Below are 57,671 nucleotides of genomic sequence, written 5' to 3'. Positions count from 1 at the left end.
GTTATCGAGAAATCATTCCAACCAGGACGACAGTTATTAGTTGATAAAGGATACGATGTATATTCTCTAGCACGTATTAGTAAGCTAGGGAGCGGAATTATTGAATTTGTAGAGGAATAGTAAAAGGTGAGAACGCTGAGTTCTCACCTTTTTTATGGTTAGAAAAAACTATTTTTTTGTTTTCTTATATATAAGTCTAGATAAGTTTTTCATCATTGAAAAACTTTAGGCCCTACTAGTGGTAGATACATTTTCTTCGAAAAAGGTAGGTGACCTGTGCTCTACCAAAGGAGGAGACATGCTGCGCATGGCAGGTGACCCCTAGACTATAAGTCTGTCTTCCTATCAAAGAGACTAACGTACTGAGATGAGTTCGAAAATGTGAAAAATATTTCTGTTTCTATATAGTTATGAATTAATCTTTGTTAATAGGATTTAACATAATTTAACAGATATTTAATACTTTGTTTAAAATGATCATGATATATTATACACGTAAAATTGCTTGGGGGTAATCTGTAATATAGATAAGTGCTTATCTGTAGTCCTAAAGAATGAGGGTGATTTAGAGTTAAATAGATATTTTTTAAATGGTACTAGAAATTTAAGTTCATTTATTCTGATTTAACATGTGTCTTCTTTTAATCAATAGTACCCTATCTCATGAATTTAAATGATAATTCAATAATATCTAACTGTATTTTCACGTTTCAGCAGTTGATACTACAGTTTTAGCTGTCTATTAAATCTTAATAACAGAAATTAATTTTGGGAGGATTGTTCATGAATAACAAATTAAAGTCAATGATAGCAGGTACATTAGTAGCAACAGCTGCTGCTAATACACTAAGTTTAGAGAGTCTCACAAATGTAGTAGCGAATGATAATCAAGATAAAAATGTAATTATGTTAATTGCTGATGGGATGAGTACAGAAGCTTTAACGTTAGCTCGTCATGTAAAAGGATCAGATTTAGCAATGGATGAAATCGCAACTGGTGCAGTTATCACATCATGGGCAAAAGGTCCAATTACAGATTCAGCTCCTGGGGGAACGGCCTATTCAACTGGAGAAAAAACAAATAATAAATATGTTGGAACTTCAGTTCATGATACGCCATTAGCGACAATGATAGAAGGGGCAGAATCCATTGGAAAAGCAACGGGAATTATTGCAACCTCTGAAATTACACATGCAACCCCTGCAGACTTCTCAGCTCATACCAATGATCGTTCACAGTATAATTCAATTTTAAGGCAACAGATGAACCTTGATTTAGAAGTTGCCTTAGGTGGTGGCTTTAATAAACCAAGTGGATTTAAAGATGTTGAAGATTTTAATTCTTATTACAATGAACGTGTCGAAGAATTAGCAGCAGAAGGTTTTGATTTTGTTCAAACACGTGATGAATTATTAGCCTATGAGGGTGAAAAGTTATGGGGAAGCTTTGCAAGTGCAGATTTAAAATATGATTATGATCGTCAAGCAGATGAAGATACAGTTGAACCAACATTAGCAGAAATGACTGAAAAAGCAATTGAAGTATTAGATAAAGATGAAGATGGATTCTTCTTAATGGTTGAAGGAAGTAAAGTAGACTGGGCAGCTCATGCTAATAATACCGTTGGGATTGTTTCAGATATTTTAGCTTTTGATGATGCAGTTGCAGAAGCAGTTGAATTTGCTAAAGAAGATGGAAATACAATTGTTGTTGTCACAACGGATCATGGAAATAGCGGTATTACAATTGGAAGTGATTATTATAATCAAAACGTGGGATCCCCAACTAGAGCAACTTATGAGGCAACAACAAATCAATTAAAAGCAGCTAAAATTACTGAAGAAAGATTTAATGAATTAGTAGCTGATGCAACAGATGCTCAAATTATGTCGTTAGTAAAAGAATATTATAACTTTGATTTAACAAATGAGGAATTAATGGTAGTTAAAGATCAAGGCATTAGAGAAGTTATTGCTCGACGAGTAGGAATTGGTTACACAACAGGTGGCCATACAGGAGAGCAGGTTTATTTAGGTGTTTATGCACCAAAAGGAACTAAACTACTAGAAGGTGTCGTAGATAATACAGAGGTTAGTGAATATATGCAAGAAATGTTATTTGGAGAAGCTTTATTGAAAGAATTAACATCAAAACTATTTATTGAGGGGGCAACTGCTTTAAATAAGTTAGAAGATACAACCGCTGTACTGGATAATTCAATTAGCTATGCACCAAAAGTGATTATTGAAAAACTTGGGAACACAATAGAGCTGGAACTATATACAAATAACTATACATTAAATGGTGAATCTTTTGAGTTAGATTCAGTCATGCCTTATATGTCAAAACAGGGAAAATACTATATTCCACAACAATTAATTGATTTAATTAATGAGTTAAATGAAGTTAAATCTAATGATTCAGTAACTGGGGAATTTATGACAGATGCAGGAAGTGATTCAGTTAGTGAAGAGGAAGTAATCACTGAGGAATTAATTAGTGATGCTATAGAAAAAGAGCAGTCGAATGAAGTGATTGACACAAATCAAGTGATTAAAGATGAGGTAATAACTGAAGAAGTAACTAGTGATATTGTAGTGGAAGAAGAATTGGATGAAGAAATGGTGACAGATGAAGTGATTGAAGATGGGGTAACGACTGAAGAAGTGATTAACACTGATCTAGTTAATAATGAAGAAGTAATCACTGGAGGGAATAACTAATGATTTCAAATAAAACAAAAAAGAAAATTGCGTGTTTTACAGGGGCTATGATGCTAGGGGGAACTTTATTACCAGCTATTAATGTACATCAGGAGGTGAATGCTTCTACACCCGGTGTTAAAAATGTTATTTATTTAATTGCAGATGGAATGAATGATGGGGTATTAACGGCTTCTAGATATTATAATGATGTACAAGATGGTATATTAGGTAATGATACTTTAGCAATGGATAGTATTCGAACTGGTTTTGTTAAAACGGGGTGGGCTAATGGTCCAATTACAGATTCAGCAGCTGCTGGAACGGCACTTTCAACAGGAAATAAAATAAAATCTGGTGTCATAGGATACACGACTAGTAATACTCCTATAGCTACAATACTAGAAGCAGCTGAATTAGAAGGATTATCAACAGGAATCATTGCAACGAGTGAAATTATGCACGCCACTCCTGCAGCATTTTCATCACATGCTACATCAAGACATGATTATAATGCTTTAATGAAGCAACAAATTTATAATGATATGGAAGTTGTTTTAGGTGGAGGAAATGCCTTTTTCCAAGAAGATGGAGCTGGAAAGCGTGAAGATGGACGAAATTTAGTATCTGAAATTGAACAATTAGGTTACGATTATATTACAAGCAAAGATGAGTTATTAAATTATGATGGAGATAAGTTATGGGGAATGTTTGCTGAGACAGATTTAGCTTATGATTTTGATCGACAAGCTTTAGATATTGAACAGCCAACATTAGTTGAAATGACAGAAAAAGCAGTTAAAGTTTTAGAAAAGAATGAAGATGGATTTTTCTTAATGGTTGAAGGAAGTAAAATTGACTGGGCAGCTCATGCAAATGATCCTGCTGGAGCAATTAGTGATATTCTTGCTTTTGATGAGGTTGTTGATTATGCAGTTGAGTATGCAAAAGAGCATAAAGATACGTTAGTCGTTGTAACAACGGATCATGGAAATAGCGGATTTAGTATTGGAAATAGTGAGACAACTAGTGGATATGATAATTTAAGTTTTGAGGAATCTATTGGTCAAATTAAAGATTTATCATTAAGTGCAGAAGCATTTACTTCTTTAATTAATGAAAAAAGTGATAGTGAAATTGCGACATTAATTACTAAGTATTATGGATATACTGGCATTACACAAGATGAAATTAATTTAGCTAAAGAAGGAAAAGTGAGTCAAGTCATTACTAAACGTGCTAAAATTGGTTACACAACAGGAGACCATACAGGTGGAGATGTCTATCTTGGGGTTTATTCACCTGCCGGTGTTGAAAAATTAAGAGGAATTGTTGATAATACTCAAATTCCTCAATACATTGCCAAAAATTTATCATTAAATTTAGATTCAACCACACAAAAATTATTTAATTCAGTAGAGGAGGTTGCTACTCAATTAGAAGCAACTTATGAATTGAATGAAGAGGATAAAGATAATCCATATGTATTAATGACTAAAGAAAATATTGAATTAAAGCTTCATATTAATACGAATGTTGTTGAGATCAATGTTGAAGGAAAAACTCCAACTTATGAACGATTAGAGGGGGTTATCCTTTATAATGGTGAAACTGAAACTGTATATGGATCAACCGAAGAGATTAGCGTAATTCTAACAAAAGCAGTCGAAGATAATAAAGCAGAGGAAGCTACGCCTCAACCAGATTATAGTGAGAAAGATGAAACAGATACATCTCAACCAGAAGACAGTGAGAAAGATGAAACAAACACATCTACGGACGATAAATTAGAAGAATCATTAACTCCTGATTCAACGCCTAATAAAAAACCGACAACTGGATTGCAAGCTTTTAGTGGTGTTTTAGGCGGGATATTAGTTACTTTAATAGGTTACAAAGGACTAGTAACTAAAAAGGAAAATAATTAACTTGTAATAGTACCTATTAATTGAATAATGAATAAAAAGAAAATTTATAAGGCATGAAGTCTATATTTAATTGGACTCATGCTTTATTTTATTTAACTATGTTGATGAGATAAGAAAAAGATATATCTGAAATAGACTCTCAAGAAATCTTAATATAAGATGTGGCTTTTATGTTTTTACCTACTATCGAGCGACTATATATACACAGAAATGATTTTTATCGATTAAAAATGACCGAATACATTTGTCATTTTTGAGAAAAGAAAATGATTATTCAGATCCAAGTTATCATATTAAGAGTAACAGTAACGGGTGTTAAAGTTTTTTACGATGAAAAACTTATTTGAAATGATAGAGATGGGGGAACTAGTGGGAGCAGAAAGCTATCTCCATATTAACTATCAAAACCAAATCATTATTATTCGAGTGAATGGAACAACAGATAAGAAAATGGGAGATAAGATCGCTGTTTATCTTGATGCTCAACGAATACATCTTTTTGATATTGAAACAGAGATGAGAATTTAAAAATAATAAATGAATCAGATAGAAAGAGAATTTTTTAATAGATTCTCTTTTTTTTGAATCTTTTTTTTGATAAGTTTAGTCAGAAATGGAGTCTATTTGATAAAACTAACAACTTATCCACAAAACCAAAAAGTTCCATGTGGAACATTTTTTAAAAATGTGGATAAAAGATGAATAAAAATAAATTATTAGATTATATCTTTTTGTTTAGTTAACTTAGTGATAGATAGGCAATTTTTAGATTTAAATGTGATAGAGGCTTCTTTTTTAAAAGATATAATAGTTATGCATTCTTAGTCGTGAACTCTATTGCTAAAGATTTATTTTAGACAGGAATTAATCCAATTTTTTTAAAATCATAGGAAATCGTTAAATAATTGATCACTATTTAATAAAGTTGATAAATATCTAAAGAAAAAGATAAGTATTAAGCGGTTTCTTTAGATAAAGTGTTATTAAATAAGAAAGATACGGTAGGAGGTGCATATAGTTTAGGAGAAGGGAGGGATTTTATGATTAAGTTAGTTTTAATCAGACATGGGGAAAGTATATGGAATTTAGAAAATAAATTTACAGGGTGGACAGACGTAGAGTTATCTGAAAATGGTTTAAAAGAAGCTCGCATGGCAGCAAAAGTTTTACGCGAAAATGGATTAGAGTTTGATGTGGCGTATACCTCAAGACTTAAACGCGCGATTCGTACACTGTGGATTATTCTTCATGAGATGGATTTAATGTGGATTCCTGTTTATAAGTCATGGAAGTTAAATGAGCGTCATTATGGGGCGTTACAAGGGTTAAATAAAGAAAAAACCGCTGAAATTTATGGGGAGCAACAGGTGCATAAGTGGCGTCGTTTTGTTGATGTTAGACCTCCTGAGTTAACTAAAGAGGATCCAAGATACTCAGGTCATGAAGCTAAGTATCGTGATTTAAAAGAGGAAGAGATACCATTAACTGAAAATCTAACAGATACTGAAAAACGAGTGTTAGAAGATTGGAATGAAAAAATTGCTCCAGATTTATTAGCGGGAAAACGTGTTATTATAGCGGCACACGGAAATACACTTAGAGCATTAGTGAAGTATTTAGATAATATTTCAAGTGATAAGATCGCAGATTTAAATATTCCAACGGGAACACCTCTTGTTTATGAATTAGATGATGAGTTAAAACCAATTTGTCATTATTATTTATCGCTAGATGAAGAAAATTCTAACGAGTAGAGACGTAGAATAAGTCTTTAAAAATATCCACAGTACATAAAAGTGAACGTATTTATTAAACACATAAAATAGAACTCTAATAAATGATTAGTGTGGATAAAAAAAGATACAAAGTATTGCGAAAAATGTAGAATATCATCGAATAATAGAAAAAAACACTTCTTTTTTGAAGTGTTTTTTTCTTATTCAAATAGATCGTCAAACTCTTCGTCTTCAAGTTCTTTAAGACGTTTAATTTCTTCTGATTTTGCTTTTTGCTGAGCAAGTCTTTTAACGACATGAGTAGCTCCCATTCCAATCCCAACTACAGTTCCAGTAATTAAAAGAGCAGCTAAACTATGCTTTTTCATCTTTTTTGTTTTCATTTCCACTTTTAAGCACTCCCAATCATAAAATTAGTCATATTATGTCTTAATTATAACTGATTTTGTTGAATATTGATATGGTATCTATAAATTCCAAGAATTTTTTCAACGTAGTAATCCATTAAAGGAGAAAAATTAATAGTTTAGTTAATGAACGGCCTGTATACATTTAAAAATATGTGGTTTTGAAGATCACTGTAAATAAAAAAGAAAAGTAAAAATAAAAAATCAGCTTTTTAATCATAAGCTGATTTTTTTGTTTCTTCCCCTTTTTAGCTATTTTTCTCCTTCTTGTATTACTGGAACTCTTTTAGTTATTCTCTTTTTATTTGTTTTTCCCTCTTCTTTTTCTCCTCTTTTTTATCAAATTTGATCTATTTTTTTAAAATTCATCATTTTTAAACACTATTATAAAACATAAAATAAAGTATTTTTAAACATTTTGTACGTTATTTTGACACCCAGATAACGTACAACTGACTTAAATCATAAAATTAAATTATAAAAATAATCTATATATTAAATATTAGATGTATTTAAGTTGTACTAATATTTTGGGAAATAATTTCGTGTCGTTTTTTTATTATATGATAGCGAATAACTGTTAAAAAAAATGTTAGATTATAAAAGATAGATTCGACATCTTTAGAAGTTGATTTAGATTACATAAAGCAGTGATGATTACTAAATAATAAAAGAGAAGGAATAAAGAAGGAGGTATAAGAAGAAACATGATTAAAAAAATATTGATTCTAGTCGCAACTATCTTTTTATTAACTGACTCAGCTCAAGCAGCTGATCAACCTAATTTAAAGGAAATGGACTATTTAAAAAAGATTGACTTAATTCATTTAGAATTAAAAGATTCATTGAAGACTACTGACAAAACTGGTGATTTAAATATTGATTTCTTAAATCAAATGATTCACTATGAGAGAGCACTAATTATGTTGGCGAAAAATGAGCTTCAATACGGTGAACGAAAAGAACTGAAAGAACCAGTTAATGAATTAATTCATGAATTTAAATTGAATCTAAAAAAAATTAATAAAATTCAAAAAATAATTAGTGAAAATCCTACATTTGATGAAGCAAAAGAGGCAGGTTACTTAGCTAGTTTTGAAGGAATTCATCAACAAATTTTAAGTGAATTAAAGGCTGAAGGGGACGATCCAACCGTATTAATTGGTGAAAGTATCGATAGCGATTTTTTTAATCGTTTATTAAAACAGTTTGATGTATTAATCATTGTTATCAATAATTTATTATTACAAACGGAAAACGATGAAGTTTCTGAGTTAGCCAATGAGTTAATTAAAAATACAGAAGAATTAAAAGTAACGACTTCTAAACTTTTAGAAGAAATTAATCAATAAAAAGGAGACTAAAATATTTAGTCTCCTATTTTTGTTTGAATGAAATGATTGTATTGAGTTGTTGATGAATACTGATATTGGTTCCGTCACTTTTTATTGTAATTGGACCATCGCTCGTCATAAATGTATCAACTTGATTTCGAGCTAACAATTGAAGGACTTTTGTATCTGCATATTCTTCTTTTGAACAAGTAATCACTCCATAAGTAGGGGATGTGACTTCTAATAAAGTATCGAGCTGATCGCTATATCTTCCATGATGAGGGAGTTTTAGTAATGTATAGTGCTGAGGATGGGTAGTTAAAAATTCACTTAGGCGAATTGCCTCGGCATCTCCTGCAAATAAGAAACTATGATTTTTGTATGAGACTGATGTAATGAGCGAATAGTCGTTTGATTGCTCATAATTTTCTTGAAGAGGAGCGTGTATTTTGAAATTAACTTCATTAATTTCAAATGTTAAGTCATCGGTTAAGTAGTGAACAGTTACATGATGATCGTCTAACGCTTGTTTATATTCCTTATATTGTTTCGTATCTCGACTGTAGTTTGGCTGAATAACTTCATTAATCGTCATTTGATCCATAATGATATCACTACCACCAATGTGATCTTTATCTAAGTGAGAAATAATTAAATAATCAATCGTATCAATATCTTCATTATTTAAAAAATCAACGATTTTTTGGCCGTTTCCATCGAGACCTGTGTCAATCATCACTGTTTTATCTTCAATTTCTAGGATAATACAGTCAGATTTTCCGGTTTCAAGAATGGTAATGGCTATTGGAGATTGACTTAAATCAACTGTTTGAGAAAGAGTCGTTTCTTTATTAGTCATTGCAAAGTGACAGCCTGTTAAAAAAACTAAATGAAGTGATAAAAGAAGGAATTTCACATGTTGTTTTAGTGAAGATATTTTTTTCATAAACAAACTCCATTCTATTCGCAACGTTGAAGATAATTGTCTTTAAATTTAGCATAGCATAAAGTAATCAAAATCTCGGTAGTATCCATATATAAAAAAAGTAGAAATTCATTGAAAACTACGAAATCTTCTTTAGTTTTTCATAAATTTTAAAAAAATATAGATAATCTTTTAAAAAAGTCAAAAAAATTAAACCTATGAAAGTTCAAGCTAACTATTAAAACTGAAAATCTTCATATTAGTTGGTGTTTAGCGAGATGAAAGTTTTTAAATTCATCTGTTTACTAGAGATTAATAGCCAATAATTGATGTATTTATACTAACGGACTTAAAGATAGGCCGAAAAAATTAGGTTATTTTTGGTTGTTACTATCACCGTTTTGATCGGTTAATCGCTCAGATAGATAGATTTTTTTAATAAGATTTTAAGATGTCATTTGTTTTGTATTTTTAAACTAATAGTTTGCTTAAATTAAATATTAGGGGGAAGAAATTTAACAATCCCATTAGCAAGATTATGGGTGATGGATTAACTTGAAACTAAGCAAGTGAGAGTAAATTTTTCTAATAAGTAATATTAACAGATAAAAACAGGAAAAAATGTATATTCAAAGTTAGGAGATGAAAAATAAGAAAGTGTAATCAAAAAACAGAGCAATTAGCTTCTAGTGCATAAAGTTTAAATTTGATAATCATCAACATTAATAATCGAAGTGATGCGGAGGTGGCGATGATACAAGCGTTACAAGTGAAAGATTTAGTTGTGAGTTATGATAAAAAGATCATTTTAAATCAAATTAATGCATCTATTCCAAAAGGAAAAATCACTGTTTTAATTGGAAGTAATGGATGCGGAAAATCTACGCTTCTTAAAACGATGGCGCGTTTATTAAAGCCTACTGAAGGGGAGGTTTATTTAAATAATCAATTAATGAGAGAAATGGATGCTAAAAAAATTGCAAAAATATTGGCTGTCTTACCTCAAACTCCCATTGCGCCTGAGGCTATGACGGTGCTTGAGCTCGTCCGTCAAGGGCGTTATCCATATAAGAAAATGTTTAAATCACAGGATAAAGAAGATGAACAAGCTGTTTTAATGGCATTAAAAGCAACGAACACGTACGAACTTCGTGATCGAGAAGTTCAAAGTTTATCAGGTGGTCAACGTCAACGGGTTTGGATTGCGATGGTATTGGCACAAGCTACAGAAATTATTTTCTTAGATGAGCCTACAACCTATTTAGATTTAGCTCATCAAATTGACATATTAGATTTATTACAAGAGTTAAATGAAGATCAAGGAAAAACTATTGTCATGGTGTTACACGATTTAAATTTAGCAGCAAGATACGCCGATAAATTTATTGTTTTAGCTAATCAAACAATTTATTCTTCAGGAATGCCTGAAGAAGTGATGACGAAGCAAATGCTTCAAGATGTGTTCAGTTTAAATGCAGAAATTGAAAAAGACCATTTAACTAAAACACCTATTTGTGTCCCTTATTCAAAAAGAAAAAAGAAAAATAAAGGAGATTGATTATGAAATTCAAGCATTTATTATTCATCGCATTTATAACTTTAATATTTTCAATAACGGGATGTTCAAGTACATCTCAATCAAATAATGAAAGTCCCTCAACGGAACAGTCATCTACTGAAAAACAAGAGACAAGAAAAGTGACTGTTGCTGGTGTTGAATATGAAGTTCCCGCTACCCCACAACGTGTGATTGCTTATGAAGGCTATGTTGGAAGTGCGATTGCTTTAGATGTACCAGTCGTTGGAACAGTCATGCGTGAAGGATATAATTATTCTTATTTAGGTGATTTAAGCGACATTGAAAATGTAGGAGCACCTATTTCAGTGGAAAAAGCATTAGCGTTAAATCCAGACTTAATTGTGACCTATGATGACTCAAACTTAGATCAATTAAAGCAAATTGCACCTGTTGTCTATATCCCTTACGGATATGCAGGATCCGTTCAAGAAGAAATTCGTTTATTAGGAGATGTTTTTAATAAAAAAGAAGCAGCTGAAGAGTGGATCCGTTCGTTTGAGGAAGAAGCAAAGATGGCACGTGAAAAATTAGTCGGTATTATTCCAGAAGATGCAACCTTTGGCCTTTATGAAACCTCAGGAAAAACGTTATACGTTTATGGAGATAATTTTGGACGTGGTGGACAGGCCGTATATAATGCCTTAGCTTTAAAAGCACCAGAAAAAATCATTGAAGATGTCATCAATGGTGATCAATGGATGGAAATTTCATTAGAAGTGTTACCTGAGTATGCAGCAGATTATATGTTCATCACACAATACATGCCTGAATCAGGAAGCGGTCAAACGATAGAAGATTTAGTTGCACAAAATCCAATTTGGGGAACACTTGATGCAGTTAAAAATAATCAAGTCTTTATGAATGATTTTAATGTTTTTGTTCATTTTGATCCGATGGCCGTTCGTTATCAAATGAATTTAATCGTCGACCTGTTATTAGAGCGCGCTGAAGAAAATAAAGTGAAATCATAACTAGCTTAAGAAATAACTAGATAAAAGTTGCTTGGGATAATTAACATTGTTTTAAAAAGCTAACAAACATTTTTGGTTTTGATAGAGTATGTAAAGAAAATTCTTTTACATACTCTTTATGTGTTTAAGGAGGAACTAGCTTGGAGATAAAAAAAGAGCGTCGACAATTACTAGTGATTACAGGACTACTCACTGTTTTAATTATGATTAGTATCGCCTTTTCAATATCATTAGGAGCAGCTAATATTGATATTTTTGAGATTTGGAAAGCCATCTTTTCACCTGATTTAACATTAACCGAACATACAATTATTCATAATGTTCGATTACCACGTGTTTTAGCTAGTCTTTTAGTGGGGGCTTGCTTTGCTGTTTCAGGTGCCATTATGCAAGGTATTACAAGAAATCCACTTGCTGACTCAGGTCTTTTAGGAATTAATGGGGGGGCAACGTTAGCAATTGCTTTATGCTTTGCTTTTGGAATACAAGCCTACAATCAATTGTTGATTATGTCATTTATTGGAGCTGCCTTAGCGACTATTACCGTTTTTGGAATTAGTTCAACAACTAAAGGTGGAGCAACTCCTTTTCGTCTAACGTTAGCTGGAGCAGTTATTTCAGCGTTACTTATTTCATTAAGTCAAGGAGTTGCCTTATATTTTAATTTAAGTCAAGATTTAGCTTATTGGTCAGCTGGCGGAATGGCAGGGATCACCTGGGCTCAATTAGCGATAGGGGCACCGATTATTTTCGTGTCTTTAGTAGGTTCATTTATTTTAGCCCCTTATCTCACTATTTTAAGTTTAGGTGATGAGGTTGCCACCAGTCTTGGCCAACGAACCATTTTAATACGTGTGTTTAGTCTTTTAATTGTTTTAATGTTAGCAGGAATAGCTGTATCGTTGGCTGGAAATGTAGCTTATGTTGGACTAATTGTTCCTCATGTCGTTAAGCTTTTAGTCGGAGGGAAATATCAATTCATTATTCCGATTTCTGCTTTATTAGGTGGGTGGTTTTTATTGGTCGCTGACTTAGCTTCTCGACTCATTAATGCTCCACAAGAAACACCGTTAGGAGCTTTAACAGCTATGATTGGAGTTCCATTTTTCATTTATCTCATTAAAACGAGAGGAAGGGATGCTTTATGAGTCGCTTAATTTTAAAAAAGCGAACATTTCGTTTAGGAATTATTCTTGTTCTTATGGGATTAGTTGGTTTATTTGTTTTAATTGGTTTAAGTACAGGTTATTCTAATGTATCGTGGTTAGATGTGAGTCGTATTCTTTTAGGTGGTGGAAGTGCCAATGAAAATTTAATTTTATATCAGTTTCGTCTCCCTCGATTAGTAATGGGAGGGCTTGTAGGAATGGGGCTAGCGACTTCTGGATGTCTGCTACAAAGTATTTCTCGTAATGATTTAGCAGATCCAGGTATTTTAGGCATTAATGTAGGAGCAGGAATCGTCGTTGTTTTAGTTTATAAATACTTCCCCTTTATTACCGTACAATACCCATTTGTTTTACCGATTGCTTGCTTTTTTGGTGCCTTTTTGATTGCCTTACTTATTTGTTGGTTATCATTTAATCAATCCCAAGGATTTAGTACCATGAAGATGATTTTAATAGGAATTGCTCTTTCAGCAGCGGGAAATGCCTTTATTTTAGTGACTTCCTTAAAGCTTAACCGGGCAACTTATGTGTCATTTAGCACTTGGAACATTGGAAGCATCAGTGGGGCAACTTGGGATAAAATCATGATTTTATTGCCATGGATTATTATCTTACTACCACTAGCGTTCTTTAAGTCGAAGGAGTTAAATGTCTTAGCACTAGGAAAAGATATAGCAACTAGTCTAGGGTTAAAAGTTGGATTACAGCAGATTATCTTATTAATGATTGCTGTTGCCTTAGCTGCGGCAGGTGTCTCAGTAGCAGGAGCTATTGGATTTATTGGATTGATCGCGCCTCATATTGCTAGGCGATTAGTCGGTGCTAGTCATGAATTTTTACTCCCTACGTGTGCTTTGGTCGGCGCTTTAATTGTGATTATTTCTGATACACTCGCACGTACTGTTTTTTCTCCATCAGAAATCCCCGTTGGAATTGTTATAACAGTTGTTGGGGCTCCGTATTTTTTATACTTATTAATAAAAAATAAAGCTTAGAATAGATACATTATTTTATAACTCCACTAACTTATCCACAGATGATTATTTAATGAGACTCATTGTAATATGAAGTCTTGAAAAATAAAAAATCACCAGATTTACTGGTGATTTTTTATTTCTTTTTATCACTTAAAGCTTGAAGTAATAACTCATTTAAACATTGACGCCGCTTAGTAGGACATGCGTAACTAAAAATACGATATAACATTTGATCTAACTTTTTATGATATAAACCATAAAGTAACCGATAGACATACTCTCCTAGATAGTAAGAGATAAATTCAACAGGCTGACCTAATCCAGCTCCTAAGCATGAGTTACTTCGAGGAGGATAACATTTTTTCTTATTAGTTTCTGTTGTAATCGCGGTTAAGATTAAATCTTTTATGGTTGGATCTTGAATTGGTTCAATCGTTGAGTTAGATAAAAGTTTTGCGATTTGATATAAGTTCGGTCCACATTTCGGCAACCCTACTTGTTTAATTAAGCAAATCGTGTACCGTCCAAGTAGTTTGTATAGTCGATTTCGAATGCTACAATAACAACCTAGCATTATCATCACCTTTTTCAGTTCAGTCATTAATCATGAATCTATCTATTTTATGAACTTAATAGTTCATTTAACACGAAAAATTAAATGAATGTTTCAGTTGATAAAGGTAACCACTCGATGACTTTTTCAATATACGTGTCCCAAAATACCCAATCATGACGTCCAGGTCCTTCAGTATAAGTAAAATCAATGTCTTCTTGTTTCAAGAAATCATGAAAATCGCGATTAGCTTCAAGTAAGAAGTCTTCCGTTCCACAGGCAAGATAAAGTTTTGGAAGTTTTACCTGTTCATGTTTTAGATGTTTAACTAAAGCTTTATAATCTTTATCACTTCCAAGTAACTCGTCAAGATTTCCAAAAATACTTTCATAATATGGGCGACGTCCCAAGATCCATTCATCATCTGGCGTTGAATGAAGTGCGCGATCTAAAATAAGTGCCGAAGATAAACCTGCAATATGACTGAATGTTTGATGATATTTTAATCCATTGCGAATAGCTCCATAGCCCCCCATCGAAAGTCCAGCAATGAACGTATCTTCTCTTTTTTCTGAAAGATGAAAGAGTTGTCGTGTATGTTCAACAAGCTCACACCCAATAAATTCTCCGTACAAATGACCGCGAGCTTCATCATCCACATAAAAACTATTTTCCCCAGCAGGCATAATGACAGCAAGGCGATATCGATTAGCGAGTAGAACAATTCGTGTGCCTACAATCCATTGATTGTGATTATCTGTGATTCCATGTAAAAGATAAAGTGTTTTAAACGGTTTATTTTTCAGTTTGTGTTCCGTTGTAATAATCGCCTTATAAGTTACCATACGATTTAAGCAATTTGAATGAAAGTTCACATCAACAATAGCCATAAGAAATCCCCCTTAATAAAAGATGCTTATAGCATAGCATAGAAACATTAAATGATAAAGGGCTTCCAAGGGTGCTATCTTTAAAGAGTTTTGTCCTAAAAAGAGGATTAAAAAATAGGAACCTATTGTTTCGATTGGAGTAAGAAAGCATATATTAAAAGTATAAGGAATTTTAGGAGGAGAATGATGAGACGTAAGTTAGCTATAGTTACATTTGGAATTCTTTTTTTATCTGGTTGTCAGTTGCCGATACAGGATTCACAGTCTTCTGTGGATAACTTGAATGAAGAAACTGTGATCGATTCAGATTCATTAACTGAACAGCCAACTGAAAATGACTCTGCAGTGATTGATTCTAATCAAGAGGGTCATCAGGATGAGAGTGTAGACTGTCCCGTCAGTTCTACTTTAAATGAAGCCATAGCGATGTTTGATTTAACAATGAGCGAGAACCAATTAGCAGCCATTGTGCATACCCCTACAGAATCTCAGTTAACCTTATTAGATGATTTAGATGTCATTGAATTTAATCAGGATTCAAGCGATGAACAAATCCTCATTATTCCTCAGTATATAGGAGCGAGGCTTACTATTTATGAAGTTTTTTATGAGGACGATCAATTCATTGAAAAAATGCCTTTAATGGAAACTCAGATCGTTGAGGATAAACAGGTGATTGACTTAAATTGTCTCGTTCCAGAAGGCATTCCTAATCTTAAAATTTTAGTTGAGTATAAAGATTATAAAGGACAATATTTAGTGAGTTATGACGGATCGGGGGAACGTCCTCAAATTGAATACTTAGAATCTGAAGATTAAAAAGTTAGTTCGGGCTACTCCGAACTAACTTTTTTTAATACCTGATAATGTCAGTGAAAAATACATAATTATTCTAATAAATTATGATATGATTAGAAACATACGACAATCCTAGCGTCATTTAGCTAATTAATGACAGGAGTTTAAAGAGGGAGGACGAAGGATGAAGTCAAAGAATAAACAAGATGAATTTGATGGAAAAGTTACTTCATGGACACAAAAACTTGGTGTCGCATTCATTGGAATTTTAACCATGTTAGGTTCTGTATTAATTATTTATACGGGTGTTATGGCAGCTACTTATGAAGGGCCTAAAACAGAAAATGAATTTTTGACGTATGAAGAGACGACGGAATCGATAAAAGAAGACTCAACCGTGAATGAAGATTCTATTGAATCAGAAGAAACTCCATCGGCAACAGACTCATCAAACGAACAAACAGATTTAATACAAAATCAAAAACCTCAGAACAATAACAATGAAGCTTATTGTAACATAGATGGGGTCAACGTTCGCGCTGAAGCAGCCACAGGAACAGAGATCATTGGTAACTTAAATGAAGGTGATCAAGTGCAAGTTTTAGATCGCTATTACAGTGAGGAATGGGTTCAAGTTTCTTTCGAGGGGAAAACGGGATATGTTTATGTTGAGTATTTAACATTTGAATCATAAAAAAAGCGAACTTAACGTTCGCTTTTTTTATAATAGGATTAAAGGGTTTGTGAACTTAAATAAATCATCTAAAATGCTTTAAATAAGATTCGACGTTTAAATTGAAATTAATTTAAAAATAGTGTTTGTGATTTAATTTTAGGGAGAGTACAATATAATCTTGTAAGGATAACAAACAAGACTGTAGAGGATGTGCTGATGAAACGATTTTTTAAACGATTAGGGTATTTAATATTAGTTGGAATTTTAATTATAATTTATTCAACGTTTGTTGAACCTCAATTATTACGAGTAACGTCTCATGACATTTCCTTAAATAAAGTTGAAGGTGAACCAATCAAGGTCGTTCAATTTTCTGATACGCATATAGGCGATTTTTTTTCAGTCAAAGAGTTACAAAAAGTAGTGGATAAGATTAATGAACAACAGGCAGACCTTGTTTTATTTACTGGAGATTTAATGGATAATGCGTCTACCTATGAAGGATCATTAGAAGAAATCGCCTCTATTTTATCTCAAATTCAAGCGAGTTCAGGAAAATACGCAGTCTTTGGAAATCGAGATTACGGTGGAGGGGCTGAACGATTTTATGAAGATTTAATGACGTCTGCCGGCTTTGAGGTGTTAGTTAATGAACAAGAGACGTTAATGATTAAAGGAACAACGTTAAGTCTTTTTGGAGCGGATGATGCACTGATTGGATATTATGATCCACTTCAAACCACCCAAGGAATACAAGATGATCATCTTAATCTTTTAATGCTACATGAGCCAGATTTATCAGATGACTTTATTCATCAACCAATTGATCTTGTTGTAGCGGGTCATAGTCATGGAGGACAAGTTTATCTACCTTTCGTGGGGCCATTAATCACCACATCTTTAGCACAAAAGTATGTTCGAGGATTTTACGATGTTAGTGATGACATGATGTTGTATGTGGATACTGGAATTGGAAACACCAAAGTTCCATTTCGTTTTTTTAATGTGCCACAAATTACAGTTCTATATTTAAAACCAGAATAAAAGGGGGTATCTCATTAGGAGATAACCCCTTTAAATTTCTATTGATGAGGGAGATTGAAGTAGATAAGATGCTATCTTTTAGGACGACGATATAAATATCGCATCCAGTCAATGAGTTGTTGAAGATGTATCATTTCTTCTTTAATCACTCTCTCTTGTTTAAACTCTTCTTCTTTTAAGATGTCTTTTAACTGTTGAATTTCATCGTAGACATCTTCCCAAGATTGTTTTTGTTGAAGAGATTCAATAATATCATATAAGTTAATTTCACTAAGTAATAAATCTTTTCCCCATGCTAAATGCTCATCATCTTGATGGCAAGATTGTTGAATGTAAAATTCGAAGGTGTTTTTATCAAAATAAAAAGCATACAGATTTAAGTCAACATGACAGAGCTGTTCAACAGCAGCGTTTAATTTTTCTTGTTTTAACAGACGAATGGCTTCGCGTAAATGAAGAATATTTTCTTGATGTGCTTCATGAGGAAAAATATTAGCGCCATACCATGAAAGTTTAACAAATGACTGCTGAATCATTAAATAAATGTAGTGCAACTGTTTATTTAAATAGTTAGCTTCTGATGGAGTAAATTCATTTTTTTGAATGAACTCATAAAGATTTTTTGCGCACCACTTGGCATCATGAATTAAAAAGTACAGTTCCTTGTAGTGATGATACGATTCAAAATCAAGACTTTGTTCAAGTGCTAAGAATAATTTTTCAAAGTTAAGTGGTTTAATTTTTAATTGATCAAATAAGATTAAGATCGTTCCATATAGCTTATGACCATACTCAAATGCAGGATAACTTAAGTGATTTTGAATGACATCATAATTGGTTTGATAAGTATTAAGATGTTTTTCTCCTGTTGGACGATAACTAATAATCGTTGGAACGCCACTTTGAGAATAAACAAAGTCATCGCTTAAGATAGTAGTTGGTGATTCAACTAAACAACCTTGTTTATAAGGACAGCCTGTGACTATTTTTTGAATGGCTTGAATTAAGTCTTGGTATTCGTAAGCTGTACGAATATGATGATAGTCATATTGATCATGAGCAACAAATCCTTCTAGATTAATTCCGATAAATGCTTTTTCAGCCCATTCCGGATGATTTTTAGTGATTTGATGATAGCTTCCCATTGACCAATTAAATGTAGAGTTACTCATTCCCCATTCTTTAGCACTATGGGCAATGAAAACAATTGTTTTATTGGGAACATAGTGACTTTTAATTAAAGCGCGAGCGATGCTTAGAAGTAATCCACACCCAGAGGCTCCATTATGAAAATTATGAAACAAACCATCGTAGTGAGCCATAACTAAGATAATCTGATTGTTATCTTTACCTGGAATTTCACCAACGATATTAAATGTTGTTTGATCAGGTGAAATTTTATTCGAACAATTTAAGATAACAGGGATAGCATCGTTAGCTGATTGGGCGACTATCTCTTTAAGCACTTTCCCATCTTTTAAACTCATGGAAAAAGCGGGGATATCTGCTGGTGCTGTAAAGTTTTCATAGATTAATGCATCATCTGGTAGTTCTTTATCTTCATTCACCGGAATTGCGATAATACCAGAAGCTCCTTTTTGCTTGGCTTGTAAAGCACAAATTCCGATTTGACAGCCGATGTATGTATCAAGGTCAATTAATACTAATTTACCTTCCACATTAAGTTGATCATAATCTTGTTTAGTTCCTTTTTTGGCATATACAAGTTCAAAAGGTTGATTTTCTGCGATACAATGACTGGCATACGCACTTAATGTTATCTTTTTCGGATGATTTGTTTTATCTAGATAATAGATTTCTGCTTGTTTAAACTCCCAAGCATCAATCATGACTTTTTCTTTGTGAGTATTTGTTAAACCGATACGTTCAAATTCTTGACATAAAAAATCTCCAGCTTCATGTTCTGCTTTTGATCCTGCCATTCGAAATCCAAGTGTCTCATTTGATCCAAACTGAGAAAGAGTCTTAGCAACATAGGTTGCATAATCTACATTAATAGAATGATAAAAGACCTCTAAATCCTTGTTGTAGTCCATGCTTTCCTCCTCCTTATTTCTACCGCTTTTATATCATAGTAGAAAAGGATGAAATAGGTTCCTGTCTTGAGTAAAAATGTATATCTCATCTTAGTGGTGAATACGATAGAAGTAAAAAGAGGTGATGAGAGATGGAGTTTAATGAGAAATTACAGCTTCTAAGAACAACGAAAGGGATTTCCCAGGAAAAATTAGCGGAAGAGCTTGGGATTTCAAAACAACTCATTTCAAAGTGGGAAGAAGGCAATGAAATACCTGATATCCAACATTTAATGGCACTTTCTGATTGGTTTGATATAAGTTTAGACGAACTATTGAGAGATCGAGTGAATTCAAGAACGTTACAACGATTAGGTTTCTTAGAAGAGGAAGTAGAAGATTGTGATGAGAATTTCATTTCTAATATAATACTAACGATCGCTATGATTGCCATGATGACAGGATTTATTTTTAACCAGTTATTAATCGGTGTCGTTTGTGGGAGCATTGGAATAGGAGCTTATTATTTAATGAGATTAAAAAAATGTCAATAAGTTGACGTTTTTTTTATATCTTCTAGCAATTTTACGACATAATCTTTTTTACAATTGACTTGTTTTCATGACTGAGTCGAATAAAATTAAGAGTTTTTAACTAATTTGAGAATGATAATGTATAAAAAAGGTGTATTTTTAAAGTTAATGGTAAAAAAAACCAGTAGAAAAAGATCGAATTATAAAGATATAATTAATTATGTTTAACCATTTAAACTGCCTCACCAAATTATGGGAAAGGGATTAAAAATCAAGGAGGTATACTATGAGTGAGAAAGTCAAAAAGAAAAAGCTGACTATTCTAGATAGAATAGAAAAAATCGGGAATGCCTTGCCGCATCCAGCAACAATATTTTTGATTTTATCAGTAATTATTGTTGTTTTATCGGCTATTTTATCAGCTAAAGGCGTATCAGTAACGTATGAGGGGATCAATCGTGCAAATAATAATGCGGTTGAAATGATGACAGTAACAGTAAACAGTCTTCTTTCAAAAGAAGGTGTTCAATATTTATTTAACTCTGCGGTAACAAACTTTACAGGTTTTGCACCACTTGGAACGGTACTCGTTGCATTACTTGGGGTTGGACTTGCTGAAGGAACAGGACTAATTGGAACTTTATTAAAAAAATTAGTCATGAGTACACCTAAACGTTTAGTAACAGTAGTTGTTGTACTAGCAGGGGTATTATCAAGTATCGCATCTGATGCAGGATATGTTGTTTTAATTCCACTTGGAGCTATTATTTTCTTAAGTATGGGACGTCACCCGTTAGCTGGTTTAGCTGCTGCGTTTTCAGGGGTATCTGGAGGATTTAGTGCGAATGTGATGGTTGGTCCAACTGATTCATTACTTGCAGGATTAACAACAGAAGGAGCTAAATTAGTTAATCCAGATTATGTCGTTGGTATTCAAGCGAACTGGTGGTTTTTAATCGCATCAACAGTTTTAATTACAGTGTTAGGAACAATCATTACTGAAAAGATTGTTGAACCTCGTTTAGGAAAATATAACGGTGATGTAACGGTTGATGAATCTGAAATGACAATTTCTAAAGCAGAACAACGAGGATTACGCTTTGCCGGAATTGCGACTTTATTAACAGTTTTAGGATTTGTTGCTTTAGTTGCTCCAGCTAATGGATTCTTACGAGGAACTGAACCAGGGATTCAAGGAATCTTAAACTCACCATTTATGAATTCCATGGTTGTTGTCATTGCTTTAGTCTTTGCGATTGCAGGTATTGCTTATGGATGTGGAGCTAAAGTTGTTAAAAACGACAAAGATGTGATGAATTTAATGGGAAAAAGTATGGCATCTATGGGATCATACATTGTCTTAGTCTTCTTCGCATCTCAATTCGTTGCATACTTCAACTATTCAAATTTAGGAACAATCATTGCGGTTCAAGGTGCTGATTTATTAAAAGCTATCGGATTACAAGGTATTCCATTAGTGATTTTATTTATCTTAGTGGTAGCATTCATTAACATCTTCATGGGATCAGCTTCAGCTAAATGGGCTATCTTAGCACCAGTATTCGTTCCAATGTTAATGAACTTTGGATTCACACCAGAATTTACACAAATGGCTTATCGAATCGGAGATTCAACAACAAACTTAATTTCTCCATTAATGAGCTACTTTGCATTAATTGTAACATTCGCTGAAAAGTATGATAAGAAATCAGGAATCGGAACATTAATTTCAACAATGATGCCATATTCAATTGCTTTATTAATTGGATGGACGATTTTATTAATTGTATGGTATGTATTTAACTTACCATTAGGACCAGGAATCGGAATCTGGTTACCTGGATTTTAATTAAACAAAAAAGACTTAAGCAACTGCTTAAGTCTTTTTATTTTTTTCGAAAGAGGATATATAGGCCAACGAGAATAAGGATAATAGATAGAATTAGTGCAGAAGACATAAAAAGTCGTATATAAAATAATTCAGCGATAGTGCAAAGGATAAAGATTGGAATGAGTAATCCTCTATCTTTATTGTCATAATAATAAAGTTGATATAAACCAAACGCGAGAGATAATAAATAAACAGGTGAAATATAAGCGGAATACTGCCAATGAGTCAAAATCTCAAAAAGAAAAAGGCATCCGATTACGGTTAAAATTCCTCCTGGAACAAGTTATCCCGGATTTTTTTCGTTTAAAAATAATTCATTTCAAAGTAAAGACCAGGAATTAAAATAAATAGAAACCATAAGTTATGAATTAAATGATTTTCAAGGTCAAAAGCGTAAGTTACAAGTGATGTCACTCCAACTAAAATAAGAAGACATCCGATGATTAATCTTAATGCTTGCATAAAAAATCCCCCCCTTTTTACGAGGTCACTGAAAAACAACTCACAAAAAAAGGAAAACACTGAAGCTTGAAGGGTTTCAGTGTTTTTTTATCATTTGTGATATAATGACTTGACTAATGACATTTTTGGAGGCTCACCATGATTAAAGACTTTGAACAATTATCCTTAAATCTTTCTCAAGGACATCCCTTATACGATAAAATCGTTCCAAAAAATCATCCCTTACGTTTAATCGAGGAACAGATTGATTTTTCATTTGTCACACCGTTACTAAGTGATCGTTATTCCATTGATTATGGACGTCCTGCCTATTCTCCTGAAGTCATGTTTAAGTTATTATTCCTTAAAATGCTTTACAATCTGTCGGATGAGCGTGTCATTCAAGAGGCTCAAGTCAATATGGCTTATAAATACTTTTTGAATTTAGACCCCGAGGATCCACTCATGCATCCGTCTTCCTTAACTAAGTTCAGAAAACTGAGATTAAATCAGGAGGACATCTTAGAGGATTTATTAGGTGAAGTGATTAACCAAGCGATTCAAAAGAACTTAATTCCATCAAAGACACTGATCCTGGATGCCACACATACACGAAGTCAGTATAAAGTTAAAACTCCCATTGAGAATTTAAGAGAGGTTTCTAAAAATATCCGAAAACAACTTTATCGTTACGTTCCTGAGGTGAAGGATCATGTTCCTCCAAAGCTTCATTCCACTGCTTCACTTGAAGAAGAGGTCATTTATACTCAAGAATTAATAGAGTTTTCTCATCGCTATCAAGATAAAAATAGACAGATTCAAGAAGCGAGAGAAAAAGCGTTAGATATCCTAAAAAATGGAACCTACCAAGCCATTCTTTCTATCTCAGATCCAGAAGCTAAAATGGGTTATAAATCTAAAACTGAGGCGTTTGCCGGATATAAGACACATCTAGCCATCACGGAGGAGCGTCTCATTACGGCAATTGAAGTGACCACGGGTGAAGTCAGTGATGGAAAGTATTTGAAAACATTGGTTGAAAAATCAAAAAAGAACGGGATAGAAGTGAAAGAAGTCTTAGCAGATGGCGCCTATTCAAGTAAAGAGAACTTAGGGTACATGGAGCAAGAAAATATAACGGCTGTAACGCCGTTAAATCCCATCGTCTTAAATGGTGGAAAACGAGAAGTTGAAGGTTTTGAATATAATAAAGATGCGGGTCAAATGAGATGTCCAGCTGGACATTTAAGTGTCAGAAAAGCCCGTACAGGAAAGAAAAATCAAAAAAAGAATCAAAGTTTAACGTATTACTTTGAGATAGAAAAATGTAAGCATTGTCCTTTAAGAGATGGATGTTATCGACCAGGGGCTAAGTCGAAAACCTATTCTATGACCCTTAAATCGGACATTCATCAAAAAGCCATCGACTATCAGAAGACAAATGAATTTAAGAATAGGAAAAAACAACGTTATAAAATTGAGGCCAAAAATGCCGAGTTAAAACAGTCTCACGGATTTCAAAAATGTAAATTCGCGAGACTTTTCGGCATGAAAATCCAAGCCTATTTAACTGCCTTTGTCGTTAATGCCAAGAGAATAGTGAAGTTAGTGACAGAAAAACAAGCGATCTTTCAGATAGGTTTATGGGATCTCATACAAAAAATGGATATGATAGAGAATAAAGAAAAAGGAGCCTATTATTTTATAAATAATAAGCTCCTTTTTCAGTGGCCTCCTTTTTACGACTTAACATAACATGTTTGTTAAAATGGCAAAGGGGAAGAATTATAAAAGTCTCAAAGCTTTTATTTTTTATGCAGTGCACGATAGTTCGTCGGTGTCTCTTTTTTTATTTTTTTAAATGTTTTTGAGAAAAGTAGTGTATTTGGATAACCAACGGAACGAGAAATATCTCCGATTTTTAAATCTGTTGTTGTAAGTAAAACGGCAGCTTTTTCAATTTTAAAATTTAAAATATACTCTTGAGGTGATAGTTTCGTATATTGTTTAAACATTCGATGAAGGTATGAGCGATTAATAGCTAGATGTTCTGCAATTTTTTGTACTGAAAGATCTTCTTGATAATGAGATTGGATATAAGCGAGTGCTTCTTCAACATACATTTTAGATGTAATTTTTATCTCATCCACTTGTCTTGGAAATTCTTCTAATAAGACATAAAGAAATTGATAAAGCGTCGAGATAATTTTTAAATTTTTATTAGAATTAAGCTTTGTTGCCTCAATAATATCATGAATAGCAGGATAGAGCTGACTATTTTTTTGAAGTGTGAATGTAGGTTTTTCTTTTGTTAAAGTTGAATGTCTTAAATAATCATTTACTTTTGTACCCGTGAATCCAACCCAAATGTATTCCCAAGGTTCATCTTGATCAGCTTCGTAATAAATTAATTCGTCAGGATAAATTAAAAATCCATCTCCAGCTTTTAATAGATATTCCTGATTATTGACACGATAAATCCCTTTACCGCTTAAGATGATATGAATTAAATAGCCACTTCTAACTGCAGGTCCATAAGAATGTCCACTTTTACAAATATCATAACCACACGTATAAAGATTTAATTCGATACTATCGTAGATGTTACGGTATGAAAAGTTAAAAAGCATAGTTTTCCTCCCAATGAGCTCCTAATCAGGTAGTCACAATTGATATAGTATGTGTCTACATTATTTCATATCAATATATCATAAAAAGGTTTACAATTAAACCGTAAATTGAAAGCGAATTACTTTTAAAGGAGAAAAGTGATAATGATTAAGATAGATAATAACAAACTGTTATTTCATTTACAAGGTAAAGAGACAAGCTATGTGATGCAAGTCTTAGATGGAGGATATTTAGCTCATTTGTATTATGGAAAACGTGTGAACGAATATAATGGAAGCAATAAAATTATTTATATGGATCGTGGGTTTGCACCTAACCCAACTTCTGAAGATCGAACATTTTCATTAGATACGATTCCACAAGAGTACCAAGCTTTTGGAAATGGTGATTTCAGAATCCCTGCATACCAAGTGAAGTTAGAAAATGGATCCCGTATTACAGATTTACGCTATGTTGGGCACAACGTGTATCAAGGAAAAAAAGGATTAGAAGGATTACCAGCCACATACATAAATGAAGATCATGAGTGTGAAACATTAGAAATTTACTTAGAAGATCAATTAATTGGTTTAAAAGTAACGTTAAATTATAGCTTGTTTACAGAGTTAGATGTCATTACTCGCTCAGTAAAATTTTCAAATGAAGGACAAGAAAATCTACAATTATTAAGAGCATTAAGTATGAGTGTTGATTTTAGAGAGTCTGATTTTGAAATGATTACTCTTTATGGAGCACATAATAATGAGAAAAACTTTGAGCGTCGCCCGATTGTATCAGGTATTCAAATGGTTGATAGTGCACGTGGAGCAAGTAGTCCTCACCAAGCACCGTTTGTCGCTTTAATTCGAAAAGAGACAAATGAAGATTGCGGTGAAGTTTATGCATTTAATTTAGTTTATAGTGGAAACTTTACAGCACAGGTTCAAGTTGATCAATATAAAAACACTCGCGTTTCAATGGGAATTAATCCATTTGATTTTTCATGGTTGTTAAATCCAAATGATTCATTCCAAACACCTGAAGTTGTCATGGTTTATAGTGACAAAGGATTAGGTGGAATGTCGAGAAAGTATCATCAGCTTTATTTAAACAACTTATGTCGTGGCGAGTTTAAATATAAAACACGTCCGATTTTAATTAATAACTGGGAAGCGACTTACTTTGATTTTGATGAAGATAAAATCTTAGAAATTGCTGAAGAAGGTCAAAAATTAGGAATGGAACTTTTCGTTTTAGATGATGGATGGTTCGGAAAACGCGATGATGATAATACATCATTAGGTGATTGGATTGTGGATAAGCGAAAGTTACCGAATGGATTAGAAGCTTTAGCTCAAAAGATTGTAGATATGGGAATCGAATTTGGGCTATGGTTTGAGCCAGAAATGGTTTCAGTAGATAGTGATTTATATCGTGCACATCCAGATTGGTGCATTCATGTGCCAAATCGCCCATATACATTTGGACGCAATCAGTTAGTACTTGATTTATCTCGACAAGATGTATGTGATTATATTGTTGATTCAGTTTCTAAAATTTTAGAAGCTGCACCGATTACGTATGTAAAATGGGATATGAATCGCCATATTACTGATACTGGGTCTGCCTTATTACCTGCAAACCAACAAGAAGAAACTAGTCATCGTTATATGTTAGGGTTATATGATGTGATGGAACGATTAACAACAAAGTTCCCAAATATTTTATTTGAAAGTTGCTCAAGTGGTGGGGGGCGCTTTGATCCAGGAATGTTATATTACATGCCTCAAACTTGGACAAGTGATAATACAGATGCCATCTGTCGTACGAAAATTCAGTATGGAACAAGTTTAGTTTATCCGCCAGTCACAATGGGATGTCACGTTTCAACGGTACCAAATCATCAAGTAGGACGAATGACACCACTTGAAACACGTGGGAATGTCGCAATGGCAGGTAATTTTGGATATGAACTTGATTTAACTAAATTAACAGACGAAGAAAAAGAAATTGTTAAAGCTCAAATTGAAGAGTACAAGCAAATTCGTGAACTTGTTCAATTTGGTGACTTATATCGTATTTTCAATCCGTTTGAAGGAAATGAATCAGCATGGAATATTGTCTCAAAAGACCAAGAAGAGATGGTTGCCACATACGTGAAAGTTTTATCTTTACCAGGTGCTCCACTTCGTACGATTAAATTCAAAGGATTAAATCCAGAGTTTAAATATATGAATCTTGAGACTGAAGAAGTATTTGGTGGAGATGAATTGATGAATGTCGGTTTAACTATTCCACGAGTGAAACAAGACTTCCATAGTATGAAATGGAAATTTAAGAGAGTGAAATAGAAATTAGTAACGTTTGAAAGAGGGAGATTATATGAATAAACAAGAAAGATATTTAAAAATTTCAAGCGATATTGTTGAATGTGTAGGTGGGAAAGAAAATATTCAAGGAGTGGCACATTGTGCCACACGCCTTCGAATCGTACTAGATGATGATACAAAGCTAAACAAAGAAAAACTTGAAGAAATTGAATTAGCTAAAGGTGCTTTCATGGCAGGTGATCAGCTACAAATTATTTTTGGAGCAGGATTAGTTAATGAAGTTTATGATGTATTCTCAAAATCAATTGGAATGGAGAATATGTCTTTATCAGATGTTAAGACGAAATCAGCTGAAAAACAAAATCCACTTCAAAAGGCGATTAAATCAATTTCTGACGTCTTTATCGTTATTATGCCAGCGATTTTAGCAGCTGCAATTTTACTTGGATTATCTGGTTTATTAAGCCAAGCAGGAATTTTTGGAGAACAATCAGTTGTTGAAATGTATCCATGGTTAGCAGGGATTAATAAATTCATTAGCTTAGTTTCATCAAGTGTGTTTGATATTCTTCCATTACTAGTTATTTATTCTGCCACAAAACGATATGGCGGACGTCCCGTTTTAGGGCTAGTTCTTGGATATATCATGTTAAATCCTAAATTAACAGATGCTTATTCGGCAGCACAAGGAACAGCAACACCTGAAACAATCCAGTTATTAGGATTAAATGTTGAATTAGTTGGATTCCAAGGTGGGGTTATCATTGCGATTATGATGGGAGCAGTTGTTGCTTACTTAGATAAGTTCTTTGAGAAAAAAGTTCCAAATAGCATTAAATTATTAATCTCACCAATGTTAACAGTATTTGTTTCAGCATTCTTATTATTTACAGTTGTCGGACCGATTGGTCGTGGATTAGCTGATATCATTACGGCATCATTATTATGGGTCACAACAAATTTAGGAATTTTCGGTTATATGATTTTTGCTGGATTCCATCAAATTATCGTTATTACTGGATTACACCATGTGTTTGGAGCGATTGAATCTCAATTATTATCTGCAACGGGAACAAACTTCTTAAATCCAATCTTCTCCGTTGCTGTAGCAGCTCAAGGTGGAGCAGTTCTTGGATTCTTAGGGCTACATTGGAAAAATATTAAGACGCGTGAGTTATGTATTCCAGCTTTCACATCAACTTTATTCGGAATTTCTGAACCAGCTGTGTTCGGGGTCACATTAAGAAATAAATTCCCACTTGTTTGTGGATGTATTGCATCTGCTTTAGCAGGAGGATATATTTATATCAGTAAATTAGTTTCAATCGGGTTTGGAACAACAGCTGTTCCAGGGTTCGCTATTGTCGATCCATCAAATAATGGATACGTGAATTATATTATTGCTCACTTAATTGCAATTGGTGGGGGAATCATCCTTACGATGGTTTATGGTAAACTAAAAATTAATTAAAGTGGATAAGTATAAAAAAAGAGCGAATTGTTCGAGGCCACTGAAAAAGTCCTCTATCTGAAAACATCTAACATTTCAATAGAAGTGTTGGATGTTTTTTTGATTTACGGTAAAATTAAACTAACGTCAAACTTTGTCGAGGGGTGCTTATGCTAGTTAAACAAAATGCTTTACCACTTAGCGCATACGCAGGATTATATGATATGGTGGTTCCAAAAGATAATTTATTAAGACGAATGAATGAAGTGGTTGATTTTTCATTTATTTACGATGAGTTAAAAGAAAAATATTGTGTGGATAATGGTCGAAATGCAATTGATCCCATTCGCTTATTTAAATATCTATTATTAAAAGTCATTTATGAACTATCTGATGTAGATGTTGTGGAGCGTTCGCGTTACGATCTGTCATTTAAGTATTTTTTAGGAATGGCACCAGAAGAAGATGTTATTCATCCCAGTTCATTAACGAAGTTTAGAAAGTTACGTTTAAAGGATGTTGAACTATTAGATTTATTAATGAAGAAATCGGTAGAGATTGCGATTGAACATGACTTAATTAAAAGTAAAGCTATTATTGTGGATTCCACCCATACTCAAAGCCGTTACCATCAAAAATCACCTAAGGAGTACTTAGTTGAGTTATCTAAAAAGCTTCGTCGTCAGGTTTATGAAGTTGATGAAACAATGAAAGAATTAATGCCCGATAAAAATCCTAATAATAATTTAGAAGAAGAATTAAATGATGCTCAAAGTGTCGTTGAAGTTATTGAAAGAAATGAAGTTGTCTCAAATATGCCTGCTGTTAAATCAACACTTAATTTATTAAAAGAAGTCATCGAGGATGATTTAGAACATATCCAATCCATGTACGATAAAGATGCACGCGTGGGACACAAGACAGCGGATAGTCATTATTTTGGATATAAAACACATATTGCCATGACAAAGGAACGAATCATGGTGGGGGCTATTGTGACAACAGGGGAAAAACATGATGAAAAACAACTACAAGAATTAGTAGAAAAATCAAGAACTGCAGGGATGAAAGTTGAAACAATTATCGGTGATGCAGCCTATTCAGAAAAAGATAATTTAAAGTTTACATCGAAAGAAAAGATACAGTTAGTTTCACGTTTAAGTAAAACAGTCACACATGGCAATCGAAAAAATGCAGAAAAGTTTGAGTTCAACAAAGATGCAAAGATGTATGTTTGTTCTGCAGGTCACATGAGCATTAAAAAGACAAGTACACGACCTAAAAAACATGAAGAAGATGGTGAAGGAACTGTTGAGTCTTATTGGTTTGATGTAGAGAAGTGTCAGGTTTGTCCATTAAGAGATGGGTGTTACAAAGAGGGTGCGAAAACAAAGTCATATTCGGTTTCTATCAAATCCAACACACATCAAGCACAAGCTGAATTTCAAGAGACGGACGCTTTTAAAGAAGAAGCAAAGTATCGCTATATGATTGAAGCGAAAAATAGTGAGTTAAAGTGTAGACATGGTTACGATCGAGCGACGTCATCAGGTCTTTTTGGTATGCAGTTGCAAGCAGCCACCACATTATTTGGAGTAAATTTAAAAAGAATTCTAAAATTAATCCATGAAAAAGCGTAAGGATTTGGCTCTTAAGTAATAACACATAAAAAAAGTTAGAAAATATAGGAATTTAAATCCTGATTTTCTAACTTTTTTATTTTGGATTACCTGAGTACTAAAAATCAGAATAGATTTTCAGTGGCCTCGAATTGTTCGCTCTTTTTTTACATATAAGGATGATCAGTTTTTGGCATATCGATCAAAATGAAATGTGAAGTATGTGTCGCTTCAATGTGAAGATGGTCCTCTATAATTTCTAAAGCATCCTTTTCTTTAAGGGCAATTTCATTCGCAAGTGAAAATCCTTCAATTTGCATAAGATAGGCTTGTCTTCCAGTGGCAACGTTAATATCAGCCGTATTTCCTTCGTCTAAAAGAATTGTGTAGATATTAACATCTTGATTAATCGTAATTGGGGCATCGTGTTGCATATCTGAAACCATATGAAGCCACTGATTATGACGTGCTTCCCATTCAAAATGGTATTCACCGTATGTGGGTTGATGTCCTTTTTTATTGGGAGTAATCCAAATTTGAAGAAGGCGTAATGGAATATCACTATGATTTGCTTCACTGTGAGTTATACCAGTTCCAGCACTTACATATTTCATTTGTCCACGTTTTAAACTACTGATATTACCCATGTGATCTTTATGTGTCAGTTCACCATCAATAACATAAGTTAGAACTTCAAGATCAGTATGAGCAATAGAATCAAATCCTGTATTAGGTGCAATCACTGCATCATTTAAAACTTGAAGAACACCGAAATTAATATTCGTTTCATTCACATCAGTTGTTGAAAGATAGTCATCTTTTTCTAACCAGTTGTAAACAGCGCCACCTAGATATCGATGATCGAGTTTTCTAAGCATATCATCCACTCCATCTCTTAAAAAAATTCAGGCGTTCACCTATTAATAGTATTGTTAAGTGAAAACGAACTATACTACATAATAACTGTACATTCGACAACACAATTATCGTTTGAAGAGATTTTTTAAGATTATTCTAAGATTCGTTAGTTATAATCTAAAAAATTGATAAGTTAAGAGATTAAAGGAGAAAAGTATGAAAAGAAAGTTAAAAAGGAAGTTTTACTTTAGTTTTTTTATCATTAGCATGACTCTTTTATTAAGTGGTTTTAAAGTCTATCAACAACAGCTACAAATTGTCAAAAATAATTCGATAGCATTTGAATCACAAAAGGAAAAATCAGTTGATATATTAGAACAACCACTTATCGTGATTGATCCTGGTCATGGAGGCATTGATTCGGGTAGTGAGAATGAAGGAATTTTAGAGAAGGATATTAACTTAGAAATCTCTTTAAAATTAAAACAGGCGCTTTTAGATAAAGGCTATCGTGTTTTAATGACGAGAAGTGATGACACAGCACTTGAATTAAGAGAACGTTCAGATTTTGCTAACGAGGCAGAGGCTGATTTATTTATTAGTCTTCATCAAAACTGTTACAGTCAGGATACAAGTGTAAGTGGAATAGAAGTTTATTACAATGATGATAAAACAACGAATGATGAACGATTTGCACAACTCATCCAACAGGCGCTTGTTGACTCCACAGGGGCAAGAGATCGTGGAATTAGAGAACAGGATAGTTTAGTTGTTACGCGTGAAACAACGATGCCTGCTGTATTAGTTGAAACGGCGTTTATTTCTAATCCTCAGGAACTTTCATTGATTACATCATCAAGTTATCAAAATGAAGTGATTGACGGAATAATTAGTGGTATCGAACAGTTTTTAAATCAATGAGTAAAAGTCAGAATGTTAACTTTAACATTCTGACTTTTTTTATTAGATAGGAATGATTGTTTAAAAAATAAAATTTTATTCAATAATAAGGTAATTAAATGAATAAAGGAGTGATTTGGGATGAATCGAACGAGAAGTTTTTTGGTAGTTATGAGTGGATTATTTATTTTTATTGGGGTGATCACGATGTTATCAGCCGAAGCAAAGGAAGCTAATTTAGAAAAGATAGTTCCGGCTTTTTATCAACAAGTTTCTTTAGTTGAAAATCCTGATAGTTTAAGTGTTTTAGTTAATAAAAATTATAGCTTGCCTGAAGACTATGAACCTGAAGATCTCGTATTTTTAGATGTTCCTCTGTATAATAATGATGTTAATAATGAAGGAAACTATTTGAGAAAAGAAGCAGCGGATGCTTTAAAAGAATTATTTATAGCTGCTAAGGAAGAAGGATATGATTTAATAGCTAGAAGTGGCTATCGTTCTTATGAGACACAAGTTTCTCTGTATAATAGATATGTTCAACAAGATGGCGTGGAGGCAGCCGATCAATATAGTGCAAGACCTGGACATAGCGAACATCAGACAGGATTAACCATTGATATTACGTCTGAATCTGTTCATGAAGGATTGACAGAAGCTTTTGGAGAAACTGAAGAAGGAGAATGGGTGGCACAAAATGCTCATCGCTTCGGATACATTATTAGATATCCACAGAATCGAGTTTCAGAAACTGGCTATCAGTATGAACCTTGGCATCTTCGATATGTAGGAGTAAAAATAGCAACTGAAATTTATGAAGATCAATTAATTTTAGAAGATTACGTATTAAATGTCATGGGTCGAACAAGTTTTATTTGGGAATAGATGAAAGATAAAAGATCATCGTTAATCTTTCTATCGTTGTGTTATGGATTTACAATAAATGATCAAATAAAATGATGAAATTATTGGTAAAATATACAATTTAAAAATGGATATAGTATAATAGCGTTAATACTTATTCTTATCTAGCTTGAGGGGACATCATGTGATTGAGGTTAGATAGAAGAGGTTAATTATAATGAGTAAGGAGCGAGAAAAAATGAAATTTTCTGAGTTTAACTATGAACGACCAAATTTTAATCAATATAAAGAACAAATGACCTTATTAATTGAGGCATTAAAAAATGCAAAGAGCGCCCAAGAGCAACTAGACGTTGTAAAAGAAATTAATCAATTACGTAACCATATTGAAACGATGGCAACCATTGCTTCAATTCGTCACAGTATTGATACGCGAGACGAGTTTTATGATGCAGAGCAAACGTACTGGGATGAATACAGCCCCTTATACGAAGAAGTCAATTCGTTATTTTATGAAGCTGTTGTGTCATCAGCTTATCGAGATGCATTAGAAGAGAAATTAAGTGCACAATTCTTTACGATTATTGATTATCGTTTAAAGGCGTTTTCTTCTGAAATTGTAAGTGATTTACAAGAGGAAAATAAGCTATCAAGTCAGTATACTAAACTATTAGCATCAGCTAAAATTTTATTTGACGGTGAAGAACGTACCCTTTCTGGAATGGGAAAATATTTATTAAGTGAAGATCGTCAAGTCCGTGAAGCAGCGTCACAAGCTAAATACGCTTTTTTTGAAATGCATGAAGATGAGATTGATAACATTTATGATCAACTCGTTAAAGTTCGTACACGAATTGCCAAAAAATTAGGATTTAATAATTTTGTGGAACTGGGTTATGTTCGTATGACACGTAGTGATTATAATCCACAGATGGTAGAAAACTTCCGTCAACAAGTGCTAGAATATATTGTTCCAGTAGCAAGCTCACTATATCATCGTCAAGCTTCTCGTTTAGGTTATGAAACACTTCGATATTTTGATGAAAAATTTGAATTTAAAACAGGAAATGCAACGCCTAAAGGTGAACCGGAATGGATTTTAGAAAATGGGGTTAAGATGTATCATGAGTTATCCCCACAAACAAAAGAATTTTTTGACTTCATGGTGGACAATGAATTATTAGATTTAGTTAATAAATCAGGTAAAGCAGGTGGAGGATATTGTACTTATATCCCAGAATATAAAGCACCATTTATCTTCTCTAATTTTAATGGAACATCTGGTGATATTGATGTGTTAACACATGAAGCGGGGCATGCTTTTCAAGTTTATTCTTCACGCTGGATTGAAACACCTGAATTAAACTTTCCAACGTATGAAAGTTGTGAGATTCATTCGATGAGCATGGAATTTTTTACTTGGCCATGGATGAATTTATTCTTTAAGGAAGATACTGAAAAATATAAATTTGAACATTTAGGATCAGCCATTAAGTTTATTCCTTATGGAATTGTTGTTGATGCTTTCCAACACTTTGTTTATTATCATCCTGAGGCAACACCAGCCGAGCGTAAAGCAGCATGGCGTTCACTTGAAAAACAATACTTACCACATAAAAACTATGAAGGATGTGACTTCTTAGATCGTGGAAGTTGGTGGTTCCAACAAGCCCATATTTTCAATAGTCCATTTTATTATATAGACTACACATTAGCACAAATCTGTGCATTACAGTTCTGGAAACGAATGCATGATGATAAAGAGGCAGCGTGGAACGATTATGTTCGTTTATGTGAGATAGGAGGAACAAAATCATTCTTAGGATTAGTTGAGTACGCAAACTTAAAATCTCCATTTGAAGATGGATGTGTAAGCTCAATCATTTCAGATATTAAAGCATGGTTAGATCAAGTGGAGGATCAAAAATTATAAGTAATGAAGGAATATTTACTCTGTTTATGTATATAAATTCGTTGTAACACACACTGAATTGAATAAAAAGCGGGTGCCTTAGGCATCCGCTTTTAATATGATTTGAATTAAGTTAGGACGATTAAACAATCGTTGAGGAATAATACTGTTACCAAGACCACGACTTATAATCATGGTTGTTTTATTTTTTGTATGAATACCTTCTGTAAACGTTGGGAAAAGACCTTGATCAGGCGCCACTATTCCATTGATAAAAGGCAATCTAAACTGTCCCCCATGAGCGTGTCCAGATAAAACAAGATCAATTTCTTTTTCAACATAATGCTCGAATGTTTCGGGACGATGAGATAACAGAAGTTTGAATGAGTTTGGATCGCTTTCTTTTAAGGAGACTTGAAGATTGTTATCCACAGAATCACCAAAGTTAGGATCATCAATTCCTATGATTTCGATTTGTTGCTTCCCAATCTCAATGATTTTATGTTCATTACGTAAAATATGAACGCCTAATTCGGCCAATTGTTTTTCTAATGCGACATAATCAGATCGCCACGATTCATGATTTCCAGTAACAAAATAAACAGGATAATCAGTCAGTTGTTCAATTAAGTTAAAACTAGCTTCAATAGTAGAAGAGGCATCAAATAGATCTCCCGTAATTGCGATAAGATCTGGTTTGAATGTATGAATCTTTTTTAGTAAGTAGCTCTGATTTTTTCCAAAAGATTGTCCGTGTAAATCAGAAAGATGAACAATTTTAAAGTCATCAAAATTTTGAGGAAGATTGGATGATTGAACAACATATTGATCCATACTAATCCAGTGATTTTGACTATATAAAAAAATACTTAATGCAGTTATAAAAAATAGTGAAACAAGAAAAACCTTTGCTGTTTTCATCTAAAATCCCCCTTTTTTCATTTATTATATAGGAATTTGCGATGTAAGTTTATACAAATTAAGTATTTTCTTAGCAACTAATCCGTAGTATCATAAAGAGGTTATAGAAATCAATGCTTTTGGGGATTGGTTGAATGATAAATAGGAGGGTTAATCGTGGATTTTATTGAAATTTTAAAAGTCATTTTCTTGGGAATCGTTGAGGGGATTACTGAGTGGCTACCTGTAAGTAGTACAGGACATATGATTTTAGTGGATGAATTTATTAAATTAAATATGACTCCTGAATTTATGAAGATGTTCTTTGTCGTAATTCAACTTGGAGCCATTATGGCAGTCGTTTGTTTATTTTGGGATAAGTTATTTCCATTCGAATTTAAAGGTGGATTTAAAATTAAAGAAGATACAATGAGCTTATGGTTTAAAATTGTTGTGGCTTGCTTACCTGCCGCTGTTATTGGATTATTATTTGATGATTGGTTAGATGAACATTTTTATAATTATCAAACGGTTGCGTTAATGTTAATTGTTTACGGAATTTTATTTATTATTGTTGAAAACTATAATAAAGGGCGCCGTCCAGTTATTAATGATTTAACACAAATTACGTATAAATTTGCATTCACGGTCGGTGTGTTTCAATTACTAGCTTTAATTCCTGGAACTTCTCGTTCAGGAGCAACAATTATTGGAGCTATTTTAATTGGAGCTTCACGTTATGTTGCATCAGAGTTTACGTTCTTCTTAGCTATTCCTGTGATGTTAGGTGCAAGTTTATTAAAAATGGTGAAGTTCGGATTTGATTTCACAGCAGCAGAAGCGATCACGCTTGGAACAGGAACATTAGTCGCGTTTTTTGTTTCAATCTTAGCTATTAAGTTCTTAATGGGATATATTAAAAAACATGATTTTAAAGTATTCGGTTGGTATCGAATTGTGTTAGGAATCCTTGTCATGGCATATTTTATGTTCTTTGCAGGATAAATTAAAAATAAAATATTATTTAAAAAATGAAAATAAAAAACCCTCTAATGAAAAGCATAGAGGGTTTTTTATATGGAAGCTAAAGGATAGTTCCACCTGGACGTAATATTAGTATATGTTAGTAAGATACGATTTATACAAGAATAATATAAAACGAGTGATGACTTACTCGTAGCAATCATAAAATTTAGGCGACTTAAAAGAAAAACACATTAAATAAGTCAATAAAACCAAACTAATAACAACAATGAAGTTAGGAAGGATGGTTTGATGGCAACACATAATATGTATGTACAAATCGTTTTCGATGAAAAAACGAAAAAATTTAACTGCTATACCGATTTAGGTGATGTAGTGACGACATTAAATGATGGTGATGTTTTTACTCTTAGCCAACAGGATACGACTAATATCTTAGGAACGATTAAATATTCATTAGAAGATTATGCCCCTTATGGTTATTATTTTGTTTCTGATGATAATCAATATACAGTTGAACTAGGCGATGGAATGTATGGCTTTATCAAGCGTCATCGTGAAGATGAAAATGAGTAAGTAAAAGATCTCACTAATTTAGGAGGGCACTGAAAAACAACTCACAAAAAAAGGAAAACACTGAAGCCTGAAGGATTTCAGTGTTTTTTTATCATTTGTGATATAATGACTTGACTAATGACATTTTTGGAGGCTCATCATGATTAAAGACTTTGAACAATTATCCTTAAATCTTTCTCAAGGACATCCCTTATACGATAAAATCGTTCCAAAAAATCATCCCTTACGTTTAATCGAGGAACAGATTGATTTTTCATTTGTCACACCGTTACTAAGTGATCGTTATTCCATTGATTATGGACGTCCTGCCTATTCTCCTGAAGTCATGTTTAAGTTATTATTCCTTAAAATGCTTTACAATCTGTCGGATGAGCGTGTCATTCAAGAGGCTCAAGTCAATATGGCTTATAAATACTTTTTGAATTTAGACCCCGAAGATCCACTCATGCATCCGTCTTCCTTAACTAAGTTCAGAAAACTGAGATTAAATCAGGAGGACATCTTAGAGGATTTATTAGGTGAAGTGATTAACCAAGCGATTCAAAAGAACTTAATTCCATCAAAGACACTGATCCTGGATGCCACACATACACGAAGTCAGTATCAAGTTAAAACTCCCATTGAGAATTTAAGAGAGGTTTCTAAAAATATCCGAAAACAACTTTATCGTTACGTTCCTGAGGTGAAGGATCATGTTCCTCCAAAGCTTCATTCCACTGCTTCACTTGAAGAAGAGGTCATTTATACTCAAGAATTAATAGAGTTTTCTCATCGCTATCAAGATAAAAATAGACAGATTCAAGAAGCGAGAGAAAAAGCGTTAGATATCCTAAAAAATGGAACCTACCAAGCCATTCTTTCTGTCTCAGATCCAGAAGCTAAAATGAGTTATAAATCTAAAACTGAGGCGTTTGCCGGATATAAGACACATCTAGCCATCACGGAGGAGCGTCTCATGACAGCGATTGAAGTGACCACGGGTGAAGTCAGTGATGGAAAGTATTTGAAAACATTGGTTGAAAAATCAAAAAAGAACGGGATAGAAGTGAAAGAAGTCTTAGCGGATGCCGCCTATTCAAGTAAAGAGAACTTAGGGTACATGGAGCAAGAAAATATAACGGCTGTAACGCCGTTAAATCCAATTGTCTTAAATGGTGGAAAACGAGAAGTTGAAGGATTTGAATATAATAAAGATGCGGGACAAATGAGATGTCCAGCTGGACATTTAAGTGTCAGAAAAGCCCGTACGGGAAAGAAAAATCAAAAAAAGAATCAGAGTTTAACCTATTACTTTGAGATAGAAAAATGTAAGCATTGTCCTTTAAGAGATGGATGTTATCGACCAGGGGCTAAGTCGAAAACCTATTCTATGACCCTTAAATCGGACATTCATCAAAAAGCTATCGACTATCAGAAGACAAATGAATTTAAAGAGAAGAAAAAACAACGTTATAAAATTGAGGCCAAAAATGCCGAGTTAAAACAGTCTCACGGATTTCAAACATGTAAATTCGCGAGACTTTTCGGCATGAAAATCCAGGCCTATTTAACAGCTTTTGTCGTTAATACGAAGAGAATAGTGAGGTTAGTGACAGAAAAACAAGCTATCTTTCAGATAAGTTTATTGGATCTCATACAAAAAATGGATATGATAGAGAATAAGGAAAAAGGAGCCTATTATTTTATAAATAATAAGCTCCTTTTTCAGTGGCCTCCTAATTTAGTGGGATCTTTTTATCTAGTTATTTAAATGAGGTGTAGACAAATAAATAAAAAAATTAAAAATATATTGAAAAACTGTTGACTATCTGGTGTAAATGTAGTATTATAGTTTGTATACATTACTGTTTATAAATTTTAAAGATCATGATTTCACATGTTATTAGAGATTATATACAAGCTAAATGTAATCTGTAATAATACGTGAAATTTTTTTTTACCTTCATTACAGAAATACAACATATCAGGAGGTAGTTATGATGACTACAGGTACAGTTAAATGGTTTAATTCAGAAAAAGGTTTCGGATTCATCACGGAAGACGGAGGAAACGATGTGTTCGCTCACTTCTCAGCAATCGCTGGAGATGGATTTAAATCGTTAGAAGAAGGACAAAAAGTTTCTTTTAACATCGTTGAAGGCGCTCGTGGAGCACAAGCGAGTAACATCGTGACATTATAATTTTTTTGAAATTAAAGAGAAGGGATTCCCCTTCTTTTTTTTATTTAGTTTTAAGATAATCAGATATTTTAAGTTAATCTTTTCTTCGTAAATTTATCCACAAGTGTATCTTTAAAAATAAAACAGCTCTGTAACAGTGCTGTTTTTAATTAGATTAAGCATGTAATTTTTGAGTGACTAATTGGTGAATAGCTTCTTTTAATTCAGGAGTTATTTCAATGTTATCTAATTGAGTTTGTAGTTCTCCTTCCTCATCATCAAAATAATTCATTTCATTATAAGTTTCAGCTACTTCACGAATTTTAATTAAATCTTCATTAAATTCAGTCGCTAATGTTTTTAACTCTTGATCTAAAGTCTTGATTTCTTCAATGCTCTTAAATGATAAAACCATATCAATTGGCATAATTCCAGCACTTTTTGTTTTATCAGGATATTTAATAGTCACGCTAATTTCTTCTAAATGACTCTCTGACATAAATTCATATAGTTCTGTAAAGTTTTTAAATTTTTTGTGTTTAGTCTTAATTTCCATAAGTTAAACATCCTTTCTTGACGTAGTGAATCATTAATTATAAGATGATATATTTTAATTTAAAAAATAATTTTCGCTCATTAATCGAGTACTTAGTTAATAAAATGCCAAGTTACAAAAAAGAGCGATGTATCATCTTTAAGATTTAATTTGTTTTCACTTCTTATTTAGTATTATCTTTTGATTAGTAATAGATGAAATTAATTTTTTAATACCATGATGGATTTGATTTTCAACCAGTGGGAATGAAACAGATAAAAACCACGTACTTTTTTGTACGTGGTTATAATTTTTAAGAAATGAAAATAGATGATTCAAATTTTATTTTATTCTTCTTCTTCAGGCATTTCTACGTTATGGTAAACTTGTTGAACATCGCTGAAGATTAGAGAAATTCTAGTTTCTACCTGCTAATAATAATATGATAATACCAATTGATTTAATTAATCATAGTAATAATTACTGCATATGATATACACTTCATTTTCTAATTGTATATCATAATCTTAGATATTGCAATAGTCTAACTAAATTATATGTCTATCATAAAGCTAAGATTGAGCCTCACTTGTTGATGTTGTAGTCGATATTGTTGAGAACAATAAGGAATCCTAAATCGCTCATGGACATCACCCATAGTGATACCTAACACACTGTACTAAATTTAGCTATACATCAGATGTATAGCCAACTAGGAGTCACTAGGATTATCTATTCATCAACTGTTGAATTATCCTAGTCTATCCCGCTACTCAATTTTGGGGTATGAGATTTTACTCTTATTTTGTGTTTCATCTTGCAACTACACTGATTTATCTTGGAACAAAAAAATGGGGTCTTATAGTCTGTATAGACCCCAAAAAAATGTTCCATCAGTTGCTATGCAAATCTTCTATCTCTGCGACTTCTGTGAGTTACTGAATTAGGTACAGTTTCATCAGTATAGTCAACATCAACATTCTCATCTTCTTCATCATAGATTTCTTCTTTGTTGATGACTACATAGTATGATAGTCGCTTCTTCTTACCATCTATCCACTTCAAATTACTATCAAGTTTAACTTCATAAGGTAACTCTAATAGCATCAAATGGTCATTAATAGTTTCAATAGATTTAGCTTGTGTTCTACCTTTATTCTTACCCTTCTTATCGACTCTAGTGAACCAAATGTTCAAGATATTTGCAATCTGTTTCAATCCTTCCTTACCTTGAAATCTAGTTTCATCCTCTTTGCATTGAGCAACTAGAGTGTCTAATCGCTTAACCAATGCCTGATTACTTTCCTTACCTTTCCCTTCTGATTCATACCAATCATTGTGATGTGATAAATAGTATAGGCAATCAATATTGTGTCTTACTCGACCTCTTGCTTGTGTGATGGTATATTCACATGAGGTACAAACTACCACATGGACTGTCCTTTGCTCACTATCTTTTCCATTCTCAATGTTGATACCACTTTCATATGCACCATTCAATAGAATGACTTGCTCATCAAATTCACCAGTAGTGAGTAATTTCTCTCTTGCATAAAGTTGATAGTCTGTCATTCGCTTCATTGCTAAATTTGCCTCTTGTTCTTCATCACCTGAGCGCATAAGGTTATAGCGATTTGACCATAATGCTAATGTTGAGTATCCTTTCTTTTGACATACTTCTTCGAGGTTTCTCAATTCCTTAATTGTTGTAGCAAAGATGAACATCTTGTCTTGTGGTTTTAACTCAATATTCTCTATTGCAGTTAGAGTATCCCACATACCAATAGTATGAGTAGTAGTGTAGGCTTTGATCTTGTGAAAATCAGTAGCGGGAATGACTTGATGAATTTTATATCTTTCATCAATTTCATCAAGATATTCTTCTAATGGTTTAGGTGTAGCACTTAGACAGATTAGAGTTGTATAGTCTACCATAAAAGGTAGGCATTCGATAATATCTTGGTACTCTCCTTTTTCTTCATCTTTATCATAGCGGTCTGAGTAAAGGAACAATTGATGTATTTCATCGAGGAAGATGTAGTCATAATCTCTTGCTAGGTATTCGCCTTGTTGAAATAGTAAGACAGCGAGCTTGGCATAGGTGATGACTTCAATATTTTTAGTGGATTCCACTCGCTTGTTGGTCTTATTCTCATAAGCATGGATGACTGATTCTTTTAGTGCAGATGTATCTGTAACATATAGGCATCTAGCAAGATTAGCTTCTTTCCCTAATCTGCGACCTTCTAGCTCATGTTGTTCTCGCTTCTTGGTGATGAAGTCTAAACAGTGGAAGGTCTTGCCACTTCCACAAGGTAGAGTCACTATGTTGTAGCGACCTTTTTGATATTGAATGTTGTTTTGAATGAAATAGTCATTGTAGTATAGTTTTTCCATATTGTATCATTTCCTTTCTATATTATATAGGAGGAGGGGGAAATCCCCTCTATCTTTTTAGTTTTCTGTTATGAATTTTCAAGAACCTTGCTTGTTCTTCTTTGAAGCGTGACTCCCACTCTTCATCTTCTTCATCCCAATCAATCAATTTATCAACTGATTTTAGTTCTGGAGTAGTGGGTTGATGGGATTGGATTGGATTTGATGGTTTCTTTTTAACTTTGATGTAGACTACTATTGGCTTGATATGATACTCTTCTAAATATTGTTCAAAGATTACTTCTTCGCCAACTTCACCATTATTCATAGGATAAATACTGAACATACCTTCATCATCATTAAGGTATGCTTGATATAATCTTCTTTTTTTATAGAGTCCATCTAAGTGTTCCTGTACTTTTTCTTGCATTTCTTTTACACTAAGATTATCCCAACCACCATAAACTAATTTCTTATAATATGGTTTCGACTTTTTGAATGTTGGATTGAGATTGTAGCGATAACCAAAATATCCATCAAATCTATCTTTAGCTCTACCTTGTGGCATTTCTGTCGGATTGTTGTAATCAATCTTTCTTTTGCCTAAAGTTCTCAGTGGTTTTACAACATTATTAACTATTTGAAGTAAATCAAGTACATTAACTCCTACTGTTTCATACAGTGAAATCAATGAATCACTAAGCTCAACCTCATGTACAAGTGAATAAACATATCTTGCTACCTTCTCAAGTTCTTCGCTATATGGAGCTAACCCCTCAACTTCATGCAACTCATCCCAACATTTCCAATCTATTCTAAATGATAGGTCATGTGGTAATTCTAATACTTTAGCTTTGAGTTTATCATCATCTTCAATAATTTGTTTTTTATTTACTAACTTTAGATGTGAAAACTCTTTTTGTGCTAATGTTATCATGATAGTTTCAAGTTGCTCCATTTTGTGAAAGTAAGTAGCTTTTTCATCTTCACTCATTGCTTCAATCTGTTCAATGGTATAATCAGTAAACATACCAATGCAATAGACTTCTGCACCTTCATGAGCAATCATCTCAAATGTAGACTTACCTGCTTTAACTGTCTTATCCTTAGTCAAGGTACAGTGTTCATAGATTCTATCTGATAATTTGCGATAAGTTATGCCAACATATATTGACTTATCAGAGATTATCATATACAATGAAGGAAAGTCATATTGTTCATAGTGAATAGTTGGAGTTTCACAATGAATTAATGATTGCCTTTCTTTCTTGTTGAAGACAGTACAGCCTAGCACCTTAGACATTACAGTGTTAGGATTATTAAGGAAGCTAGAAGTTTGGATTTCTCCATCCATTCCCGCTACAACATTTGTTTGTGTATCTTGTAGCACTAGAGATGGATTCTTCTGTTTAGTTTCAATGATGTCCTTGATAATAAGGTCATGTTCAAGAGTGAATGTATCACCTTGTTTGTTTTCAAGTGTAACCTTATATCTACACATCTTATCTTTATTAACAGAAGCGGGATTCCAAATGATACCTTGACTGCTTCTCTCTAAAGTAGAGGTATCAATAGTAGCTTCAAGCACCTTGAAACCTAGGTACTTATAGTTACCTTCCTCTAGCCATGTTAATTCTTGTTGCATTTGCTCTGACAATAGATTCATAATAGATCATTCCTTTCGAGGAGTGACCTACTACTATTATCAGATTGATTAAATTATTAATAGAACATCAAGCATATTGTTGCTATTGTGTCATTCATGTAGGCACACTCCTTTGGTTTAGTTTGTTTACTCGGTTTAAATTCATTGTATAAACCCCTTTCAAATTAATTAGTTATTCCACTTCAAAATATTGTGGCTAATGTAATAGTGCAAAAAGAGGTAGCAAAAAAGACCTTACCCTTTAATGACAAAAAAGGTTAAAGTTCCTGCTACATTTATTTTTACATCTATCCCAACTTAGAGGATAGCTCTTTTATTGTAACATAATCATTTCCAGGAATCAATACTTTTTTAAATTTATTTGAAATATTTTCATTATTTTGTTAATTCTTCAATTTTCTTTTCTAGCAGTTCGATTTGATATGATTTAAGGTCATAAATCATACTGCATAACAACATCATTAGACTAAATACAATAGCTACTCCAATAGATTCCATACAATCACTTCCTTTCTGCCACTTCTAATAGTGGTTTTTATTTTGTTTTCAATACTAGCATATTTAGAGTTCAATACTAGATAAAACAGTATAAGATTTCCTACTCAAATAGGAAGATTTCAATTGGTTTCCACAATGTCAATTATGACAACTAGCGGGAGGGATAGAATAAGTGTCTACCACATCCTAACAATTTAAATTAATGGTCTAACACTTCAATTTGTAGGTAGTACCTTCTTAGAAGAAATAGCTAATACCAATCTTCTCGAATCCTAACTATCCCTAACAATTTGATTGGTTAATTTGTTATGACTATTACCTATTGCAATACTACCTCATAGCCTTGATAGTATGATGTTTTAGTTTCTTTGTTCCATCGAATAAAATCATAGGTGTCCACCATTTAGTATAGGAACAAAATTGTACTGTTCAATGTGACATATCCACTAGGTCTAATTGGTTCACTATTTCAATTAATATAGTTGAATTTATGTCGGTATCTACCCTACATTAATTGTTAAAAATATCCTAAGATTCTCACCGACTTAATATCAACAATAGCACATAAATGTTAAAGCAATAAGCTACCACAATCGATAGCTTACTTCATCTTGATAATCTTAACTTGCCATGTGTCTTCTCGATACTCAATCTCTACATATTGATCTAGTCGCTTCTTGTCTCTTTCTTTCATTCGATTATCCGAATAAGGTTTTCCCCAAAGTTGGGTTGTTAGATATTTGAATGATGGGAACACTCGCCCTACATTCTTTGCTAAGAAGTCTAATTGCTCTTGTTCAACTTTTCTCTTTAAATGATTTGCCATTTCTATTGATTCTCCTTTGCTCTCATGTATTCTTCTTTTGCACCAATCTCAGTGTCTACAATGATGTTGCAGTCTTCTTTAGTAATCAATTCATGATGATATGCTAGAAGCACACTATCCCACACTTTAACTATCTCTTTATCAATGAATGTTGTATCAATACCTTGTTGCTCTAGGTGTGCTTTGAACTTATAGCTCAACTCAATAGCATTCTGCCAAATACCCATGTAGGTACACTTGGCTTCATAGTTGACTAAATCAATCTCCTCTTTGGTTTCACCTAATTCCTTGATTGGTGCATATTGAATTAATGTGTATTCGCTAGTTTGATATGGTTTTGACTTTAACTTGAATTTGTTCATTATATCAGTCCTTTCTTCTGTATTTTTAAATGGCACATAAATGCTAAAAAAATATCGCATCTACCTATCAATAACTCATCAAGAGTGTTATTCATTGAGATAGCAACATCTATATATGCATCATTTGTTGTGTGTCCTTTATCCAATTGTCTGACCATCATTTAGTACATCTCGACCAATAGCGACACCTGCAACACTATCATAAGATGTATGCTTATCCCATACAGTTTCCCAATCTAATTCATTAGCATCTTTAGTAATAACAATAGGTATCACTATAGCCACCAGTTACTAAGCTCCCTTTTAAAAAGGTACTTCACCAGTAAGTTGCAATAAAATCTAATGACTTTGCAATACTGATTTCATATTTAATTACCAATAAATGCTATGATGATTCCAACAATGTCATTTGATTTATAATAGAGCCTATTGTAATTGCAATAACCCTCACTACTGCAATATGTATGTAGATTGCAATAGCAATTTGAAGTTAGTAACTTTAGCAAAAAAAATAAGCTACCATGTAGGTAACTTAATCTAATTGAGTAGGTAATTTTATTTAATTAATTGCAGAATACACAAGGGTATAGTGGTGGCAGGTAGGCTTTTGCTTTGCACCTTGCTTGTGCTTTGCACTTTGCATAGTTGCTTATGCAATAGCATATGCTACCCATATTCGAAATGTGACACTTTCCAAAAACTTTTTTAAAATTATCTACATCAATAGTAGCGAAGTTCTCAAAGACAGCGCTAAAATACCCACCAAATCGCCCATTTAAGAGCCTTTACCACTTACCCTCACAATTACATTACCTAGACATTCTAAGAGCAAATAGGTGGGTTTCTGTAAGGGATTTCACTATCCTATGGCATGATATCTAACAGTGACTAATAATGACTAATTGCATTGAGTTTAAGCTATTTTACCTCAATGATATAGGGGATAAATTGAGTTGTATCAATCTACTAGACTAATTGTACTAGCATCAATTCTATGGTCAGAATCATGGGAGAAATCGCCAATCTGAGAGGTTTAGTTGCTTCCCCTAACAATTGCACTACCCCATAGCTAAAGGCTCTCAGATGCTAGTTCTGTGGGGAATTCTAGGGTATTTAGGCATAAGAAAAGACACTCAATCAAGAGTGCCTAACATTCCACTATATAAATAAGTTACATATCCTTGTGTATCTATGAAGTAGTATCCATTTACATTATGATGTTCAATTCTTCCCGCTACCACTATATCTTCATCATCACAATAAAGATTAAATTTAGTCCCACTTGTAAGGGGATAAATAACATTATCCTCACAACATTCAAATCTCAATGTAGCGGGATTATATCTAAGAGTTAGCATTACTTACTCCCTCCTCTAATATTCATCAATGGACTTGTTGTACTAGCTAACTCAATAATGCTATCATCTTGAATTGATTGTAAGTATCTCTTGGTGATTGAAATATCTTCATGACCTAGTAATCGACTAAGTGAATACACATCAAGTCCACCTCTAAGCATGGCTTGTGCATAATAGTGTCTAATGGTATGAGGTGAACATCTGATACTATCTCTTACTTTAGCCAGTTGTCCACAGTTTCTAACAACTCGCTCAACTGCTTCAACTGTTAGCCTATTACCAGTTTGACTCAATAGGTAGCAGTCATCTGTAATAAGTTTGTCTTGTACATAAAGTGAGCGAACTCTATCATATCTGATAATTAACTTCTTGAGCATTGGTGAGATAGGTACAACTCTCTCTTTGTTTCCTTTACCATGAATGTGGATAACTCTATCTCTAACATCTAAGGTATTGATATTACATAATTCTAAATTTCTAATTCCAGTGTCGACCAATAATCCGATAATCAATTTATTTCTAATATCCATGAAGGTGTGACCTTGATAAGCATTGAGCATGGATTGTATCTCACTATCATTGAATGTATTGATGATACACTTAGGCTCTTTGATCCAACTCACCTTGTCACATGGATTTGTAGTGATATATTCTTCTTCAAGACAATAGTTGAAGAATGCTCTGATGCACTTGAGAATACCATTGCAGTAAATAGGTTGCCTACCTAGTGTTAATAGTTGATTGATGTAGGATTTAATGTGTTTAGAATTAACTTGTTGTAGCCTTGTGACTTTGTGAGTAGACAAGTAAGAAATAAATCTTTTGTTGTTGTTTCTGTAACCTTTAATAGTTCTTGGCGAGTAGTTTTTGGTCTGTAAATGAAATTCAAATTCTAGCATAACATCTTCCAACAACATAAAAAAAACACCTCCTAGTTAATAGGAAGTGTATATCATAAAGTAACATTATGGTTTTTACTTTGTACACCATAAAGTTAAAGGATTTTCATCTAGTAGCTATTACTATTAATGTTATAAATCATTGATATTATGAGGTTTATTCTTCTTCTTCAGGCATTTCTACGTTATGGTAAACTTGTTGAACATCATCTAAGTCTTCTAAAACGTCAATTAATTTTTGGAATTTTTCCATCGCTTCTTCAGATAATTCTACTGTTGAAGTTGGTAACATTGTTAATTCAGAAGCTTCAAATTCTGTGATTCCCATTTCGTTTAATGCTGTTTGAACGGCATGGAATTGATCTTGATCAGCATATACTGTAATTTCCCCATCTTCTTCTTCAACATCACGAACTTCAACATCTGCTTCTATTAATCCTTCTAAGATTTCATCAGCAGAGTTTCCATTGAATCCAAATAATGCTGTTGGTTCGAACATGAACGCTACGGCACCACTTACACCGATTTTCCCACCATTTTTATTGAATGCTGCACGCACTTCAGCAACTGTACGATTTACGTTATCTGTTAATGTATCAACGATAACTGCTGCTCCATTTGGTCCATATCCTTCATAACGAATGAAGTCATAGTTTTCTTCAGAACCACCTTTTGCTTTGTTAATGGCGCGATCAATGATTTCTCGATTCACCCCTGCAACTTTCGCACGGTCAATAACAGATGCTAAGTTACGGTTTAGAGCTGGATCTGGATCACCATTTTTAGCAGCCATGTAGATTTCTTTACCAAAACGAGCTAAAACTTTTGAACGAGCAGCATCTTTTGCAGCTTTTCCGTATTTAATATTATTCCACTTACGACCCATTGGGTATCACTCCTAAAATAAATTTTAGTTAAATAACAACTGTCAGAATACTAACTACACATTTATTTATTATACTCCTCTGTCTCCTATATTTTCAAGTTTTATCCGTTTACGACTTTTTCATGTTTAAAAAATATAAAAAAATGCATAAATTAATATAATTAGACTTAGGAATATGATATGCTAATCGTAATCTAAGAAACGAAGAGAGTTTTCTATTAATTGTTACTGTAATCTAATATCTAAAAAAATATAAGGTGGTGCTTAATAAGAAAAAACCTCTGTATCATTCGATTGTGATTAGAGACAGGGATTACACAAGAAACTAAATCTTTTTAGCGCTTTATTAAAGCATTAGATAATTAGGGGGAAATGATATGAATACTGAAAATTATGTTTGTCCAAAGTGTCATCATCGTGAGTATGAAGTAGATGAATTTTGCGCCACAGGTGGCGGTTTTTCAAAGCTATTTGATGTTCAAAATCGAAGATTTACAACCATCACATGTAAAAAGTGTAAGTATACAGAGATCTATAAAGGAACAACAAGTGATTTAGAAAATATTTTTGATTATTTAATTGGTGGATAAATGACGTTTTTAACTGTTCGTCATCCTTATAGTATGAGTCATTTAGATAGAAATATTGACTTACAATAAATAGGTGACGAGTGAATGAATAAAAAAAGGAGGAAATTCATTAATTTCCTCCTTTTTAGTGTTGTTAAATAGCTTTTTCAGCTAATAAAGTATCAATGGTTTCTTGTAGACGAGTTATACATCCTTTACAAGCCATACCTGCTTTTGTTTCAGATTGAATTTCTTGTAAAGTTGTTGATCCTGTCTCGATTTCTTCTTTAATATCACCTACTGTTACATTAAAGCAGTAACAGATTTTTTTATTTAAATCCATGAAGATCCTCCTTTTATTTCGTCATTTTATTTTATATCAAGTCAGTGAATTCGACAAGTTCATTGCTTTTAGATTTGAAGGATAAGTATAATAGATAAGGATACTATTTGAAGTTATTATTTGATGTGTAAGAAAATAAGGAGGATAAGATGAAGGAAGTATTAAATTATTTACATCCACAGGTGAATGGATTTTTAGCGACGATAAATGAAGGCTTTCCCGATGTTCGTCCATTTCAGTTACAATTTGAAGAAGAGGGACGTTTTATTTTTTGCACTCACTCAACTAAAAATGTTTATCATCAATTAGTAAGCTATCCACAAGTGGCTTTTTCTGTGGCTGCAGAAGATGGAACGATGATTCGTCTTTATGGAGAAGTGAAGTTTTCAGAAGATTTAACGTTAAAACAAAAAATTCTTGATCAACAAGAAAAATTAAAAGGGATTTTCAAAGAGGCAACGAATCCTATCTTTAAAGTCTTTTATATCGATCATGGAAAAGTAACGATGATAAATAAAAAGCTAAATCGATCACTAAGAGAAATTCAGTTTTAAATAAAATAGGATGGTATAAATCCTTTATTAAGCATGTTGAGATTAGTTAGGATGATTATTTTTTTATAGAATGGGGTACAAAAAAGGCAAAATAGAAACTCTATTTTGCCTTTTTAATTTGTATTAATGTTAGTCGGCTAGCTCTAAATTATTAAAATCTTGAGATAGTATGCTTTCAGACTCTGTGTTTTCAAGACTTAAGTCAGTGGATACATTTTCAGAATCAGAATTGTCTACTTCAGAATCCATAGAAGGATTTTCTTCTATTTCTTCTTCTGGCTCTTCAATGACCGGATCTTCAGGTTTTGGTTGGATTGGTTCAGATTCAGGCTCAGACTCCTCTTCTTCTGGTGTTACCTCTGGTTCAACTGGAGTAGAAGGCTTTGTATCTTCCGGCTTTGATTCTGGCTTAGATGGCGTTGTTGGTGTTTGTTGAGGTTTGGATTGAGTTGTTCCTTGATTTGATGATTCATTAGAGATTGGGTGATTTGTTTCAGGTTGATTTGGAATGACTTCTACTTTTTCTTCTTCTATTTCTTCATCCTCTTCAGCAACATCCTCATGAGCCTCAGTGATTGAGAATATAAATGCTTCATCCTCATAAGTTGCACCTAAAATGCGTTCAATATATTCAATAGGTACATAGATTTCTTCGTCAATTAATTCCGGTTTTTGCCACTGAATCGTCATTAATTTTGTTTTCTCGTCAGCTTCTATCAATAAAGCTTCTTTTTCTCCATTAACTAGACTATACCCAAACTCTAAGTTTAGAGTAATTTCTTGCTCATTAATAAGGTAAGTATAATTCATTGTCTCTTCATTAAACGTTACGGTTCCGCCTAATGAAGTAGTGATATCATCTAAAGATGCCAAGTTTTCATGAACATCAGCAGTGATCGTGACTGTTTTAACTACTTCTTGATGATTGGTTAAAAAGGCTGGTAAAAGTGAAAATATAAAAAATAATGTATGTTTCATTTCGTTGTCCCCCTTAGCCGATTAAACGTGTTTTATAAATTAAATAGTTAGGATAAGATGATAAGTAATAATAAGTATCCGTCTCATTCATTTCAGATTTAATGATGGCTGATGCTGTTTGATCTTCTTTGAAATTATAGCGAATCATTTCTTCGGATAATTCATGAAATAAAGAAGTCATTTCTTCTACACTTAATGTATCTGAAATCTTAGTTGTAAATTTTAATGCATCTTTAGTAAGTTTTGATTCTTCAATTTCCCATTCAGTAGAAAATAGTAAATCTTCACTTAAGTCAGGGGTATAAAGAGGTTCATATTGATAGATATAGGTCCCATTTGTTTCGATCGTATAAAGATAAGACGTATCTGTAAAGTCAATCTCCTCTTTAGTTGATATCGTTGGCTTACTTTTAAAGACGTTCATATTTAAAGAAATGGTATCGACTTGATCATGTTGCTCAAGTTCTTTTAGTAGCTTATTTGATAATAAGATATTATCAGCATAAGAAAGTTTACCTTGAATATCGATTGCGTATGTTTTTTCCTTTTTATTGCGACGAATATCAAGAATTTCATAAGGAGTTTCAATTAATTGTTCTAATTGAAGATCTTTATTTTTGGATAAAGATAAGATGTAAAAAACAGTGACGATAACTAGTAGTGATAATAAACTTCCTAAAATAATAATTGGTTTTTTTGAAACAGTTCGTTGCATAAATTTCCTCCGTTTTCATCTCGTTAAACTTCCCCAAATAAGTGATTCAGTAATCATTTTAGATGAAAAAAAAGGAAAATACAATGAGAATAATTAAATAAGAAACTTGTTTATCAGTGATTTGAACGATTTAAAGCTCATCTGTAAGGTTATCCACAAGTAACTAATTCATGATAACAAAAAGAGAGTGTCACGAATGACACTCTCTTTTTAATTTTAAAATGTTTTAGATAAGGTTTAATGTGGAAGCTATTTAAAATCTTAAATGATTTAATGATTTAAAACCATGATGTGTTCTTGGCCAAAGATTTGACCATTGAATTTAAATCCCGCTTGTTCGCAAATGTGAACAGCTGATTCACTTTCAAGTGGTACACCTAAAAAAATCTGATGTCTAGTTTTATCATCTTTAATAAGTTCAATGACTTGGTGAAGGGCTTCAGTCGCAAATCCTTGTCCTTGATAATGCTGATCGATCATTAAACGATAAATCCAGTATTCATCGTCATCATAATCAAGGCAATACATTAAAAAACCAACCATTGTTTCTTGATGATAAATACCTAGTGGCACACACTCTGTTTGAACTTTAGCCTGAGCAATAGAAATAGCGTTTGATGCAACAAAGTGTTCCTGTTCAGGAAACACCATGAGTTCAATGCAATCCCAAAAGTTTTCTTTTGTAATAGGTCTTAGTGTAATCATTTTAGCTCCCCCTTTAAACGATTATCCTTGGTATATTCATTATAATCAGAAGAAGGAGTATTTATACGGTATCGCAAAACTAGTGATAAAGTTTGAGGTTTTGACTCAATCTGCCATGAACTTCATAAAAAAATCTTTGATATTTATTTTTAAATATTAAGCTAAAGCTAAATACTCATCATATGTTGTTTGTTTGTCAACGATTGAACCATCTTCTTTAATATCGATAATACGATTAGCAATTGTTTGAATAAATTGATGGTCATGTGAAGCAAATAAGACGTTACTTGTAAAGTCTCTTAAACCGTTGTTAACTGCTGTAATTGATTCAAGATCTAAGTGGTTCGTTGGTTGATCAAGCATTAAAAGGTTAGCGTTAGATAACATCATGCGTGATAACATACAACGTACTTTTTCTCCCCCTGATAAAACTGAAGCTTTTTTAAGTGCTTCTTCACCAGAGAATAACATACGTCCTAAGAATCCACGAACATAGCTTTCTGTTTGATCATCAGAATATTGACGTAACCAATCGACTAAAGATAATTCACATCCGTTGAAGAATTCAGAGTTGTCTTTAGGGAAGTAAGCAGTTTTGATTGTCACACCAAATTTAAATGTTCCGCTATCTGCTTCCATTTCTCCATTTAAGATTTTGAATAATGTTGTAACGGCAATTTCATCTCCAATGAACGCAATTTTATCATCTTTGCGAACCATGAAACTCACATTGTCTAATACTTTGACACCATCGATTGTTTTTGTTAATCCTTCAACCATTAAAATATCGTTTCCAACTTCACGTTCAGGTTTAAATCCAACGTATGGATAACGGCGACTTGATGGTTCTAAGTCTTCTAATTTAATTTTATCTAATAATTTTTTACGAGATGTCGCTTGTTTAGATTTAGAAGCGTTTGCTGAGAAACGAGCAATGAAATCTTGTAATTCTTTAATTTGTTCTTCTTTTTTCTTATTTTGTTCTTTAGCCATACGATTTAATAACTGACTTGATTCGTACCAGAAGTCGTAGTTACCAACGAATAACTTGATTTTTCCAAAGTCAACGTCACAGATATGTGTACAAACTTTGTTTAAGAAGTGACGGTCATGGGATACAACGATGACTGTTCCTTCAAAATTAATTAAGAACTCTTCTAACCAGTTAATTGATTGAATGTCTAAGTGGTTAGTCGGCTCATCGAGTACTAAAATATCAGGATTTCCGAATAAAGCTTGTGCTAATAAAACTTTAACTTTTTCAGCCCCTGTTAAATCTTTCATTAATTTTTCGTGTAATTCTGTTGGAATTCCTAAACCTTGTAATAAAGCAGCTGCATCTGATTCTGCTTCCCATCCATTTAATTCAGCAAATTCACCTTCTAATTCAGCAGCGCGAATTCCATCTTCTTCATTGAAGTCTGGTTTCATGTATAAGGCATTTTTCTCTTCAGTAATTTGGAATAATCGTTCATTACCGCGAATAACTGTTTCTAAAACAGGTAGTTCATCATATTGATAGTGATCTTGTTTTAATACTGACATACGTAAATCTTTTGGATAGCTAACGTGTCCTGTATTAGGTTCAATCTCACCTGCTAAAATTTTTAAAAAAGTAGATTTTCCAGCTCCATTTGCTCCGATGACACCGTAGCAGTTTCCTGGAGTGAATTTTAAGTTAACTTCTTCGAATAACTTTTTATCACCATATCGTAAACCGACATTAGAGACTGTAAGCATGTAACAACACCTCCGTGTAATATATCTTGAAACATTATATCACACTTTCATTATTGTTACACAGATGATTAGCACGGATTAGAGAGTCGAGAACCTCTTATTTGGCTCATAACTCTTATTATTGAAAAAATAAATCAATTTTTCTTTTGAATTAATGAAACGAAAGTCAAAAAACAGTCTATAATAGATATGAAAATATTGTTTATGTTGAAACACAAAAAATAACGTAGGGGTTAAAAATAATCAAAGGCATCTGTTTGATTAATGACGATTACTAATCTTAAGATATCAATAAATTGATAAAGAAACGATGAAATGATGTAAATGGTTGCCTAATTTATGGATATTGAAAGTGATGACCTGTATAATTGACATCATATATTAGATTTGTTTGTATAAAGTAACAACAGATGGCGCATAAATGCGAATATAGCGCTCCTCATCTTGCAAATAAAAGAAAATTATAGTATAATAAATGGACACTTCGGAAAAACATACACTATCGTAAGTGATCCTTTGTTCATTTACGTTTTTTTGTGTTTTAAATAGAAAGGAAGCAAAGAATGACTCAAATTACATTTAAAGATCTTGCTTTATCGCCTGCTATTTTACAGGCAATTGAAGAAATTGGTTACGTTAAACCATCACCAATCCAAGCTGAGGCAATCCCAGTTGTATTATCTGGAAAAGATATTATTGGGCAAGCACAAACAGGAACAGGAAAAACTGCTGCGTTCATGTTACCAATCCTTGAAAAAATCGATCCTAAAAATCGTAACGTTCAAGCATTAGTATTATGTCCAACTCGTGAATTAGCAGTCCAAGTTCATGAAGAATCTAAAAAATTCGCTCGTAATATGCGAGATGTTCATATTTTATCAATTTATGGAGGTCAATCATATGACCCTCAAATCCGTGCACTTAAAAAAGGTGTTCAAATCGTTGTAGGTACACCAGGACGTGTTATGGACCATATGCGTCGTGGAACTTTAAAATTAGAAAACTTAAAGATGTTAGTTTTAGACGAAGCTGATGAAATGTTAAACATGGGATTCAAAGATGACATCGAAGAAATCTTAGAAAAAACACCAGATACTCGTCAAACAGTTATGTTCTCTGCGACAATGGCTCGTGAAATCATGAACATCGCAAAAACATATCAAAAATCTCCTGAAATCGTTAAAGTTGTTTCAGAAGAATTATCAAACAAAAAAATCGATCAATATTTCGTTGAAGTTCGTCGCCAAGACCGAGTTCATGCGATGATTCGTTGCATTGATATGATGGGGTTAACTTCATCAATTGTCTTCACAAATACAAAACGTGAAGTTGATGAGTTAGTATCTAAGTTACAAGAGGAAGGTTATGTGACTGAGGGGTTACATGGGGATTTAAAACAAGCTCAACGTGACCGCGTTATGAATAGCTTCCGTCGTAAAAATGTTAATATCTTAGTAGCAACAGATATCGCTGCTCGTGGGATTGACGTAAGCAACGTTGAAGCTGTATTTAACTATGACATTCCTTTAAATGAAGAAAACTATGTGCACCGTATCGGTCGTACAGGACGTGCCGGAATGACAGGATTATCAATTACATTTGTATTTGGAAAAGATATGTTCCGTATTCGTCGTATCGAAGATTACACAAAAACAAAAATGTCTAAAATGGCAATTCCAACAGTTGAGCAAATTCAAGAAAAACGTTCAACAAACGTTATTGAAGATGTGATCGCTAACTTAGAAGGACAAGACTTCACAAAAGAAAATGAATTAATCGCTGCTATCTTAGAAAAAGGATATAGCTTAGAACAAGTGGCTGCAGGATTATTACGCATGCACATTGGTCAAAGTACAAAAGAGTACGCACCAATTGAAGAAGTAGTATCTGCTGGTAAACCAAAAGGTAAAGGAATGCGTAAAAACGAAGTTCGTTTATTCGTTAACGTAGGTTCTAAACAAAAAGTTAAAGCAAAAGACTTCGTTGGAATGTTAACGAAAAAATCAGATATCCCAGCTCGTGCTATCGGAGATATTGATGTTTACAAAAAATTCTCATTTATTAATGTAGATAAAGCTCACGCGAATGCAATTATTCGTAAATTAAATTCTAAATTAGTTAATGGTAAGCCAGTTCGTGCTGAAAAAACAGCACCAGGTGCAACGGCTCCAAAAGGAAACTAATTGTTCAAAAAGCCTTCATCAAATTCATGAAGGCTTTTTTCCTGTGTATTAGTTGATTTATAAAGGGAGAGAGAAATTAGATAAAGATGGAAAGGAAGTATGAAAGGTGTCAACACGCTTAAAACCTAAGTTATTATCAGTCATGAAAACCTATCACAAGGATCAATTTATTAAGGATGTTATTGCAGGCTTAATTGTTGCGATTATTGCACTACCGCTATCAATAGCTTTAGCTATTTCATCAGGTGTTTCACCTGAACAAGGACTCTACACCGCTATTGTTGCAGGTTTTTTTATTTCTTTACTTGGGGGAAGTCGTGTTCAAATTGGTGGACCAAGTGCAACGTTTATGGTTGTTGTTTATAGTGTCGTCTCAACACATGGAACAGAAGGTCTGTTAATTACGACCATTTTAGCAGGGATTATTTTAATTCTATTTGGACTTTTAAAACTAGGAAGTATGATTAAATACATCCCCTATCCGATCACGGTGGGCTTTACTAGTGGGATTGCCTTAACGATTTTTAGTTCTCAAATTAAAGATTTCTTTGGGATGAACATCGGATCCGTTCCAACAGGATTTATTGATAAATGGAAACTTTATTTTTCTTCTTTTGATGAGGCGCAACTTCTACCGACAATCATCGGAATTATTGCTTTATTCATTTTAATTGTGTGGCCAAAGATTAATAAGAGAATTCCCGCTTCATTAATTTCAATTTTAA

Annotated in this window: 53 protein-coding genes (2 of these 53 running past the window's edge); 30 read left to right on the top strand and 23 right to left on the bottom strand. The window is 33.1% G+C overall.

All coding sequences use genetic code 11. From position 1 onward, the window contains the following. The 5 genes from JRC48_RS09900 to gpmA form a co-directional block, all read left to right on the top strand. Positions 1 to 120 carry the final stretch of a xanthine phosphoribosyltransferase gene (locus JRC48_RS09900; protein WP_235069401.1) on the top strand. It extends 456 nt beyond the left edge of the window, so 120 of the gene's 576 nt are visible here — the last part of the coding sequence; its start codon lies beyond the left edge, outside the window; the stop codon is at positions 118 to 120. A 663-nt stretch (positions 121 to 783) separates the two neighbouring features. Then, the gene (locus JRC48_RS09895; protein ID WP_235069400.1) at positions 784 to 2,724 is read left to right on the top strand and encodes an alkaline phosphatase; all 1,941 of its coding nucleotides are present in this window, start codon (positions 784 to 786) and stop codon (positions 2,722 to 2,724) included. Beyond that, on the top strand, positions 2,724 to 4,631 hold the full coding sequence (locus JRC48_RS09890) for an alkaline phosphatase (RefSeq protein ID WP_235069399.1): 1,908 nt from the start codon (positions 2,724 to 2,726) through the stop codon (positions 4,629 to 4,631). The genes JRC48_RS09895 and JRC48_RS09890 overlap by 1 nt, the downstream gene beginning before the upstream one ends. A 330-nt stretch (positions 4,632 to 4,961) precedes the next feature. Beyond that, entirely contained in the window at positions 4,962 to 5,159 is a 198-nt protein-coding gene (locus tag JRC48_RS09885) for a hypothetical protein (RefSeq protein WP_235069398.1), read from the top strand. 512 nt (positions 5,160 to 5,671) lie between these two features. Further along, complete coding sequence (gene gpmA, locus JRC48_RS09880; RefSeq protein WP_235069397.1) at positions 5,672 to 6,385, top strand: 2,3-diphosphoglycerate-dependent phosphoglycerate mutase; 714 nt, start codon at positions 5,672 to 5,674, stop codon at positions 6,383 to 6,385. A 182-nt stretch (positions 6,386 to 6,567) separates the two neighbouring features. Here the strand turns inward: gpmA and JRC48_RS09875 are convergent, their stop codons facing one another. Further along, positions 6,568 to 6,750, bottom strand: coding sequence for a hypothetical protein (locus JRC48_RS09875; RefSeq protein ID WP_235071054.1), 183 nt, complete (start codon positions 6,748 to 6,750; stop codon positions 6,568 to 6,570). A 731-nt stretch (positions 6,751 to 7,481) separates the two neighbouring features. Between JRC48_RS09875 and JRC48_RS09870 the strand changes: the two genes are divergently transcribed. Beyond that, entirely contained in the window at positions 7,482 to 8,126 is a 645-nt protein-coding gene (locus JRC48_RS09870) for a hypothetical protein (protein WP_235069396.1), read from the top strand. A 25-nt stretch (positions 8,127 to 8,151) separates the two neighbouring features. On the opposite strand, the gene JRC48_RS09865 is transcribed toward JRC48_RS09870, so the two are convergent. Continuing rightward, positions 8,152 to 9,054 carry a ComEC/Rec2 family competence protein gene (locus JRC48_RS09865; RefSeq protein ID WP_235069395.1) on the bottom strand — a complete coding sequence of 301 codons (903 nt, stop codon included), beginning with the start codon at positions 9,052 to 9,054 and terminating at the stop codon, positions 8,152 to 8,154. A 730-nt stretch (positions 9,055 to 9,784) separates the two neighbouring features. Between JRC48_RS09865 and JRC48_RS09860 the strand changes: the two genes are divergently transcribed. The 4 genes from JRC48_RS09860 to JRC48_RS09845 all read left to right on the top strand — a co-directional run bounded on the left by JRC48_RS09860 (position 9,785) and on the right by JRC48_RS09845 (position 13,747). Next, on the top strand, positions 9,785 to 10,591 hold the full coding sequence (locus tag JRC48_RS09860) for an ABC transporter ATP-binding protein (protein ID WP_235069394.1): 807 nt from the start codon (positions 9,785 to 9,787) through the stop codon (positions 10,589 to 10,591). Between the two features lie 2 nt (positions 10,592 to 10,593). After that, positions 10,594 to 11,583 carry an ABC transporter substrate-binding protein gene (locus tag JRC48_RS09855; RefSeq protein WP_235069393.1) on the top strand — a complete coding sequence of 330 codons (990 nt, stop codon included), beginning with the start codon at positions 10,594 to 10,596 and terminating at the stop codon, positions 11,581 to 11,583. Positions 11,584 to 11,723: 140 nt separating this feature from the next. Continuing rightward, on the top strand, positions 11,724 to 12,731 hold the full coding sequence (locus tag JRC48_RS09850; RefSeq protein ID WP_235069392.1) for an iron ABC transporter permease: 1,008 nt from the start codon (positions 11,724 to 11,726) through the stop codon (positions 12,729 to 12,731). Beyond that, positions 12,728 to 13,747 (top strand): iron ABC transporter permease, encoded by a 1,020-nt coding sequence (locus JRC48_RS09845; RefSeq protein ID WP_235069391.1) that lies wholly within the window; start codon positions 12,728 to 12,730, stop codon positions 13,745 to 13,747. The genes JRC48_RS09850 and JRC48_RS09845 overlap by 4 nt, the downstream gene beginning before the upstream one ends. A 115-nt stretch (positions 13,748 to 13,862) precedes the next feature. Here the strand turns inward: JRC48_RS09845 and JRC48_RS09840 are convergent, their stop codons facing one another. Both JRC48_RS09840 and JRC48_RS09835 read right to left on the bottom strand, forming a co-directional pair. Further along, positions 13,863 to 14,303, bottom strand: coding sequence for a hypothetical protein (locus tag JRC48_RS09840; protein WP_235069390.1), 441 nt, complete (start codon positions 14,301 to 14,303; stop codon positions 13,863 to 13,865). Between the two features lie 80 nt (positions 14,304 to 14,383). Beyond that, the gene (locus JRC48_RS09835; protein ID WP_235069389.1) at positions 14,384 to 15,172 is read right to left on the bottom strand and encodes an alpha/beta hydrolase family protein; all 789 of its coding nucleotides are present in this window, start codon (positions 15,170 to 15,172) and stop codon (positions 14,384 to 14,386) included. A 186-nt stretch (positions 15,173 to 15,358) separates the two neighbouring features. Between JRC48_RS09835 and JRC48_RS09830 the strand changes: the two genes are divergently transcribed. From JRC48_RS09830 to JRC48_RS09820, 3 genes are all read left to right on the top strand, one after another. Beyond that, complete coding sequence (locus JRC48_RS09830; protein ID WP_235069388.1) at positions 15,359 to 15,991, top strand: hypothetical protein; 633 nt, start codon at positions 15,359 to 15,361, stop codon at positions 15,989 to 15,991. A gap of 163 nt (positions 15,992 to 16,154) precedes the next feature. Next, positions 16,155 to 16,664, top strand: coding sequence for an SH3 domain-containing protein (locus tag JRC48_RS09825; RefSeq protein ID WP_235069387.1), 510 nt, complete (start codon positions 16,155 to 16,157; stop codon positions 16,662 to 16,664). Between the two features lie 198 nt (positions 16,665 to 16,862). After that, entirely contained in the window at positions 16,863 to 17,690 is an 828-nt protein-coding gene (locus JRC48_RS09820) for a metallophosphoesterase (protein ID WP_235069386.1), read from the top strand. Positions 17,691 to 17,761: 71 nt separating this feature from the next. Here JRC48_RS09820 and JRC48_RS09815 read toward each other — a convergent pair whose 3' ends face one another. Next, positions 17,762 to 19,747: a M28 family peptidase gene (locus JRC48_RS09815; protein ID WP_235069385.1), complete on the bottom strand. Its 1,986-nt coding sequence runs from the start codon at positions 19,745 to 19,747 to the stop codon at positions 17,762 to 17,764. Positions 19,748 to 19,878: 131 nt separating this feature from the next. Here JRC48_RS09815 and JRC48_RS09810 point away from each other — a divergent pair, with 131 nt between their 5' ends. Beyond that, complete coding sequence (locus JRC48_RS09810) at positions 19,879 to 20,280, top strand: helix-turn-helix domain-containing protein (protein WP_235069384.1); 402 nt, start codon at positions 19,879 to 19,881, stop codon at positions 20,278 to 20,280. A gap of 265 nt (positions 20,281 to 20,545) precedes the next feature. Then, positions 20,546 to 22,108, top strand: coding sequence for an AbgT family transporter (locus tag JRC48_RS09805; RefSeq protein WP_235069383.1), 1,563 nt, complete (start codon positions 20,546 to 20,548; stop codon positions 22,106 to 22,108). A 345-nt stretch (positions 22,109 to 22,453) separates the two neighbouring features. Here JRC48_RS09805 and JRC48_RS09800 read toward each other — a convergent pair whose 3' ends face one another. After that, complete coding sequence (locus JRC48_RS09800; protein ID WP_235069382.1) at positions 22,454 to 22,612, bottom strand: hypothetical protein; 159 nt, start codon at positions 22,610 to 22,612, stop codon at positions 22,454 to 22,456. A gap of 138 nt (positions 22,613 to 22,750) precedes the next feature. Between JRC48_RS09800 and JRC48_RS09795 the strand changes: the two genes are divergently transcribed. After that, on the top strand, positions 22,751 to 24,346 hold the full coding sequence (locus JRC48_RS09795; protein WP_235069381.1) for an IS1182 family transposase: 1,596 nt from the start codon (positions 22,751 to 22,753) through the stop codon (positions 24,344 to 24,346). A 50-nt stretch (positions 24,347 to 24,396) separates the two neighbouring features. Here JRC48_RS09795 and JRC48_RS09790 read toward each other — a convergent pair whose 3' ends face one another. Then, complete coding sequence (locus tag JRC48_RS09790; protein WP_235069380.1) at positions 24,397 to 25,221, bottom strand: AraC family transcriptional regulator; 825 nt, start codon at positions 25,219 to 25,221, stop codon at positions 24,397 to 24,399. 144 nt (positions 25,222 to 25,365) lie between these two features. Between JRC48_RS09790 and JRC48_RS09785 the strand changes: the two genes are divergently transcribed. The 3 genes from JRC48_RS09785 to JRC48_RS09775 all read left to right on the top strand — a co-directional run bounded on the left by JRC48_RS09785 (position 25,366) and on the right by JRC48_RS09775 (position 30,621). After that, positions 25,366 to 27,552: an alpha-galactosidase gene (locus tag JRC48_RS09785; RefSeq protein ID WP_235069379.1), complete on the top strand. Its 2,187-nt coding sequence runs from the start codon at positions 25,366 to 25,368 to the stop codon at positions 27,550 to 27,552. A gap of 31 nt (positions 27,553 to 27,583) precedes the next feature. Then, complete coding sequence (locus tag JRC48_RS09780; protein WP_235069378.1) at positions 27,584 to 29,002, top strand: PTS transporter subunit EIIC; 1,419 nt, start codon at positions 27,584 to 27,586, stop codon at positions 29,000 to 29,002. A gap of 149 nt (positions 29,003 to 29,151) precedes the next feature. Next, entirely contained in the window at positions 29,152 to 30,621 is a 1,470-nt protein-coding gene (locus JRC48_RS09775; protein WP_235069377.1) for an IS1182 family transposase, read from the top strand. Positions 30,622 to 30,767: 146 nt separating this feature from the next. Here JRC48_RS09775 and JRC48_RS09770 read toward each other — a convergent pair whose 3' ends face one another. Then, positions 30,768 to 31,478, bottom strand: a complete 711-nt coding sequence (locus JRC48_RS09770; protein ID WP_235069376.1) for a pirin family protein — start codon at positions 31,476 to 31,478, stop codon at positions 30,768 to 30,770. A gap of 196 nt (positions 31,479 to 31,674) precedes the next feature. On the opposite strand from JRC48_RS09770, the gene JRC48_RS09765 reads away from it, so the two are divergent. From JRC48_RS09765 to JRC48_RS09755, 3 genes are all read left to right on the top strand, one after another. Next, entirely contained in the window at positions 31,675 to 32,379 is a 705-nt protein-coding gene (locus tag JRC48_RS09765; RefSeq protein ID WP_235069375.1) for an N-acetylmuramoyl-L-alanine amidase, read from the top strand. A gap of 120 nt (positions 32,380 to 32,499) precedes the next feature. Beyond that, on the top strand, positions 32,500 to 33,243 hold the full coding sequence (locus JRC48_RS09760) for a D-alanyl-D-alanine carboxypeptidase family protein (RefSeq protein ID WP_235069374.1): 744 nt from the start codon (positions 32,500 to 32,502) through the stop codon (positions 33,241 to 33,243). A 217-nt stretch (positions 33,244 to 33,460) separates the two neighbouring features. Next, positions 33,461 to 35,155: a M3 family oligoendopeptidase gene (locus JRC48_RS09755; RefSeq protein ID WP_235069373.1), complete on the top strand. Its 1,695-nt coding sequence runs from the start codon at positions 33,461 to 33,463 to the stop codon at positions 35,153 to 35,155. Positions 35,156 to 35,233: 78 nt separating this feature from the next. On the opposite strand, the gene JRC48_RS09750 is transcribed toward JRC48_RS09755, so the two are convergent. Next, complete coding sequence (locus JRC48_RS09750) at positions 35,234 to 36,055, bottom strand: metallophosphoesterase (RefSeq protein WP_235069372.1); 822 nt, start codon at positions 36,053 to 36,055, stop codon at positions 35,234 to 35,236. Positions 36,056 to 36,211: 156 nt separating this feature from the next. On the opposite strand from JRC48_RS09750, the gene JRC48_RS09745 reads away from it, so the two are divergent. The 4 genes from JRC48_RS09745 (at position 36,212) to JRC48_RS09730 (ending at position 39,774) form a co-directional block, all read left to right on the top strand. Further along, a complete protein-coding gene (locus JRC48_RS09745) occupies positions 36,212 to 37,039 on the top strand; it encodes an undecaprenyl-diphosphate phosphatase (protein WP_235069371.1) in 828 nt (275 codons plus the stop codon). A 270-nt stretch (positions 37,040 to 37,309) separates the two neighbouring features. Beyond that, entirely contained in the window at positions 37,310 to 37,594 is a 285-nt protein-coding gene (locus JRC48_RS09740) for a hypothetical protein (protein ID WP_235069370.1), read from the top strand. A 139-nt stretch (positions 37,595 to 37,733) separates the two neighbouring features. After that, positions 37,734 to 39,344 (top strand): IS1182 family transposase, encoded by a 1,611-nt coding sequence (locus tag JRC48_RS09735; protein ID WP_235069369.1) that lies wholly within the window; start codon positions 37,734 to 37,736, stop codon positions 39,342 to 39,344. 229 nt (positions 39,345 to 39,573) lie between these two features. After that, positions 39,574 to 39,774 carry a cold-shock protein gene (locus JRC48_RS09730; RefSeq protein WP_235069368.1) on the top strand — a complete coding sequence of 67 codons (201 nt, stop codon included), beginning with the start codon at positions 39,574 to 39,576 and terminating at the stop codon, positions 39,772 to 39,774. A 154-nt stretch (positions 39,775 to 39,928) separates the two neighbouring features. On the opposite strand, the gene JRC48_RS09725 is transcribed toward JRC48_RS09730, so the two are convergent. The 9 genes from JRC48_RS09725 to JRC48_RS09685 all read right to left on the bottom strand — a co-directional run bounded on the left by JRC48_RS09725 (position 39,929) and on the right by JRC48_RS09685 (position 49,159). Beyond that, on the bottom strand, positions 39,929 to 40,309 hold the full coding sequence (locus JRC48_RS09725; RefSeq protein WP_235069367.1) for a hypothetical protein: 381 nt from the start codon (positions 40,307 to 40,309) through the stop codon (positions 39,929 to 39,931). An 879-nt stretch (positions 40,310 to 41,188) separates the two neighbouring features. Further along, a complete protein-coding gene (locus JRC48_RS09720) occupies positions 41,189 to 42,685 on the bottom strand; it encodes a DEAD/DEAH box helicase family protein (RefSeq protein WP_235069366.1) in 1,497 nt (498 codons plus the stop codon). 49 nt (positions 42,686 to 42,734) lie between these two features. Beyond that, positions 42,735 to 44,330: a hypothetical protein gene (locus JRC48_RS09715; RefSeq protein ID WP_235069365.1), complete on the bottom strand. Its 1,596-nt coding sequence runs from the start codon at positions 44,328 to 44,330 to the stop codon at positions 42,735 to 42,737. Positions 44,331 to 45,429: 1,099 nt separating this feature from the next. Then, positions 45,430 to 45,654: a hypothetical protein gene (locus tag JRC48_RS09710; protein ID WP_235069364.1), complete on the bottom strand. Its 225-nt coding sequence runs from the start codon at positions 45,652 to 45,654 to the stop codon at positions 45,430 to 45,432. Positions 45,655 to 45,656: 2 nt separating this feature from the next. Continuing rightward, complete coding sequence (locus tag JRC48_RS09705; protein WP_235069363.1) at positions 45,657 to 46,016, bottom strand: hypothetical protein; 360 nt, start codon at positions 46,014 to 46,016, stop codon at positions 45,657 to 45,659. 138 nt (positions 46,017 to 46,154) lie between these two features. Then, the gene (locus JRC48_RS09700; protein WP_235069362.1) at positions 46,155 to 46,301 is read right to left on the bottom strand and encodes a hypothetical protein; all 147 of its coding nucleotides are present in this window, start codon (positions 46,299 to 46,301) and stop codon (positions 46,155 to 46,157) included. A gap of 848 nt (positions 46,302 to 47,149) precedes the next feature. Further along, complete coding sequence (locus JRC48_RS09695; RefSeq protein ID WP_235069361.1) at positions 47,150 to 47,374, bottom strand: DUF5348 domain-containing protein; 225 nt, start codon at positions 47,372 to 47,374, stop codon at positions 47,150 to 47,152. After that, positions 47,374 to 48,291 carry a tyrosine-type recombinase/integrase gene (locus JRC48_RS09690; RefSeq protein WP_235069360.1) on the bottom strand — a complete coding sequence of 306 codons (918 nt, stop codon included), beginning with the start codon at positions 48,289 to 48,291 and terminating at the stop codon, positions 47,374 to 47,376. Before JRC48_RS09690 ends, JRC48_RS09695 begins: the two co-directional genes overlap by 1 nt. A 139-nt stretch (positions 48,292 to 48,430) precedes the next feature. Continuing rightward, positions 48,431 to 49,159, bottom strand: a complete 729-nt coding sequence (locus tag JRC48_RS09685; RefSeq protein WP_235069359.1) for a YebC/PmpR family DNA-binding transcriptional regulator — start codon at positions 49,157 to 49,159, stop codon at positions 48,431 to 48,433. Between the two features lie 377 nt (positions 49,160 to 49,536). On the opposite strand from JRC48_RS09685, the gene JRC48_RS09680 reads away from it, so the two are divergent. Next, positions 49,537 to 49,749, top strand: coding sequence for a zinc ribbon domain-containing protein (locus JRC48_RS09680; RefSeq protein WP_235069358.1), 213 nt, complete (start codon positions 49,537 to 49,539; stop codon positions 49,747 to 49,749). Between the two features lie 133 nt (positions 49,750 to 49,882). On the opposite strand, the gene JRC48_RS09675 is transcribed toward JRC48_RS09680, so the two are convergent. Further along, positions 49,883 to 50,071, bottom strand: a complete 189-nt coding sequence (locus JRC48_RS09675; protein WP_235069357.1) for a (2Fe-2S)-binding protein — start codon at positions 50,069 to 50,071, stop codon at positions 49,883 to 49,885. 149 nt (positions 50,072 to 50,220) lie between these two features. On the opposite strand from JRC48_RS09675, the gene JRC48_RS09670 reads away from it, so the two are divergent. Further along, positions 50,221 to 50,625 (top strand): pyridoxamine 5'-phosphate oxidase family protein, encoded by a 405-nt coding sequence (locus JRC48_RS09670; RefSeq protein ID WP_235069356.1) that lies wholly within the window; start codon positions 50,221 to 50,223, stop codon positions 50,623 to 50,625. Positions 50,626 to 50,754: 129 nt separating this feature from the next. Here the strand turns inward: JRC48_RS09670 and JRC48_RS09665 are convergent, their stop codons facing one another. The 4 genes from JRC48_RS09665 to JRC48_RS09650 form a co-directional block, all read right to left on the bottom strand. After that, positions 50,755 to 51,603, bottom strand: a complete 849-nt coding sequence (locus JRC48_RS09665; protein WP_235069355.1) for a copper amine oxidase N-terminal domain-containing protein — start codon at positions 51,601 to 51,603, stop codon at positions 50,755 to 50,757. A 13-nt stretch (positions 51,604 to 51,616) separates the two neighbouring features. Continuing rightward, positions 51,617 to 52,318 (bottom strand): hypothetical protein, encoded by a 702-nt coding sequence (locus JRC48_RS09660; RefSeq protein WP_235069354.1) that lies wholly within the window; start codon positions 52,316 to 52,318, stop codon positions 51,617 to 51,619. A 270-nt stretch (positions 52,319 to 52,588) separates the two neighbouring features. Next, positions 52,589 to 53,023, bottom strand: a complete 435-nt coding sequence (locus tag JRC48_RS09655) for a GNAT family N-acetyltransferase (protein WP_235069353.1) — start codon at positions 53,021 to 53,023, stop codon at positions 52,589 to 52,591. 156 nt (positions 53,024 to 53,179) lie between these two features. Beyond that, positions 53,180 to 54,763, bottom strand: a complete 1,584-nt coding sequence (locus JRC48_RS09650) for an ABC-F family ATP-binding cassette domain-containing protein (RefSeq protein ID WP_235069352.1) — start codon at positions 54,761 to 54,763, stop codon at positions 53,180 to 53,182. 563 nt (positions 54,764 to 55,326) lie between these two features. Here JRC48_RS09650 and JRC48_RS09645 point away from each other — a divergent pair. Together JRC48_RS09645 and JRC48_RS09640 are read left to right on the top strand one after the other, a co-directional pair. Continuing rightward, positions 55,327 to 56,946 (top strand): DEAD/DEAH box helicase, encoded by a 1,620-nt coding sequence (locus JRC48_RS09645; RefSeq protein ID WP_235069351.1) that lies wholly within the window; start codon positions 55,327 to 55,329, stop codon positions 56,944 to 56,946. A 106-nt stretch (positions 56,947 to 57,052) separates the two neighbouring features. Then, on the top strand, positions 57,053 to 57,671 hold the start of the coding sequence (locus JRC48_RS09640) for a SulP family inorganic anion transporter (RefSeq protein ID WP_235069350.1). The gene runs 1,046 nt beyond the window's last position; the window shows 619 of its 1,665 coding nt (coding positions 1-619); it begins with the start codon at positions 57,053 to 57,055; its stop codon lies beyond the right edge, outside the window.

It is taken from the genome of Turicibacter sp. TJ11 (assembly GCF_021497505.1).
GTDB lineage: Bacteria > Bacillota_I > Bacilli_A > MOL361 > Turicibacteraceae > Turicibacter.
The sequence above is the reverse complement of the archived record's forward strand: the minus strand, read 5'-3'. Positions and strand labels throughout refer to the sequence as shown.

Excerpts from the sequence above, each read along its gene's own strand:
- JRC48_RS09830 (WP_235069388.1), top strand. The coding sequence starts at position 15,359 with ATGAGACGTAAGTTAGCTATAGTTACATTTGGAATTCTTTTTTTATCT.
- JRC48_RS09845 (WP_235069391.1), top strand. The coding sequence starts at position 12,728 with ATGAGTCGCTTAATTTTAAAAAAGCGAACATTTCGTTTAGGAATTATT.
- JRC48_RS09890 (WP_235069399.1), top strand. The coding sequence starts at position 2,724 with ATGATTTCAAATAAAACAAAAAAGAAAATTGCGTGTTTTACAGGGGCT.
- JRC48_RS09790 (WP_235069380.1), bottom strand. The coding sequence starts at position 25,221 with ATGCTTTTTAACTTTTCATACCGTAACATCTACGATAGTATCGAATTA.
- JRC48_RS09760 (WP_235069374.1), top strand. The coding sequence starts at position 32,500 with ATGAATCGAACGAGAAGTTTTTTGGTAGTTATGAGTGGATTATTTATT.
- JRC48_RS09710 (WP_235069364.1), bottom strand. The coding sequence starts at position 45,654 with ATGGCAAATCATTTAAAGAGAAAAGTTGAACAAGAGCAATTAGACTTC.
- JRC48_RS09885 (WP_235069398.1), top strand. The coding sequence starts at position 4,962 with ATGAAAAACTTATTTGAAATGATAGAGATGGGGGAACTAGTGGGAGCA.
- JRC48_RS09660 (WP_235069354.1), bottom strand. The coding sequence starts at position 52,318 with ATGCAACGAACTGTTTCAAAAAAACCAATTATTATTTTAGGAAGTTTA.
- JRC48_RS09795 (WP_235069381.1), top strand. The coding sequence starts at position 22,751 with ATGATTAAAGACTTTGAACAATTATCCTTAAATCTTTCTCAAGGACAT.
- JRC48_RS09705 (WP_235069363.1), bottom strand. The coding sequence starts at position 46,016 with ATGAACAAATTCAAGTTAAAGTCAAAACCATATCAAACTAGCGAATAC.
- JRC48_RS09785 (WP_235069379.1), top strand. The coding sequence starts at position 25,366 with ATGATTAAGATAGATAATAACAAACTGTTATTTCATTTACAAGGTAAA.
- JRC48_RS09680 (WP_235069358.1), top strand. The coding sequence starts at position 49,537 with ATGAATACTGAAAATTATGTTTGTCCAAAGTGTCATCATCGTGAGTAT.
- JRC48_RS09755 (WP_235069373.1), top strand. The coding sequence starts at position 33,461 with ATGAAATTTTCTGAGTTTAACTATGAACGACCAAATTTTAATCAATAT.
- JRC48_RS09840 (WP_235069390.1), bottom strand. The coding sequence starts at position 14,303 with ATGCTAGGTTGTTATTGTAGCATTCGAAATCGACTATACAAACTACTT.
- JRC48_RS09870 (WP_235069396.1), top strand. The coding sequence starts at position 7,482 with ATGATTAAAAAAATATTGATTCTAGTCGCAACTATCTTTTTATTAACT.
- JRC48_RS09730 (WP_235069368.1), top strand. The coding sequence starts at position 39,574 with ATGACTACAGGTACAGTTAAATGGTTTAATTCAGAAAAAGGTTTCGGA.
- gpmA (WP_235069397.1), top strand. The coding sequence starts at position 5,672 with ATGATTAAGTTAGTTTTAATCAGACATGGGGAAAGTATATGGAATTTA.
- JRC48_RS09675 (WP_235069357.1), bottom strand. The coding sequence starts at position 50,071 with ATGGATTTAAATAAAAAAATCTGTTACTGCTTTAATGTAACAGTAGGT.
- JRC48_RS09820 (WP_235069386.1), top strand. The coding sequence starts at position 16,863 with ATGAAACGATTTTTTAAACGATTAGGGTATTTAATATTAGTTGGAATT.
- JRC48_RS09810 (WP_235069384.1), top strand. The coding sequence starts at position 19,879 with ATGGAGTTTAATGAGAAATTACAGCTTCTAAGAACAACGAAAGGGATT.
- JRC48_RS09645 (WP_235069351.1), top strand. The coding sequence starts at position 55,327 with ATGACTCAAATTACATTTAAAGATCTTGCTTTATCGCCTGCTATTTTA.
- JRC48_RS09780 (WP_235069378.1), top strand. The coding sequence starts at position 27,584 with ATGAATAAACAAGAAAGATATTTAAAAATTTCAAGCGATATTGTTGAA.
- JRC48_RS09835 (WP_235069389.1), bottom strand. The coding sequence starts at position 15,172 with ATGGCTATTGTTGATGTGAACTTTCATTCAAATTGCTTAAATCGTATG.
- JRC48_RS09720 (WP_235069366.1), bottom strand. The coding sequence starts at position 42,685 with ATGGAAAAACTATACTACAATGACTATTTCATTCAAAACAACATTCAA.
- JRC48_RS09650 (WP_235069352.1), bottom strand. The coding sequence starts at position 54,763 with ATGCTTACAGTCTCTAATGTCGGTTTACGATATGGTGATAAAAAGTTA.
- JRC48_RS09800 (WP_235069382.1), bottom strand. The coding sequence starts at position 22,612 with ATGCAAGCATTAAGATTAATCATCGGATGTCTTCTTATTTTAGTTGGA.
- JRC48_RS09825 (WP_235069387.1), top strand. The coding sequence starts at position 16,155 with ATGAAGTCAAAGAATAAACAAGATGAATTTGATGGAAAAGTTACTTCA.
- JRC48_RS09695 (WP_235069361.1), bottom strand. The coding sequence starts at position 47,374 with ATGCTAACTCTTAGATATAATCCCGCTACATTGAGATTTGAATGTTGT.
- JRC48_RS09735 (WP_235069369.1), top strand. The coding sequence starts at position 37,734 with ATGATTAAAGACTTTGAACAATTATCCTTAAATCTTTCTCAAGGACAT.
- JRC48_RS09715 (WP_235069365.1), bottom strand. The coding sequence starts at position 44,330 with ATGAATCTATTGTCAGAGCAAATGCAACAAGAATTAACATGGCTAGAG.
- JRC48_RS09725 (WP_235069367.1), bottom strand. The coding sequence starts at position 40,309 with ATGGAAATTAAGACTAAACACAAAAAATTTAAAAACTTTACAGAACTA.
- JRC48_RS09770 (WP_235069376.1), bottom strand. The coding sequence starts at position 31,478 with ATGCTTAGAAAACTCGATCATCGATATCTAGGTGGCGCTGTTTACAAC.
- JRC48_RS09875 (WP_235071054.1), bottom strand. The coding sequence starts at position 6,750 with ATGAAAACAAAAAAGATGAAAAAGCATAGTTTAGCTGCTCTTTTAATT.
- JRC48_RS09740 (WP_235069370.1), top strand. The coding sequence starts at position 37,310 with ATGGCAACACATAATATGTATGTACAAATCGTTTTCGATGAAAAAACG.
- JRC48_RS09775 (WP_235069377.1), top strand. The coding sequence starts at position 29,152 with ATGCTAGTTAAACAAAATGCTTTACCACTTAGCGCATACGCAGGATTA.
- JRC48_RS09895 (WP_235069400.1), top strand. The coding sequence starts at position 784 with ATGAATAACAAATTAAAGTCAATGATAGCAGGTACATTAGTAGCAACA.
- JRC48_RS09815 (WP_235069385.1), bottom strand. The coding sequence starts at position 19,747 with ATGGACTACAACAAGGATTTAGAGGTCTTTTATCATTCTATTAATGTA.
- JRC48_RS09855 (WP_235069393.1), top strand. The coding sequence starts at position 10,594 with ATGAAATTCAAGCATTTATTATTCATCGCATTTATAACTTTAATATTT.
- JRC48_RS09750 (WP_235069372.1), bottom strand. The coding sequence starts at position 36,055 with ATGAAAACAGCAAAGGTTTTTCTTGTTTCACTATTTTTTATAACTGCA.
- JRC48_RS09860 (WP_235069394.1), top strand. The coding sequence starts at position 9,785 with ATGATACAAGCGTTACAAGTGAAAGATTTAGTTGTGAGTTATGATAAA.
- JRC48_RS09765 (WP_235069375.1), top strand. The coding sequence starts at position 31,675 with ATGAAAAGAAAGTTAAAAAGGAAGTTTTACTTTAGTTTTTTTATCATT.
- JRC48_RS09805 (WP_235069383.1), top strand. The coding sequence starts at position 20,546 with ATGAGTGAGAAAGTCAAAAAGAAAAAGCTGACTATTCTAGATAGAATA.
- JRC48_RS09690 (WP_235069360.1), bottom strand. The coding sequence starts at position 48,291 with ATGTTGTTGGAAGATGTTATGCTAGAATTTGAATTTCATTTACAGACC.
- JRC48_RS09685 (WP_235069359.1), bottom strand. The coding sequence starts at position 49,159 with ATGGGTCGTAAGTGGAATAATATTAAATACGGAAAAGCTGCAAAAGAT.
- JRC48_RS09670 (WP_235069356.1), top strand. The coding sequence starts at position 50,221 with ATGAAGGAAGTATTAAATTATTTACATCCACAGGTGAATGGATTTTTA.
- JRC48_RS09665 (WP_235069355.1), bottom strand. The coding sequence starts at position 51,603 with ATGAAACATACATTATTTTTTATATTTTCACTTTTACCAGCCTTTTTA.
- JRC48_RS09865 (WP_235069395.1), bottom strand. The coding sequence starts at position 9,054 with ATGAAAAAAATATCTTCACTAAAACAACATGTGAAATTCCTTCTTTTA.
- JRC48_RS09655 (WP_235069353.1), bottom strand. The coding sequence starts at position 53,023 with ATGATTACACTAAGACCTATTACAAAAGAAAACTTTTGGGATTGCATT.